45 protein-coding genes, 1 tRNA gene and 3 pseudogenes are annotated in these 54,772 nt (G+C 72.3%); 29 read left to right on the top strand and 20 right to left on the bottom strand.

What is annotated here, in order from left to right:
- A partial coding sequence (locus tag Pma05_RS13250) for an adenosylcobinamide amidohydrolase (RefSeq protein ID WP_203857680.1) occupies positions 1–368 on the bottom strand: 368 nt, incomplete at its 3' end.
- 357 nt (positions 369–725) lie between these two features.
- Between Pma05_RS13250 and Pma05_RS13245 the strand changes: the two genes are divergently transcribed.
- From Pma05_RS13245 to Pma05_RS13210, 8 genes are all read left to right on the top strand, one after another.
- Positions 726–1,403, top strand: coding sequence for a Crp/Fnr family transcriptional regulator (locus tag Pma05_RS13245; protein ID WP_192766500.1), 678 nt, complete (start codon positions 726–728; stop codon positions 1,401–1,403).
- A gap of 318 nt (positions 1,404–1,721) precedes the next feature.
- Positions 1,722–2,336, top strand: coding sequence for a TetR/AcrR family transcriptional regulator (locus Pma05_RS13240; protein ID WP_203857679.1), 615 nt, complete (start codon positions 1,722–1,724; stop codon positions 2,334–2,336).
- A gap of 102 nt (positions 2,337–2,438) precedes the next feature.
- Positions 2,439–3,284 (top strand): TIGR03084 family metal-binding protein, encoded by an 846-nt coding sequence (locus Pma05_RS13235; protein WP_203857678.1) that lies wholly within the window; start codon positions 2,439–2,441, stop codon positions 3,282–3,284.
- Between the two features lie 77 nt (positions 3,285–3,361).
- Complete coding sequence (locus Pma05_RS13230; protein WP_239312304.1) at positions 3,362–5,164, top strand: acyclic terpene utilization AtuA family protein; 1,803 nt, start codon at positions 3,362–3,364, stop codon at positions 5,162–5,164.
- Positions 5,161–6,330 carry an acyl-CoA dehydrogenase family protein gene (locus Pma05_RS13225; RefSeq protein ID WP_203857677.1) on the top strand — a complete coding sequence of 390 codons (1,170 nt, stop codon included), beginning with the start codon at positions 5,161–5,163 and terminating at the stop codon, positions 6,328–6,330. The genes Pma05_RS13230 and Pma05_RS13225 overlap by 4 nt, the downstream gene beginning before the upstream one ends.
- Positions 6,331–6,589: 259 nt before the next feature.
- On the top strand, positions 6,590–8,128 hold the full coding sequence (locus Pma05_RS13220; RefSeq protein ID WP_372441466.1) for an acyl-CoA carboxylase subunit beta: 1,539 nt from the start codon (positions 6,590–6,592) through the stop codon (positions 8,126–8,128).
- Positions 8,129–8,323: 195 nt separating this feature from the next.
- Positions 8,324–10,495 carry an ATP-binding protein gene (locus Pma05_RS13215; protein ID WP_203857675.1) on the top strand — a complete coding sequence of 724 codons (2,172 nt, stop codon included), beginning with the start codon at positions 8,324–8,326 and terminating at the stop codon, positions 10,493–10,495.
- Positions 10,496–10,551: 56 nt separating this feature from the next.
- Entirely contained in the window at positions 10,552–11,799 is a 1,248-nt protein-coding gene (locus Pma05_RS13210) for an acyl-CoA dehydrogenase family protein (protein ID WP_203857674.1), read from the top strand.
- 23 nt (positions 11,800–11,822) lie between these two features.
- On the opposite strand, the gene Pma05_RS13205 is transcribed toward Pma05_RS13210, so the two are convergent.
- From Pma05_RS13205 to sp36, 9 genes and pseudogenes are all read right to left on the bottom strand, one after another.
- Positions 11,823–13,184 carry a hypothetical protein gene (locus Pma05_RS13205; protein WP_203857673.1) on the bottom strand — a complete coding sequence of 454 codons (1,362 nt, stop codon included), beginning with the start codon at positions 13,182–13,184 and terminating at the stop codon, positions 11,823–11,825.
- Positions 13,181–14,122: a transporter substrate-binding domain-containing protein gene (locus tag Pma05_RS13200; protein WP_203857672.1), complete on the bottom strand. Its 942-nt coding sequence runs from the start codon at positions 14,120–14,122 to the stop codon at positions 13,181–13,183. The genes Pma05_RS13205 and Pma05_RS13200 overlap by 4 nt, the downstream gene beginning before the upstream one ends.
- A 660-nt stretch (positions 14,123–14,782) precedes the next feature.
- A pseudogene (locus Pma05_RS13195) lies at positions 14,783–16,033 on the bottom strand (serine/threonine-protein kinase); the annotation flags it as partial.
- A gap of 31 nt (positions 16,034–16,064) precedes the next feature.
- Complete coding sequence (locus tag Pma05_RS13190) at positions 16,065–16,508, bottom strand: hypothetical protein (RefSeq protein WP_203857670.1); 444 nt, start codon at positions 16,506–16,508, stop codon at positions 16,065–16,067.
- A 170-nt stretch (positions 16,509–16,678) separates the two neighbouring features.
- Positions 16,679–18,793: pseudogene (locus Pma05_RS43995) on the bottom strand (ATP-binding protein); the annotation flags it as partial.
- A gap of 135 nt (positions 18,794–18,928) precedes the next feature.
- A pseudogene (locus Pma05_RS43990) lies at positions 18,929–20,497 on the bottom strand (adenylate/guanylate cyclase domain-containing protein); the annotation flags it as partial.
- Positions 20,494–21,294, bottom strand: a complete 801-nt coding sequence (locus tag Pma05_RS13180) for an MBL fold metallo-hydrolase (RefSeq protein ID WP_203857668.1) — start codon at positions 21,292–21,294, stop codon at positions 20,494–20,496. The pseudogene Pma05_RS43990 and the gene Pma05_RS13180, both read right to left, overlap by 4 nt.
- 150 nt (positions 21,295–21,444) lie before the next feature.
- The gene (locus Pma05_RS13175) at positions 21,445–21,906 is read right to left on the bottom strand and encodes a RidA family protein (protein WP_203857667.1); all 462 of its coding nucleotides are present in this window, start codon (positions 21,904–21,906) and stop codon (positions 21,445–21,447) included.
- Entirely contained in the window at positions 21,903–22,058 is a 156-nt protein-coding gene (gene sp36, locus Pma05_RS13170; RefSeq protein ID WP_130465462.1) for a Sp36 family protein, read from the bottom strand. Before sp36 ends, Pma05_RS13175 begins: the two co-directional genes overlap by 4 nt.
- A gap of 576 nt (positions 22,059–22,634) precedes the next feature.
- Here sp36 and Pma05_RS43985 point away from each other — a divergent pair.
- From Pma05_RS43985 to bagB, 3 genes are all read left to right on the top strand, one after another.
- Entirely contained in the window at positions 22,635–23,240 is a 606-nt protein-coding gene (locus Pma05_RS43985) for an Rv0361 family membrane protein (RefSeq protein WP_203857687.1), read from the top strand.
- A gap of 42 nt (positions 23,241–23,282) precedes the next feature.
- Positions 23,283–24,272, top strand: a complete 990-nt coding sequence (gene bagA / locus Pma05_RS13160; protein ID WP_203857666.1) for an ATPase BagA — start codon at positions 23,283–23,285, stop codon at positions 24,270–24,272.
- A gap of 126 nt (positions 24,273–24,398) precedes the next feature.
- Positions 24,399–25,547, top strand: coding sequence for an ArsA family ATPase (bagB, locus tag Pma05_RS13155; protein ID WP_372441463.1), 1,149 nt, complete (start codon positions 24,399–24,401; stop codon positions 25,545–25,547).
- Here the strand turns inward: bagB and Pma05_RS13150 are convergent.
- Entirely contained in the window at positions 25,534–25,830 is a 297-nt protein-coding gene (locus Pma05_RS13150; RefSeq protein ID WP_101369108.1) for a WhiB family transcriptional regulator, read from the bottom strand. The genes bagB and Pma05_RS13150 overlap by 14 nt on opposite strands.
- A 407-nt stretch (positions 25,831–26,237) precedes the next feature.
- Between Pma05_RS13150 and Pma05_RS13145 the strand changes: the two genes are divergently transcribed.
- Complete coding sequence (locus tag Pma05_RS13145; RefSeq protein WP_203857664.1) at positions 26,238–28,655, top strand: transglycosylase domain-containing protein; 2,418 nt, start codon at positions 26,238–26,240, stop codon at positions 28,653–28,655.
- A 274-nt stretch (positions 28,656–28,929) separates the two neighbouring features.
- On the opposite strand, the gene Pma05_RS13140 is transcribed toward Pma05_RS13145, so the two are convergent.
- Positions 28,930–29,388, bottom strand: a complete 459-nt coding sequence (locus Pma05_RS13140) for a GatB/YqeY domain-containing protein (RefSeq protein WP_203857663.1) — start codon at positions 29,386–29,388, stop codon at positions 28,930–28,932.
- 25 nt (positions 29,389–29,413) lie between these two features.
- Here Pma05_RS13140 and Pma05_RS13135 point away from each other — a divergent pair, with 25 nt between their 5' ends.
- From Pma05_RS13135 to Pma05_RS13125, 3 genes are all read left to right on the top strand, one after another.
- Positions 29,414–30,307, top strand: coding sequence for a metallophosphoesterase (locus Pma05_RS13135; RefSeq protein ID WP_203857662.1), 894 nt, complete (start codon positions 29,414–29,416; stop codon positions 30,305–30,307).
- 96 nt (positions 30,308–30,403) lie between these two features.
- Positions 30,404–30,480 (top strand) — tRNA-Pro (locus tag Pma05_RS13130).
- 865 nt (positions 30,481–31,345) lie between these two features.
- Positions 31,346–32,854: a N,N-dimethylformamidase beta subunit family domain-containing protein gene (locus tag Pma05_RS13125; protein WP_203857661.1), complete on the top strand. Its 1,509-nt coding sequence runs from the start codon at positions 31,346–31,348 to the stop codon at positions 32,852–32,854.
- A gap of 127 nt (positions 32,855–32,981) precedes the next feature.
- Here the strand turns inward: Pma05_RS13125 and Pma05_RS13120 are convergent, their stop codons facing one another.
- Entirely contained in the window at positions 32,982–34,049 is a 1,068-nt protein-coding gene (locus Pma05_RS13120; protein WP_239312298.1) for a glycoside hydrolase family 113 protein, read from the bottom strand.
- 68 nt (positions 34,050–34,117) lie between these two features.
- On the opposite strand from Pma05_RS13120, the gene Pma05_RS13115 reads away from it, so the two are divergent.
- Positions 34,118–34,699 carry a TetR/AcrR family transcriptional regulator gene (locus Pma05_RS13115; RefSeq protein WP_203857660.1) on the top strand — a complete coding sequence of 194 codons (582 nt, stop codon included), beginning with the start codon at positions 34,118–34,120 and terminating at the stop codon, positions 34,697–34,699.
- Positions 34,700–34,818: 119 nt separating this feature from the next.
- Here Pma05_RS13115 and Pma05_RS13110 read toward each other — a convergent pair whose 3' ends face one another.
- Positions 34,819–36,252, bottom strand: a complete 1,434-nt coding sequence (locus tag Pma05_RS13110) for a hypothetical protein (RefSeq protein ID WP_203857659.1) — start codon at positions 36,250–36,252, stop codon at positions 34,819–34,821.
- A gap of 251 nt (positions 36,253–36,503) precedes the next feature.
- On the opposite strand from Pma05_RS13110, the gene Pma05_RS13105 reads away from it, so the two are divergent.
- The 3 genes from Pma05_RS13105 (at position 36,504) to Pma05_RS42520 (ending at position 38,403) form a co-directional block, all read left to right on the top strand.
- Entirely contained in the window at positions 36,504–37,715 is a 1,212-nt protein-coding gene (locus tag Pma05_RS13105) for a helix-turn-helix domain-containing protein (RefSeq protein WP_203857658.1), read from the top strand.
- Between the two features lie 155 nt (positions 37,716–37,870).
- Positions 37,871–38,056 (top strand): hypothetical protein, encoded by a 186-nt coding sequence (locus tag Pma05_RS13100; RefSeq protein ID WP_239312296.1) that lies wholly within the window; start codon positions 37,871–37,873, stop codon positions 38,054–38,056.
- Complete coding sequence (locus Pma05_RS42520; RefSeq protein ID WP_239312293.1) at positions 38,053–38,403, top strand: hypothetical protein; 351 nt, start codon at positions 38,053–38,055, stop codon at positions 38,401–38,403. The genes Pma05_RS13100 and Pma05_RS42520 overlap by 4 nt, the downstream gene beginning before the upstream one ends.
- Before the next feature lie 72 nt (positions 38,404–38,475).
- Here Pma05_RS42520 and Pma05_RS13090 read toward each other — a convergent pair whose 3' ends face one another.
- Together Pma05_RS13090 and Pma05_RS13085 are read right to left on the bottom strand one after the other, a co-directional pair.
- Positions 38,476–38,958 carry a GNAT family N-acetyltransferase gene (locus Pma05_RS13090; protein WP_203857657.1) on the bottom strand — a complete coding sequence of 161 codons (483 nt, stop codon included), beginning with the start codon at positions 38,956–38,958 and terminating at the stop codon, positions 38,476–38,478.
- Between the two features lie 109 nt (positions 38,959–39,067).
- Complete coding sequence (locus Pma05_RS13085; protein ID WP_203857656.1) at positions 39,068–39,517, bottom strand: hypothetical protein; 450 nt, start codon at positions 39,515–39,517, stop codon at positions 39,068–39,070.
- Between the two features lie 204 nt (positions 39,518–39,721).
- Here Pma05_RS13085 and Pma05_RS13080 point away from each other — a divergent pair, with 204 nt between their 5' ends.
- The 3 genes from Pma05_RS13080 to Pma05_RS13070 all read left to right on the top strand — a co-directional run bounded on the left by Pma05_RS13080 (position 39,722) and on the right by Pma05_RS13070 (position 43,113).
- A complete protein-coding gene (locus tag Pma05_RS13080) occupies positions 39,722–40,690 on the top strand; it encodes a GlxA family transcriptional regulator (RefSeq protein ID WP_239312291.1) in 969 nt (322 codons plus the stop codon).
- Between the two features lie 259 nt (positions 40,691–40,949).
- Positions 40,950–41,573, top strand: coding sequence for a DJ-1/PfpI family protein (locus Pma05_RS13075; protein WP_203857655.1), 624 nt, complete (start codon positions 40,950–40,952; stop codon positions 41,571–41,573).
- Between the two features lie 109 nt (positions 41,574–41,682).
- Positions 41,683–43,113 (top strand): sensor domain-containing diguanylate cyclase, encoded by a 1,431-nt coding sequence (locus Pma05_RS13070; protein ID WP_203857654.1) that lies wholly within the window; start codon positions 41,683–41,685, stop codon positions 43,111–43,113.
- A gap of 137 nt (positions 43,114–43,250) precedes the next feature.
- Here Pma05_RS13070 and Pma05_RS13065 read toward each other — a convergent pair whose 3' ends face one another.
- Both Pma05_RS13065 and Pma05_RS13060 read right to left on the bottom strand, forming a co-directional pair.
- Positions 43,251–44,318 (bottom strand): aspartate-semialdehyde dehydrogenase, encoded by a 1,068-nt coding sequence (locus Pma05_RS13065; RefSeq protein ID WP_203857653.1) that lies wholly within the window; start codon positions 44,316–44,318, stop codon positions 43,251–43,253.
- A gap of 4 nt (positions 44,319–44,322) precedes the next feature.
- On the bottom strand, positions 44,323–45,588 hold the full coding sequence (locus tag Pma05_RS13060) for an aspartate kinase (RefSeq protein WP_203857652.1): 1,266 nt from the start codon (positions 45,586–45,588) through the stop codon (positions 44,323–44,325).
- 216 nt (positions 45,589–45,804) lie between these two features.
- Here Pma05_RS13060 and Pma05_RS13055 point away from each other — a divergent pair, with 216 nt between their 5' ends.
- From Pma05_RS13055 to leuA, 3 genes are all read left to right on the top strand, one after another.
- Positions 45,805–46,641: a hypothetical protein gene (locus Pma05_RS13055; RefSeq protein WP_203857651.1), complete on the top strand. Its 837-nt coding sequence runs from the start codon at positions 45,805–45,807 to the stop codon at positions 46,639–46,641.
- Between the two features lie 85 nt (positions 46,642–46,726).
- Complete coding sequence (locus Pma05_RS13050) at positions 46,727–47,272, top strand: nitroreductase family protein (RefSeq protein ID WP_203857683.1); 546 nt, start codon at positions 46,727–46,729, stop codon at positions 47,270–47,272.
- Positions 47,273–47,608: 336 nt separating this feature from the next.
- Positions 47,609–49,363, top strand: a complete 1,755-nt coding sequence (gene leuA / locus Pma05_RS13045; protein WP_203857650.1) for a 2-isopropylmalate synthase — start codon at positions 47,609–47,611, stop codon at positions 49,361–49,363.
- Between the two features lie 158 nt (positions 49,364–49,521).
- On the opposite strand, the gene Pma05_RS13040 is transcribed toward leuA, so the two are convergent.
- The gene (locus Pma05_RS13040; RefSeq protein ID WP_203857682.1) at positions 49,522–51,015 is read right to left on the bottom strand and encodes an MFS transporter; all 1,494 of its coding nucleotides are present in this window, start codon (positions 51,013–51,015) and stop codon (positions 49,522–49,524) included.
- Positions 51,016–51,193: 178 nt separating this feature from the next.
- Here Pma05_RS13040 and Pma05_RS13035 point away from each other — a divergent pair, with 178 nt between their 5' ends.
- The 4 genes from Pma05_RS13035 to Pma05_RS13020 all read left to right on the top strand — a co-directional run bounded on the left by Pma05_RS13035 (position 51,194) and on the right by Pma05_RS13020 (position 53,548).
- Positions 51,194–51,781: an HNH endonuclease family protein gene (locus tag Pma05_RS13035; protein ID WP_372441465.1), complete on the top strand. Its 588-nt coding sequence runs from the start codon at positions 51,194–51,196 to the stop codon at positions 51,779–51,781.
- Positions 51,676–52,044 carry a hypothetical protein gene (locus Pma05_RS13030; protein ID WP_372441464.1) on the top strand — a complete coding sequence of 123 codons (369 nt, stop codon included), beginning with the start codon at positions 51,676–51,678 and terminating at the stop codon, positions 52,042–52,044. The genes Pma05_RS13035 and Pma05_RS13030 overlap by 106 nt, the downstream gene beginning before the upstream one ends.
- 83 nt (positions 52,045–52,127) lie before the next feature.
- Positions 52,128–52,682, top strand: a complete 555-nt coding sequence (locus Pma05_RS13025) for a winged helix-turn-helix domain-containing protein (RefSeq protein ID WP_203857648.1) — start codon at positions 52,128–52,130, stop codon at positions 52,680–52,682.
- Positions 52,679–53,548, top strand: a complete 870-nt coding sequence (locus tag Pma05_RS13020; protein ID WP_203857647.1) for an SRPBCC family protein — start codon at positions 52,679–52,681, stop codon at positions 53,546–53,548. Before Pma05_RS13025 ends, Pma05_RS13020 begins: the two co-directional genes overlap by 4 nt.
- Before the next feature lie 52 nt (positions 53,549–53,600).
- Here the strand turns inward: Pma05_RS13020 and Pma05_RS13015 are convergent, their stop codons facing one another.
- Complete coding sequence (locus Pma05_RS13015; protein ID WP_203857646.1) at positions 53,601–54,722, bottom strand: ABC transporter ATP-binding protein; 1,122 nt, start codon at positions 54,720–54,722, stop codon at positions 53,601–53,603.
- Between the last annotated feature and the right edge of the window lie 50 nt (positions 54,723–54,772).

The raw sequence follows: 54,772 nt of genomic DNA, 5'->3' as shown, positions 1-54,772 counted from the left end.
GGGGCCGGGGCCGGGGCCGGGTCGGGGTCGTCCGCCGCCCAGATCGGGGCACCGAGACCGACAGTGGCCCAGATCCGGACACCGGAGTCGTCGGCGGTCACCACCTCGGTGACGTCGACGCCGGTGAGCAGTCCGACCCCGGGCCCGCGCAGGCCGAGCTGGTCGGCCAGCTCGCCGAGGTGGACGTCCGGGTCGTCCCGGCGGTACGACATCGGCACGGTCGCGTTGACCACCCAGTGTCGTACGCCGATCCCGCCGCCGAGCGGGCCGGAGCTGATCGCCAGCACGGGCCGGTCGAGCCGCCAGACCAGCAGCGGGACCTCCCGCCCACCCTCGGCACGATAGGTCAACTCCGGTACACCAAACACCGCCCGACCCTACGTTCCGCCCCCGTACCCCTAGGCCGCCGGCCAGCCCGACAATCACCCGAGCCTCCACCTGGACACCGGAGGCGTTACGCCGGCCCGGTAACGCATCTGGTGTCCAGATCGTCGCCAGCGATAGCGATCTGGCCCCGGTGGGAGCAATGGGACTCGCCCGGCTGGACACGGGACGCGCCAAACCGGGCGTACCCCCGGGTTATCTGGGGTTACGCGGCCCGGCACCGGATCAAGATTCCAGGGGTGCTCCTCCGATTACTCTTCACATGCGCCTAGACTTGGCGGCGCGCGCCGATCACCGGCCGGAACCCGGCCGCGGACGGCTCGCGTGGGCGGAGGTGCGCGATGGACGAGGTGTTGGCTCGGAGCGGGATCTTCCAGGGCGTGGACCCCGAGGCTGCCGAGGCACTCGCGAAGGACATGGAGACGATCGAGGTCCGCAAGGGCGAAATCGTCTTCAACGAGGGCGAACCAGGCGACAGTCTTTATATCGTCCTGAGCGGCAAGATCAAGGTTGGCCGCCGGGCCGCTGACGGCCGGCAGAACCTGATCGCCGTGATGGGCCCGTCCGACATGGTCGGCGAACTTTCGCTGTTCGACCCCGGCCCGCGTACGGCGACCGCCACCGCCGTGATCGACACCCGGCTCGCCCGGCTGCGCAAGCAGGCGCTGCGACCGTGGCTGAACAACCGGCCGGAGATCGCCGAGCAGTTGCTCCGGGTACTCGCCCGCAGGCTGCGCCGGACGAACGACAACCTGGCCGACCTGATCTTCACCGACGTTCCCGGCCGGGTGGCGAAGAACCTGCTCCAGATGGCGGGCCGGTTCGGCACCCGGGACGGTGGCGTACTCCGAGTCACCCACGACCTGACCCAGGAGGAGATCGCCCAGCTCGTCGGCGCCTCCCGGGAGACCGTCAACAAGGCGCTGGCCGACTTCGCCTCGCGGGGCTGGCTGCGGCTGGACGGCAAGAGCATCATCATCCTCGACCCGGAGCGTCTGGCCCGCCGCGCCCGGGTCTGACCCCCGCGTACGCCCTCGGCCCCGCACCCACCCTGGATGGTGCGGGGCCGTTCCATGCCGCTCGCGCCCGGGTGGTCGCGCCAAGATCCTTGGCGAATTGTGGTTCGCCGCGCGCCCTAACTTGCCAAGATTCCGAGACCACCGGCGGCGGGTACGGCGCCTGGGGCAGTCGACCCCGGTCGACCACTCCGGACGGTCACTCCCCGTCGATCTCGACGTCGATGCCGACGTCCTCCAATACGAAGTGGAATCGACGAGCCAGCGGGCGAAAAACAAGCAGTCTTGACTGTTTGTTTGTGGCGCGGCAGGCTTGTCCCCGTGTCCACCACACCGACCCGCACGCCTCAGCGGGAGCGCAGCCGGGCCACCCAGGCCCGGGTGCTGGAGGCCACTGTGGAGTGTCTGGTCGAGCGGGGCTGGTCCGGCACCACGACCACGGTGGTGGCCACCCGGGCCGGCGTCTCCCGGGGCGCCCAACTGCACCACTATCCGACCAAGAGCACCCTGGTGATGGCCGCCGTCGAGCACCTGGCCGAACGCCGGGCGGCGGAGATCCGCGCCGAGGCGGCCGGCCTGCCGGCCGGACCCGAGCGGCTCGACCGGGTCATCGACATGCTGGCCAGCGCGTTCACCGGCCCACTCTTCGTCGCCGCCCTGGAGTTGTGGGTCGCCGGGCGGACCGATCCGGAGTTACGGGACGCGCTGGTGCCGCTGGAGGCCCGGGTCGGCCGGGAGATGCACCGGCTCACCGTCGACCTGCTCGGGGCCGACGAGCGGCAACCGGGGGTACGCGAGGCGATCCAGGCGACCCTCGACCTGCTCCGAGGGCTCGGGGTGGCCAACCTGCTCTCCGACGACTCGGCCCGGCGCGGCGCCCTGCTCGGCATCTGGAAACGGCAACTCGCCTCGATCGTCGCCACCACACACCACTGATCCACACCACTACCCCACCGCTGATCCGCACCGCTATGCCACTGCTGATTCGCACCGCTATGCCACCGCTGATTCGCACCGCGACCGGCAAGGAGGCCGCGCATGGTCGACCTCGACAGTCTGCTGACGGACCTGGCCGCCGAGTCGGCGGCGCTGGAGGCGCTGGTCGTGGAGCTGCCCGAGGCGGACTGGGCCCGCCCCACCCCGGCGCCGGGCTGGACCGTCGCCCACCAGGTCGCCCACCTCGCCTGGACCGACCACGTCGCCACGCTGGCCGCCACCGACGTCGACGCGTTCGCCAAGTCGATCCGGCACGCGGCGAGCGATCCGCACGGCTTCATCGACCGGGGCGCGACGGAGTTCCTGGCACCCGTACCCGAACTGCTGGAGCGGTGGCGGGCCGGCCGGTCGGCCCTGGCGCGGGCGCTGCGCGGCGTACCGGCCGGGGTGAAGATGCCGTGGTACGGCACCCGGATGTCGGCCACCTCGATGGCCACCGCCCGGATCATGGAGACCTGGGCGCACGGCGAGGACGTCGCCGACGCGCTCGGCGTCAGCCGTACCCCGACCGCCCGGCTCCGACACGTGGCCTACCTTGGCGCCCGTACCGTCGGACACGCCTTCGCCACCCACGGTCGCCCGATCCCCGACGCACCCGTACGCGTCGCGCTGACCGGCCCCGACGGCGAGTTCTGGCAGTTCGGGCCGGCCGATGCGGCGGACCGGGTCTCCGGACCGGCACTGGACTTCTGCCTGCTGGTCACTCAGCGACGGCACCACACCGACCTGGCCCTGGTCGCGGTCGGGCCGGTCGCCACCGAGTGGCTCGGCATCGCCCAGGTCTTCGCCGGCCCACCCGGCCCCGGCCGCGAACCCGCCGAAGACCGCGAGCCGGATGAACGCCGCGAGCCGGGCCGGGGGCACCGCCGGCCGGGCGGGGTGTCGTGATCGGCGCCAGCCCGGACGTGCTGCGGATCGGCAACGCCTCCGGGTTCTACGGCGACCGGTCCAGCGCCTGGCGGGAGATGCTCGACGGCGGCGAACTCGACGTGCTGACCGGCGACTACCTGGCCGAACTGACCATGCTGATCCTCGGCCGGGACCGGCAGCGCGACCCGGAACTCGGCTACGCCCGTACCTTCCTGCGGCAGCTCGAACCCTGCCTCGGCACCGCGCTGGACCGGGGCGTACGGATCGTGACGAACGCGGGTGGGCTGAACCCGGCCGGGCTGGCCGCCGCACTGGGTACCCTCGCCGACCGGCTCGGGCTGCCGGTCCGGATCGGGTACGTCGAGGGCGACGCGCTGGACCGGCCGGGCACGTTGACCGCGAACGCGTACCTGGGGGCGTTCGGCATCGCCGCCTGTCTCGATGCCGGGGCGGAGATGGTGGTCACCGGCCGGGTCACCGACGCCTCGCTGGTGGTCGGCCCGGGGATCGCGCACTTCGGCTGGACCCGGGCCGACCTCGACGCGCTCGCCGGGGCGACCGTCGCCGGCCACCTGCTGGAGTGTGGCGCCCAGGTCAGCGGCGGCAACTTCAGCTTCTTCACCGAACTGCCGGATGGCGGGCGTCGCCCCGGCTTCCCGCTCGCCGAACTGCACCGGGACGGCTCGGCGGTGCTCACCAAGCATCCGGGCACCGGTGGCGCGGTCACCCGGGAGACCGTCACCGCGCAACTACTGTACGAGATCGCCGGCCCCGGCTATCTCGGCCCGGACGTGCTGAGCCGGCTCGACACGGTCACCCTGACCGAGGCCGGACCGGACCGGGTACGCGTCAGCGGGGCGCGCGGCACCCCTCCACCGCCGACCCTCAAGGTCGGGGTCACCCGGCTGGGCGGCTTCCGCAACTCGATGACCTTCGTCCTCTGTGGACTCGACATCGAGGCGAAGGCGGCACTGGTCCGGGCCCAGCTCACCGACGCGATCGGCGGCGACGGGCTGGAGTTCACGCTGGCCCGTACCGACCGGGTGGACGCGGTCGACACCGAGACGGCGAGCGCGCTGCTGCACGTACACCTGAGCGACGGTGACCCGAAGCGGGCCGGGCGGGCGTTCTCGGCCGCCGCCGTCGAACTGGCCCTGGCCTCCTACCCCGGCTGTACCCTGACCACCCCGCCCGGCGACGCCAGCCCGTACGGGACGTTCGCCGCCGAGGAGGTGGCCCAGGACCGGGTACGGCAGGTCGCCGTGCTCCCCTCCGGCGAGCGGGTCGACATCGCGCCTCCGGCGGTCACCGCGCCGTACCGCGAGGAGCCGGCCGCCGGTCCGGACGAGGGTCCGGTGTTCGAGGCCGGGCCGACCCGGCGGGCACCGCTCGGGATGCTGGTCGGCGCCCGCTCGGGGGACAAGGGCGGCGACGCCAACCTCGGGGTCTGGGCCCGGTCGGCCGCCGGACACCGCTGGCTGCGCGGCTGGCTGACCGTCGAACGGCTGCGCGCGCTGCTGCCGGAGACCGCCGCGCTGCCGGTACGGCGATACGAACTGCCCCACCTGCGGGCGGTCAACTTCGTGCTCACCGGGCTGCTGGGCGCGGGCGCGGCCGACTCGGCCCGGTTCGACCCGCAGGCCAAGGCGCTCGGCGAACTGCTGCGTGCCCGCGTCGTCGACCTACCGACCGAGCTACTCGACGAGCCGCCAGTGGAAACGGCGGGAACCGGCGAGAAGGCAGCGACGCAGGCCGGGCAGACGGCGGGAACCGGCGAGAAGGCAGCGACGCAGGCCGGGCAGGCGGCGGAAGCCGGCGGGGAGACAGCGACGCGGCCCGGGGAGGCGGCGGCGGGACAGGCGCCGACGGGGCGAGCGGCGGCGGCGGAGTTGGGATGAGTGAGCCGGAGAGCCTGGAGCGGCGGCAGCTCCGCGAGCTGACCCGGCGGTTCGTCACGCGCGACGTACTGCCGCATCTGGACGGGTGGGAGCGGGCCGGCGAGGTGCCCCGGGCGCTGCACCGGGTCGCCGCCGAGCTGGGGCTGCTCGGGGTCGGCTTTCCGGAGGCGGTCGGCGGCAGCGGCGGCGACCTGCGGGACAGCCTGCTGGTCACCGAGGAACTGATCCGGGCCGGCGGCTCCTCCGGGCTGGTCGCCGCGCTCTTCACCCACGGCATCGCCCTGCCGCACATCGTCGCCGCCTGGCAAGGAGACGGTCGGCCGGAGTCGGGCGGCAGTGCCGAACTGGTCGAGCGGTACGTCCGGCCGACCCTTGCCGGGACCCGGATCGGGGCACTCGCCGTCACCGAGCCGGACGGCGGGTCGGACGTGGCGGCGCTGCGTACCACCGCCCGGCGGGACGGCGACGACTACCTCGTCAACGGTACGAAGACCTTCGTCACCAGCGGGGTACGGGCGGACTTCGTCACCACCGCCGTCCGGACCGGTGCGCCGGGTGCGGCCGGCATCTCCCTGCTGGTGATCGACAAGGACGCACCGGGCTGCACCGTCGACCGTCGACTGGAGAAGCTCGGCTGGCACTGCTCCGACACGGCCGCGCTCTCCTTCGTCGACGTACGAGTTCCGGTGCGGAACCTGGTCGGCGCCGAGCACACCGGCTTCGCCGCCATCATGCGGGAGTTCGGTACCGAGCGGCTCTCCCTGGCCACCCAGGCGTACGCCACCGCGCAGCGCTGCCTCGACCTGACCCTGGCCTGGTGCCGGGACCGGCACACCTTCGGCGGTCCGCTCACCGAGCGGCAGGTCGTCCGGCACCGGCTCGCCGAGATGGCCACCCGGACGGCGGCGGCTCGGGCGTACGTCCGGCAGGTCGCCGACCGGGTGGCGGCCGGTGAGCCGGTGCCGGCCGAGGTGGCGATGGCCAAGAACGCCGCCGTGGCGGCCTGCGCCTGGGTGGTCGACCGGGCCGTCCAACTGCACGGCGGCTACGGCTACCTGCGCGACGCCGAGGTGGAGCGGCACTACCGGGACGCCCGGATCCTGGGCATCGGCGGCGGCACCACGGAAATCATGAACGAGATCGCCGCCAAGGGCCTGGGGATCTGACCGTGCGACGACCAGCGCCGACGCGGGGCGGGACTCAGCGACGACCAGCGCCGACGCGGGGCGGGACTCAGCGACGACCAGCCACGGCGTGGGGCGGGACTCAGCGCCGACGTGGGGCGGGACTCAGCGGCCGGGGGCATGGCGGCGGGCGGACCCTCTGGGTCGGCGGGTCGGCCGGGGACAGGAGGAACGAGGCGTGAGCGCGTTGCGGACGGCCGTCGATCCGGCGGCTGCGGCGTACCGGGAGAACCGGGCGGCGATGCTGGACCGGCTGGCGGAGCTGGAGGGCGCGCTGGACGCCGCCCGGGCCGGCGGCGGGGAGAAGTACGTGGCCCGGCACCACGATCGGGGCAAACTCCTGGCCCGGGAACGGATCGAGCTGCTGCTCGACCGGGACGCCCCGTTCCTGGAACTCTCCCCGGTCGCCGCCTGGGGCACCGACTTCCCGACCGGGGCCAGCGTGGTCACCGGGATCGGGGTGGTCGAGGGCGTCGAGTGCGTCGTCGTCGCCAACGACCCGACGGTACGCGGCGGAGCGGTCAACCCGTACACGCTGCGCAAGACCCAGCGGGCCGGTGAGATCGCGCTGGCGAACCGGCTGCCGATGATCAACCTGGTCGAGTCCGGCGGGGCGGACCTGCCCAGCCAGGCGGAGATCTTCATCCCGGGCGGACGGGTCTTCCGGGACCTGACCCGGCTCTCGGCGGCCCGGATCCCGACCATCTCGGTGGTGTTCGGCACCGCCACGGCCGGCGGGGCGTACGTGCCGGGGATGTCCGACCACACCATCATGGTGCGCGGCCGGGCGAAGGTCTTCCTGGCCGGACCGCCGCTGGTCAGGATGGCCACCGGGGAGGACGCCGACGACGAGTCGCTGGGCGGTGCCACCATGCACGCCAGCACCTCGGGGTTGGCCGACTTCGTCGCCGCCGACGAGCGGGACGGGCTGCGACTGGCCCGGCAGTGCGTACGCCGGCTCGCCTGGCGCAAGCACGGCCCGCCGCCCCGCAGCACCGTCCCCGAGCCACCGAAGTACGACCCCGAGGAGCTGCTCGGCATCCCCAGCGGTGACCTGCGGGTGCCGTTCGACCCGCGCGAGGTGCTGGCCCGGATCCTGGACGGCTCCGAGTTCGACGAGTTCAAGCCGGCGTACGGCCGCGCCCTGGCCACCGGATGGGGCGAGCTGCACGGCTATCCGGTCGGCGTGCTGGCCAACGTCCAGGGCGTGTTGTTCTCCGAGGAGGCGCAGAAGGCGGCCCAGTTCATCCAGCTCGCCAACGCCGCCGACACCCCGCTGCTGTTCCTCCAGAACACCACCGGCTACATGGTCGGCACCGAGTACGAGCAGCGCGGCATCATCAAGCATGGAGCACTGATGATCAACGCGGTGTCGAACTCGACCGTGCCACACCTGACTGTCAACCTCGGCGCCTCGTACGGGGCGGGAAACTACGGCATGTGCGGGCGGGCGTACGAGCCGCGTTTCCTCTTCACCTGGCCGAACGCCAGGTCGGCGGTGATGGGGCCGACCCAGCTCGCCGGAGTGCTCTCGATCGTGGCCCGGCAGGCGGCCCAGGCCAGGGGCCGACCGTACGACGAGGACTCCGACGCCGCGATGCGGGCCATGGTGGAGCGGCAGATCGAAGCGGAGTCGGCCGCGCTGCACCTCTCCGGCCGGCTCTACGACGACGGTGTGCTCGACCCCCGGGACACCCGTACGGTGCTCGGGCTCTGCCTCTCCGCGATCCACAACGGACCCGTCCGGGGCGCCGAGACCTTCGGCATCTTCCGGCTGTGAAGCGTGCCCGAGGACACTTTCGGCTGTGAAGCGTGCCCGAGGGCAACAGTTCGAGGTGCTGGGAAGGCCCCCGACGTCATGCACTGAGCCGGGGCGCCACGACCCCGGTTTGCCGACCGGCCCCCGACCCGGCACCCGCCAAAGCAGCAGCCGGCCGAACCGGTAAGCATCCCGAAACCGAAGGAGGAGCGGCGGATGATCCGCAGACTGCTGGTGGCCAACCGGGGCGAGATCGCCCGACGGATCTTCGCCACCTGCCGGTCGCTCGGCATCGAGACGGTCGCCGTGCACTCCGACCCGGACGCCGAAGCCCCGTACGTCGCCGAGGCCGACCTCGCGGTCAGGCTGCCGGGCGCCGCGCCGGTCGACACGTACCTCCGGGTCGACCTGCTGGTCGCGGCGGCCCGACGGACCGGGGCCGACGCGGTACATCCCGGGTACGGCTTCCTCGCCGAACAGGCCGGCTTCGCCAGCGCGGTCGGGGACGCCGGGCTGACCTGGGTCGGCCCGCCCGCCAAGGCCATCGCGGCGATGGGTGACAAGACCGAGGCGAAGGCGCTGCTCGCCGACGCCGGGGTGCCGATGCTGCCGACGTACACCGATCCGGCCCAGGTCGAGGCGTTCCCGGTACTGGTCAAGGCGGCGGCCGGCGGCGGCGGGCGCGGGATGCGGATCGTCCGCGACCCGGCCGACCTTGCCCGCGCGGTCGAGTCGGCCCGCCGGGAGGCCGCCGCCGCGTTCGGCGACGGCACGGTCTTCGTCGAGCCGTACGTCGAGCGGGCCCGACACGTCGAGGTGCAGGTCGTCGCCGACGCGCACGGTACCGTGCTCTCCCTCGGCGAGCGCGAGTGCTCGATCCAGCGCCGGCACCAGAAGATCGTCGAGGAGGCGCCCTCGGTCGCGGTCACCCCGGAACTGCGGGCCCGGCTGGAGAGCGCGGCGGTGGCCGCCACCCGCGCCGTCGGCTATCTCGGGGTGGGTACGGTCGAGTTCCTGCTCACCCCGGCCGGCGAGTTCCACTTCCTGGAGATGAACACCCGGCTCCAGGTCGAGCACGCGGTCACCGAGTGCGTCACCGGCACCGACCTGGTCCGGCTGCAACTGCTGGTCGCCGAGGGCGGGGCGCTGCCGACCGCTGCCCCGCCGGTCACCTCACACGCGATCGAGGTACGCCTCTGTGCCGAGGACCCGGCCGCCGACTGGCTGCCGGCCACCGGCACGCTGCACCGGTTCGGCGTACCGGGGGTGACCGTCGAGTTCGGCACCGAGGCACGGCGCGACTCCGGGCTGCGGCTCGACTCCGGGGTGCGGGACGGTTCGGTGGTCGGGGTGCACTACGACTCGATGGTGGCCAAGCTGATCGCCTGGGCGCCGACCCGGGACGAGGCGGCCCGGGCGCTGGCCGGCGCGCTGCGTCGGGCGGAACTGCACGGCGTGACGACCAACCGGGACCTGCTGGTCCGGGTGCTGCGCTCGGCGGAGTTCCGGGCCGGCGAGATCGACACCGGTTTCCTCGACCGGCATCCGGAGGTCTTCGCCCCGCTGCTCCCGCCGGACCGGGTCGGGCTGGCCGGGCTGGCCGCCGCGCTGGCCGGGGCCGCCGCACGCCGGGCCGCCGCCCCGGTCCTCGGCACCCTGCCGTCCGGTTGGCGCAACGTCCCCAGCACGCCACAGACCATCGGGTACGCCGGCCCGACCGGCCCGGTCGAGGTCGACTACCGACTGGACCGCTCCGGCACCCTGCTCAACTGGGCCGCCCGACAGCCCACCTCGACCGGCCAGCCCACCTCAACCGGCCAGCCCGAGCAGACCGGGCAACCCGAACCGAGCAGGCGGCCCGAGGCGAGCAGGCGGCCCGAAGTGGTGCTGGTCGCCGCCGAACCGACCCGGACCGTGCTGACGGTCGACGGGGTGCGGCAGGTCTTCGCCGTACACCGGGTCGGCGCGGTCTCCTTCGTGGACGGTCCGGACGGTTCGGTCGCGCTGACCGAGCTGCCCCGGTACGCCGAGCCGGTACCGGAGCTGGCCGAGGGCTCGCTGCTGGCACCGATGCCCGGCACGGTCAGCCGGACGCTGGTGACGGCCGGCCAGCGGGTCGCCGCCGGTGAGCCGCTGCTCGTGCTGGAGGCGATGAAGCTCGAACACCCAGTCACCGCCCCGACCGCCGGAGTGGTGGCGGTGCTGCCGGTCACCGCCGGTTCCCAGGTGGAGACCGGTGCGGTACTCGCCGTGCTCACCCCGGAGCACCCCACACACCCAGCCCCCGAGCAGCCCGCGACCCCAGACCCGGACCGGTCCGCGACGCCGGACCCGGAGCAGACCGGTGTCCCGGATGCCGCGCAGCCCGGCAGTTCGGGCCCGGAGTAGTCCCGGCCGTCCACCCCAGGTCCCCTCGCAGGTCCCCTCGTCGGAAGGTATCCCGCATGGACTTCGACCCCACCCCCGAGCAGCGGCAGCTCCGCGAGGCCGTCCGGTCCCTCGGCCAGCGCTACGGCCACGACTACTTCGTCGCCAAGGCGAAGGCCGGCGAACACACCACCGAACTGTGGGACGAGGCCGGTCGGCTCGGCTATCTCGGGGTCAACATCCCGGCCGAGTACGGCGGCGGTGGCGGCGGCATCACCGAACTGGCCATCGTCTGCGAGGAGCTGGCGGCGACCGGCTGCCCGCTGCTGCTCCTGGTGGTCTCGCCGGCCATCGCGGGCACGGTGATCGGTCGACACGGCACCGAGGCGCAGCGCCGGACCTTCCTGCCCGGGCTCGCCGACGGGTCGCTGAAGATCGCCTTCGCGATCACCGAACCGGAGGCGGGCTCGAACTTCCACCGGCTCGGCACCGTGGCCCGCCGGGACGGCGCGGGCTGGGTGCTCTCCGGCCGGAAGTGCTTCATCTCTGGAGTGGACGAGGCGCCGTACGTCCTGGTCGTCGCCCGGGTACCCGACGACGAGCCGGCCGGGCCGACGGAGGGCGACGGCACGACCGGCCGGGGCGGCGATGGGCGCGGGACGGCCGACGAGCGGCTCCGGCCGGCGCTCTTCGTGGTCCCGACCGACGCCCCCGGGCTGACCATGTCGAAGCTGGAGATGGAGATCGTCTCCCCGGAGAACCAGTGGCTGCTCTACTTCGACGAGGTACGGCTACCCGGCGACGCCCTGGTCGGCGGTACGGCCGAGCCGGGTGACCGGGGCGGGCTGGACGCCGGACTGCCGGCGCTCTTCGCCGGGCTCAACCCGGAACGGATCACGGTCGCCGCGATGGGCGCCGGCACCGGCCGGTACGCCATCGAGCGCGCCTCCACCTACACCGCCACCCGCCGGGTCTGGGGCCGGCCGATCGGCGCCCACCAGGGCGTCTCGCATCCGCTGGCGCACGCCGCCGTCCAGGTGGAACTGGCCCGACTGATGATCGCCAAGGCCGCCACCCTGTACGACGCCGGTCGTGACGTCGAGGCCGGCGTCGCCGCGAACCTCGCCAAGTACGCCTCGGCGGAGGCGGCGGCGCTGGCCGTGGACACCGCGATCCAGGTGCACGGCGGCAACGGGATGACCACCGACTACGGGGTGGCCACCCTGCTCGGCGCGGTACGGGCCGGTCGGATCGCCCCGGTCAGCCGGGAGATGATCCTCAACTTCGTCGCGCAGCGCGTACTCGGCCAGCCGAAGAGTTACTGACTCCCCCGGCACTCCGCCGGTATTCAGTCGGACGAGCCCGTGCTGACGGGCGTCCGGCACTCCGCGTCGATCCGGTTCACCGGGCGTACCCGTCGGCCCATCCCCTCCAGCAGCGAGTCCTCGACGTGGAAGCCGTGCACCCGCAGCCGGTAGCGGGGCAACTCCTCCTCGGTCGGGCAGAGCACCTGCGCCTCGACCTGGCCGGTCGGCACGTACCGGACACCGCCGCGCTCCTGGAGGATCACCATGCTGACGTCGTCCACCGTGATCACGTGCCCCCGGATCCGCTCGACGCCACCGGCCTCCGGGTCCGGTACCTCCGATCCGTCATCCGGCCTCGGCGTGGCGGTGCCAGTGCCGGTGCCGTCCTCGGCGCCCCGGATCGTGGTGACGGTCAGTGGCAGCACCGGAGTGGTGATCACCGGCAGCGCCGCCCAGCAGAGCATCGCGAGTACCGCCAACTGGGCCGTCATGGCGAGCGGTCGCGCCACCAGCACCGGTACGGGCCCGGTGACGAGCAGGGCCAGCAGCGGCGGGGCCGCGATCACGAGTACCGCGAAGATCTCCCGCTGCTCCCACGCGTCGCCGAGGGTCGGCAGCATCAGTACGGCGTAGCCGGCCAGCAGTGCGGCGAGGAGCAGCAGCCGGGGGATCCGCCGCTCGTCCAGCCGGGCCGGGCTGAGCTGGAACGCGGCGGCGAACGCCGGCAGCAGCAGCGGCAGGTAGAGGATCGGCCAGACGGCGAGCGCGACGGCGAAGCTGGCGATCACCACCCACGGCGGGGTGATCGCCCGCCAGCGGGCGAAGATCGGCGGATGCCGGCCGATCCGGTGTGCCGGGTTGTGCTCGGCGGTGGCCAGCAGCACGGCGCCGATCGCGAAGACCGCGACCAGCCCGGCCGAGACCAGCCGAGCGGCGGTGGTGACCAGCGCGGCGGCCAGGTTCACCGGGTTCACGTTGGCGACCAGCAGCAGGGTGGTCTGCAACTCGCCACCGGCCTCCACGCCCAGCCGGAGTACCGAGAAGATCGCCGGTACCCCGACGACCAGCGTCCAGAAGGACTGGCTGGCCCGGGACCTCCGCTCCGCGGCGTCGGCTGCGGAGGGCCACCGCTCGCCCCGGCCACCGCCGCCGCCCGCGCCAGCGACCGCCGGAGCGCCGGACTTCGGGTCGCCGGACACCGACAGGTCGGTCACCGGAAGGTCGGTCACCGGAAGGTCGTTGGCCGGTACGCCGGTCGCCGGTAAGTCGGTGGCCGGTGTATCGGTCGCCGGGGTTTCGGCGCCTGCCGGCCGGTCGGCCAGGCTCCATCCACTGTCGACGCCGGCCCGCGCCTGCGAGGCGTCGGGCCGGGGTGCCGTCGACTCCCGCCCGGAGAGGGTCACACCGGCGCCTTCTCGTCGAAGTCCACCAGGTCCGGGACGTTCAGCGGCGGCGGCTGCTGACGGTCGGGCCCGAGCCAGGGCCCCAGGTTCCGGTGGTACGCGCTGAGCCACGGACTCGTCCGGCCGGCACGCCCCTCCTGGTAACTCTTCTGTAGGAAGAAGGCCACCAGGTCGCGGAGGGCGGGATCGCTGATCGGCACGCCGATGCCGAGTTGCTCGCTGGTGCCGAACGGCATGTCGACGACCTCGAACTCCTTCGGATAACGGGACCGGAACCCGGCCAGGATCGTCTCGTCGGAGCTCACCGCGTCGTACTTCCCGTCGCGGATCCCGTTCACGCAGTCCTGGGTGTTCTTGACCACGAGCGCCTTGATCTCGTGTTTCTCCAGTTCCGCCTCGGTGGTCGAGCCGCCGCCCACGCAGATCCGGAAGCCGGGGGTACGCAGGTCCTCGATTGTGCGGATCCGGTTCTTCAGCGCGACCGGGATCATCACCTCCTGGGTGGTGACGAAGTACGGCCCGGCGAAGCTGACCAGCTTCTGGCGTTCCTCGGTGATGGAGAAGCTGGAGACCACGATGTCGACCCGCCCGCTCTGCAACGCGGGGATCCGGTCCTCGGTGGCGAGCTGGACGAAGTCGATCCGGGCGTCGCCGGCATAGCCCAGCGAGGCCGCGATGTAGCGAGCAATGTCAATGTCGAACCCGACGAACCTGCCGTTCTCCTCCAGTACGCCCATCAGCGGCTCGAAGGTGGCGACCCCGATCCGCAGTTTGCTCTGGCCGTAGATGTGCGACTGCTTGAGCTTCTCCTGCACGGAGGGGGGCTCGGGACCGCGCCGGCTGTCGCAGCCCGCTCCGGCGGCGAGCAGCAGGGTGAGTACGACCGCCATGGTCGTGCCGAGCAGCCGTACCCGGCCTCTGGGCGATGTCTCGGTCATCGGCGGACCCCGGTCTGGGAAGGGGGATGCTACCGCCGAGCGTAGCCGGCAACGTCCACTTCGGTAGTCACCACCACGCGGAGATCAGCTCGCCGTGAGGGTGGGCCCGGTGAGCCGGTCGACGCCCTTGCCGGCCAGGCAGCGGAAGGTCCGCCCGGTCCCGCCGGTCGCCGGTGGCAGCACCTCGAACCGCCACGGGGCGACGTCGATCAGCGTGGTGGTGTGCCGGAAGACGGTCGCGTTGCAGACCTGGCGGACGCTGGTGTCGTCCTTCACCGCCGCGTGGTCGGCCGGGTCGAGCCCCGGCGGCAGGTCACCCTCGGCATAGGACTCCCAGGTGTGCCGGCCGGCGCAGGAGGTCTCGTTGGCCTCCGCCGTGCTACCCCGGAGCCGGACCGGCCCGAAGCACTCCAGCTCGGTCGGGCAGCGGGCGGCGTTGGGCAGCGGCAACTGGCAGCCCGGCAACACACCGATCCCGGTCGACGGCCGGCTGGTGGTCGGACCCGTCGTCGTCGCCACCGCCCGCCCGCTCGGCGTCGGCCCCGGCAGGCCCCGGGTGGCGACGACCCAGGAGCCGGTGGCGACGATGGCGAGCAGGGCAAGCACGCCCAGCCCGCCGAAGATCCAGTAGCGCCGCTTGCGGCGGCCGGGCCGAGAGACGGTGGGCTCTCCGTCCACCTCCGGCGGGCCGGAGCCGGGCCGGGGTGGCGGCGGGGTGTAGGACTTCGAGAGGTAGACGCTGGGCGGGGCACCACCCGAGGTCGGCGCCCCGGAGACCGGCACGCCCGACACCGGCACGCCCGAGACGGGGACGCCCGACACCGGTACGCCCGACACCGGTACGCCGGAGACGGGCGCGCCCGAGGTGGGCGTGCGGGGCGAGGGCGTACCGGCGGGAGCCGACGGCATCCCCGAGCCTGCCGGCGCCGCGCCACCGCTTCCGGAGGCGGCACCGCTGCCGGCCGGATCGCCGAGCGCGCCGGGCGGCCAGGACCCGCCGGAGACCGGAATCCCGGAGACCGGAATCCCCGACACCGGCACGGCGGCGACCACGGTCGGGTTCGGCGTGGTCGTCACGGTCGGCGGATCCAGCGGTACGGCCGCGAGCAGGTCCCGCAACTGCTCGGCGGTGGGCCGGTCGGCGGGGTCGTTGGCCATCCCGTAGCGGAGCAGGTCGAGCATCCGGGTCGGTACGCCCGGCAACTCGGGGATCGGCTCGGCGAAGAGCTCCAGCAGGGTGAGCAGTCCGGGGTTCCGGTCGGCCTGCCAGCGCGGCGGCTTGCCGTGCATCACCGCGTAGAGGGTGGCGCAGAGTGCGTACACGTCGACGGCGGGTGAGGGTGGGCTGTGCCGGAACATCTCCGGTGGCGCGTACGCCGGGGTCAGCACCTCCAGCGTGATCGCGGTGTCCCGGGCCTCGGCGAGTACGGCCAGCCCGAAGTCGGCCAGCGCCGGCTCGTTGAACCGGGAGTAGAGGATGTTGGCCGGCTTGACGTCCCGGTGCAGTACCCCGAGCTGGTGGGCGTCGGCGAGCGCGTCGGCGATCTTCACACCTACGTCCCGCGCCTCGACCGGGCGCAGCGGCGAGGTACGCATCCGCTCGGCGTACGACCCGTCGCAGAGTTCCATGATCAGGTAGGGGTGCTGGTCCTCGGTGACCCCGGCGTCGAAGAGGTCGACCACGTGCGGGTGCGACGACATCCGGCCGGCGGCCCGCGCCTCGCGGAGGAACCGGCGCTGGTCCCGCTCGCTGTCCAGGGTGCGGTTCTCGACCTTCACCGCCACCTCGCGCCCCACGGACTGCTGGGTCGCCCGGTAGACGGTGGCGTAACCACCCCGGGCAAATACCTGCAAATCCGTCAGGCCGGGCACGACGGGCAGCGGCAGCGCGCCTGGCGGGGTGTCGGTCACAGACTCGAAAATACCGGGAACATGAGCGGGTTCAGCCCCCCGCACCCGTGGCTGTTACCGGCTGGTTGCCATTCCGGCGCCGGTCGTACCAGAGGCCGGCGGCCGTGGCAACCGCACCGAGGCCCTCCCAGAGGGCCACCCCGAAGAACCGCCCCGGCGCCACCTCGGTCAACACCAGCGTGCTGAAGACGGTGAAGGTCAGCAACCGGAACACGACGGTGAACCCGAAGAACGGCCGCCAGTCCAGGCAGGCCGCGAGCAGGTAGTAGACGCCCATGTTGAACGAGGCCATCGACGAGGCGACGACAAAGGTCCGGGTGTGGTCCCCGGTGGCCCGTTCGGCCGGCTCCAACACCTCGAAGCCGAGCAGTTCCAGCGTCAGTTCCGGGCGGATCAGCCCGACGGCGCCGAGCAGCAGAGCGAGCCCTCCGAAGACGGCGATGGTCCAGCCTGCGGCCGAGCGGGGCAACCTCACCTGCGGTCCTCCGTGCCGGCGCCAGTCCGCTGTGGACGGCAGTGGATCTAGGCTAGCGGCTGCTCGGGCTGGGCGGTATCCCGAAGATCGATGGATTCGAACGTACCCTCCCCGGCGAGTCGCTGTCGTACCACCACCAGCCCCTGCCGGGTGGCATCCGTCGACGGTCGGGCCAGCCGGTCCCGCAACTCCTCCGCCGCGGCCCGCTCGCTGGTCTGCTGCGTCGAGTACGCCAACCGGACCGCCTCCTCGGCGACCTCGGCCGCCTCCGCCGGCTGACCCGCCCCGGCCAGCGCCTCGGCGAGTATCCGAGCGGCGATCACCCGACTGCGGATGTCCTCGCCCGGAGCCTGGACCGCCTGCCTGGCCCAGTTCAGCGCCACCGCCGTCTGCCCGGCGGCGAGCAGCGCGGACGCGTATCGGGCCAGAGCCTGGCGGCGGCTGAACAGCACCGAGGGCACCGCGCCGGCCGTCGCGATCGGTTCGAGCAGGTTCACCGCGGTCGGCGCGTCGCCGTCGGCCAGTCGGCTCGCGGCGAGCAGCATCCGGGGACCGAGCTGGGTCGGCGCCAGCGGATTGTGCGGCTCCACCGCCGCCAGCACGGCCTCGGCGTCCCGTTCCGCCGCCGCGACGTCGCCCCGGTCCAGTGCCACGAACCCGCGCAGCGTGCCGGCGAGCCCGGTGAGCAGCGGATGCGCGGTGCGCCGGCCGTACCCGAGCGCGTCGGTGAGCAGGTCGGTCGCGTGCTCCGGCTCGCCCACGCCACGCGCCACGGCGCCGCGTACGACCAGGGCGAAGCCGCGGCCCCAGTCGTCGGAGGCGGCGGCGAAGTCCCGGTACGCCCGCCGCGCCTCGCGGTCGGCGTCGGCGAGTTCGCCCAGTTCGGCGGCGGCGAACGCCGCCACGGCACGCAGGGTGCCCACCGCCCACACCTCGCTGACCCGCTCGCCGAACGGCAGGAAGACCTGTGCCAGCCGGCGGGCCTCGCCGAGCCGGCCGGCGAGCAGCCGGGCGAACGCGGTAGTGCCGCGCAGCCAGGCCCGTCCCACCGGATCGTCGATCTCGGCGAAGAGCCGGGCCGCCCGGCCGAGTACGGCGTCGGTGCCGGCGAAGTCGCCCCGGGTGGTGGTGACCCAGGCCAGGTTCTGGAGTGACCAGGCCTGCCCCCGGGGATCGTCGGCATCCAGATTGACCTGGTACGCCCCGGCGAACCGGCTGCTGGCCTGGCTCAGCCGGCCGCTGACGAAGTCGGCCATCCCGAGCCGCCGCATCGCCGACGCCCGGGGCCCCGGCAGATTGGCCCGGGTGGCCACCTGCAACGCCTCCTGCCAGGAGTTCACCGCCCGCGCCTGATCGCCCTGGGCGAGGTGTGCCTGACCGACGACGAGCAGTGCCCCGGCCCGTACGGCCACGTCGTCCCCGGCGTTCGCCCCGATCTTCTCGGCGAAGGCGAGCGCCTCGGCGATCCGCCCCACCTGGAGCAGGGCGCGGGCGTGCACCAGTCGGTCGCCACCCGGTACCGACTCTCCGGCGAGCCGGGCGGCCCGCTCGGCGTACTCGACGGCCTGGGCCGGTTCCCCGGCGGCGAGTGCCCGGCGGGCGGAGCGGCCCAGCGCCGCCATGCCGAGCGGCGCCACGTTCCGGGCGGTCGCGTCGGAGCGCAGGCTGACCACGTCGGCGAGCGCGCTGGCCCGCTCGGCGTGCTCGGCGATGAAGGCGTCACGTTCGGCGACCGGCAACCCACTCGCCCCGGTGCCGACCCGGACCACCTCGCCCGGACCGGTGCCCGGGGCCGGCGGCGCGGCCCACTCGGCGAGCGCGGCGTGCCGGTCGGCGAGATCGGCCTTGCCGATGCCGGCGTAGACGGCCTCCCGCATCAGCGGGGTGGCGAAAGTGTAGCCCTCCCGGTTGCGGTGCAGCATCCGGCGCTGGAGCAGTTCCTCGACGGCCCGCTCCAACTCGACCGCGACGACCGCGGTCGGCCGCCCCTCGCGCCCGGCCCGCCGCTCGCGCAGCGCCTCCAGCGCACCCGCCGGCACCGTGTCGCCGACCACCGCGGCGTCCCGCAGCGCCGCCCGGGCGTCCGGGGGCAGCGCGTCGATCCGGGCCGCCAGCACGGCGGCGAGATCCCGGGAGAGCAGCCGGCTGCCCAGCGAACCGGGCGCCAGCCGCCAGATGCCGGTGGCCCCCGAAGCGGCGCCGCCGACCGTACCGCCGGCCAGGCCCGGGCCGCCGGCAGCGGCGGAGGTCGGGGTGACTCCGGGGCCCTCGTCCGCGCCGACCGTTCCGCCGCTCCGCTCGCCGGTCCGCCCGGCCGGGGTGGCGGGGCCGGTCGCGCCGGTCCGGGCGGCGAGGCCGGCGACACCGGTCGGCTGGGCGCCGGCCGGGGATCGGGGCGGTGTTCGGCCCAGCACGGTGGTCAGCGCGCCCCGCTCCATCAGCAGGGTGACCAGCTCGGCCAGATAGAACGGGTTGCCCTGGGCGGTGGCGAGCAGCCGGCCCACGTCGGCCTGGGGCAGCCGCCCGCCGCCAAGGTAGGCGGTCAGCAGCCGGGCGGCGTCCGCACCACGCAGCGGCGGCAGGGCATGCACCTCGGCGTCGGCCACCCGGGTCAGCGCACCGGCGGTACGGACCAGTTCGGGGCGGCCGAGCAGCAGCACCAGCACCGGCCCGGTCAGCCGGGACAGCGTCACGCCGAGCGCGTCGGTGGTCTCCGGGGTGGCGTCGTGCAGGTCGTCGACGATGACCGCGAGCGGGGTCTCGGCGGCGAGCGCACTGAGCAGTTCGGCGACGGCGGCCGGAATCGCGTCGGCGTCCGGGGTGGGTTCGCCGGCCGACCACTCGGCCGGGCCGGCCGGCACGGTGCCGTGTGCCGAAGGAAGCTCGGTGTAGCCCAGCAGCGCGAGCAGGAGGTCGACGGCGACCGGTGGCGGGTCGGGCCGGTGTCGGGAGAGCCGCTGGCCGAGCCGGCGCAGCCGCTCCTCGACCACCGGCCGGGTGACGGCGGTGGCCGGGCCGTCCGGCAGGCCGACCGCGGCCCGGACCAGGTCGGCGAGCGGGGCCAGCCGACGGCGCTCCCCGAACGCCGCGCACTTCACCGAGAGCACCCGGGCGCCGGTGTGCGTCGCGTACCGGCCGGCGCCGACGTCGTACCCGGCGGCCAGCCGTTCCACCTCGGCGGCGAACCGGGACTTGCCGATCCCCGCCTCGGCGGTCATCAGCAGTACCCGGGGCTGCCCCTGGTCGATCACCTCGGCGAGTCGACCGGCGACCCGGCCGATCTCGGTCTCCCGTCCGACGAAGGGCGCCTCGTCACCGAGCCCGGACCGGGTACCAGGGGCGTCCAGCAGGCCCAGCAGCTCGTACGCCTCGACCGGCTCCCGCTTCCCCTTCAGCCGCAGCGGCCGGAGCTGTCGCCAGGAGGCGACCCGTCGGGTGGCCGCCGCCGTACGGGCACCTGCGTAGACGGCACCGATCGCGGCGGCGTCGGCCAGCCGGGCGGCGGTGTTCACGGTGTCGCCGATGACGGTGTATTCGATGGCGGCCTGGAAGCCGGCGACCACGTCACCGGTGTTGAGCCCGACCCGCAGCCCGAGCGGGGCTCCGCCGCCCTGCTCGTCGTCGAGCACCCGGCGTACGGCGCGCTGCATGGAGAGCGCCGCCCGGACCGCCCGCTCGGCGTCGTCCTCGTGCGCGACCGGAGCACCGAAGACGGCCATGATCCCGTCACCGGTCAGCTTGTCGACGTGCCCGCCGAAGGTCTTGACCGCACCGGCGAGTGCGGCGAGGACCCGGTCGGTGACCGTGCTGACCCGCTCCGGGTCAAGATCCTCCGACCAGGAGGTAAAATCGGACAGATCGCCGAAGAGCACCGTTACCACCCGGCGCTCCGCCTCCGGCAGGGTCGCGGCAGCCGGCAGCGCGACTCCGCAGTTGTGGCAGAACCGCGCACCGGGTACGGCGACGGTTCCACACACCGGGCAGGTCACGGATTTTCCAACCCACCGGCCCCCGGGCCGGATTCCCGGTTCTCTTGATCGAGATATGCGAGCTGGGCCCGGACCGACCATTCGGCCGCCGACCAGAGCGACCGGTCCACGTCCGCGTAGACCATCGCCACCACCTCGGCGGCGGTGCGCGCCCCCTGGCCCAGCGCCGTGCGGACCTGGTCGAGCCGGGCCTGCCGGTGGGCCAGGTAGAACCGGGCCGCGGCGGCGCAGTCGGCCAGCGGCGGACCGTGCCCCGGCAGCGCCGGCACCCCGGAGAACTCGGTCAACGTCGCCAGGCTGGCCAGGTAGTCCCCGAGGTCCCCGTCGGGGTACGCGACGACCGTGGTGCCCCGGCCCAGGATCGTGTCGCCGGTGAAGACGGCCCGCTCGTCGCCGCCCTCGACCACGAAGCAGAGCGAGTCGGCGGTGTGCCCCGGGGTGATCAGCAGCCGGATCCGCAGGCCGGCCAGCTCGATCGTCGACCACCCGCAGCGGAAGATCAGCGGCTCGGCACCGGTCAGCTCCAGGAACCGGTCCAGCCCCTCGGTGTGGTCGGGGTGGCCGTGCGTGACCAGCACCCCGGCGACCGGCCCGCGCGCGGCCACGGCTGCCAGGTGGCCCTCGTCGAGCGGGCCCGGGTCGACCACGACCACCTCACCCGCGCCCGGGACGCCCAGCACCCAGGTGTTGGTGCCGTCCAGGGTCATCGGCCCCGGGTTGGGGGCACGGACCAGCGTCGCCCAGCTCGGTAGCTGGTCGGCCAGCGCCGCCGCCGGCGCGGTCACGTGCCCGGTCATGGCTGAGATGGTACGACCCGCAGGCGACAGCATCGTGACCTGCCGGTGACGGCGGTCGGACAAACCACCCGGACATCACCGGAGTGCACCAGTACACCCGAGCAGCACCGCACCCGGTGCCACGGCTCAGGCCGCCGGGCGGGCTACGGCTCAGGCCACCTCGACGATGACCTCGACCTCGACCGGCGCGCCCAGCGGCAGTTCGGCGACCCCGACGGCGCTGCGGGCGTGCCGGCCGGCCTCGCCGAACACGGTGCCGAAGAGCTCCGAGGCGCCGTTGACCACGCCAGGCTGCCCGGTGAACCCGTCGGCGGAGGCCACGAAGCCGGTCACCTTGACAATCTTGACGACGGTCTCCAGGCCCACCAGCGCGTCGATCGCGGCCAGGGCGTTGAGCGCGCACTGCGCGGCCAGGTCCTTGGCCTGCTCGGCCGAGACACCCCCGCCGACCTTGCCGGTGGCCAGCAGCTTGCCGTCGCGCAACGGCAACTGGCCGGAGACGTACACCTGGCGACCGGACTGGACGGCCGGTACGTACGCGGCCAGCGGCGGTACCACCTCGGGCAGGTCGAGGCCCAGCTCGGCGAGCTTGCCGTGTGGCCCAGCCGTCACGACTTGGCCCGCTTGAGGTACGCGACGAGCTGCTCCGGATTCGGGCCCGGAATCACGGCCACCAGTTCCCAGCCGTCCTCGCCCCAGTTGTCGAGAATCTGCTTGGTGGCGTGCGTGAGCAGCGGCACCGTGGCGTACTCCCACTTCTGCATCGCTAGAAGTCTCCTCCGTCTCAGGCTTGTCGGCGACAGCCTACGGGCTCCGGCCACGGCGGTACGCGTACGCCTCCCGATCGGTGGGGTGGAGCTGTCCCGATCCCTCCTCCCTGGTCCGCGCCTGCTCTGGTTGGCCGGGGCGGGATACCCTCGCCGCATCGGGGCCCTGTGGGGATTGGGGAGATCATGAGGCAACCGTCCGACGGCGACGAACCCGCCCACCCGCCGGCCGAGCCCTCGCCGCAGACCGGGTCCACCGGATCGATCCCGAACACCGAGTCGACCGAATCGGCCCCGCAGACCGACTCCGCCGGATCGGCACCGCAGACCGACTCCACCACGTCATCGATCCCGGGTGACGCGCCCGAGCGACCGGCCGACGGACCGGCCGACGCGACGACGGAACCGGCCGAGATCCCGGCATCGGCGGCGCCCTCGTCCGAGTTCACGCCCTCCGGCGACGCATCCGCCGAGAAGCTGGTCGCACCGTCCGGCGACGCACCCGCCGCCGAGTTGGCCGCGCCGCCGATCTCGGCACCACCGATGTCCGGCCCGCCGATGTCCGGCCCGCCGATGTCGGCGCCGCCCGGGTACGGTCCGCCGGGGCCGGGGCAGCCGATTCCGGGGCAGTCGGGTCCGGGCGGCTACCACCCCGGCCAGCCCGGGCCGGGCCCCGGCGTACCCGGCTATCCGGCACCTCCCGGCTATCCGGCGCCCGGGGTCGCCGAGCCGCCAGGGAAGCGGCGCGGCGTGGTCATCGCGTCGGTCGCGCTCGCCGTGACGCTGCTACTCTGCCTCGTCGGCGGGGTCTCCGCCGTCCTCGTGATCCGGGGCGCGGAGCGGGGCGAGGGGGCCGCCGATCCGGTCGTCGCGGTGGACGAGTTCCTGACGGCGGTCTACGGCGAACGGGACGCCGACCGGGCGACCAGCCTGGTCTGCTCGGCCGCCCGGGACGGCGACGAGATCGCCGCGAAGGTCCAGGAGGTGGCGGAGTCCGCCGGGCGGTACGACAGCGCACGGTTCCGCTGGGTCACGCCCACGGTCGACGAGCAGACCGGGGAGCGGGCCCTGGTGTCGACCAAACTCACCATGGCCACCGGCGACGAGCGGTCGGTGGACCAACAGTTGACCTTCGTGGTGGTACGCGAGACCGGGTGGTGGGTCTGCGACGTCATCTGACCGGCCGGGCTGGTCGGGGTCCGGGCTGGTTAGGCTCGGAGGGTGCGAGCGGGCGAGGAGTCGGGCGACCGGGCGGACGCCGATCGGGCGAGTACCCGGTGGCCGGCCCGGCTGCACGTGATCACGGGTAAGGGCGGGACCGGCAAGACGACGGTCGCCGCCGCGCTGGCGCTGGCGCTGGCGAGCGGTGGTCGCCGTACGCTGCTCGTGGAGGTGGAGAGTCGGCAGGGCATCGCCCAGCTCTTCGGCACCGACCCGCTGCCGTACGAGGAGCGGTCGATCGCCACCGCGCGCGGCGGCGGCGAGGTACGCGCCCTGGCCGTCGACTCCGAGGAGGCGCTCCTCGAGTACCTCGACATGTTCTACAAGCTCGGTGCGGCCGGCCGGGCGCTGCGCAAGCTCGGCGCGATCGACTTCGCCACCACGATCGCACCGGGGCTGCGGGACGTACTGCTCACCGGCAAGGTCAAGGAGGCCACCACCCGGACGGCCGACAAGCGCCGGGTGTACGACGCGGTGGTGCTGGACGCCCCGCCGACCGGTCGGATCGGCCGGTTCCTGAACGTCACCGCCGAGACCGCCCGGCTGGCCAAGGTCGGCCCGATCAAGACCCAGAGCGAGGGGGTGGCGGCGCTGCTCCGCTCCCCGATGACCGCCGTACACGTGGTCACGCTGCTGGAGGAGATGCCGGTCCAGGAGACCATCGACGCGATCGGCGACCTGAACGGGCTGCGGATCCCGGTCGGCCGGCTGATCCTGAACGCGACCCGTCCGCCGCTGCTGGCCGGCAAGATCACCCAGGCCGAGCTACGTCGAGGGCTGGCCGCCGCCGGCCTGCCGACCGACCGGACGACCGTCGCCGGCCTGCACGCCGAGGCCCGCGACCAGCTCGTCCGACGGGATCTGGAGGAATCCCTCCGGGCCGACCTGGTGGAACTCGGGCTGCCCCTGGTGGAACTGCCGCTGCTGGCCGAAGGAGTGGACCGCACCGGCCTGGACCTGATCGCCGACACGCTGCTGGCCACCGACTGACACGCCACCGGCCGGCACCGCGCTGACCAGCACACCGCCGACCGGGCGCAAGCCCCGACAGCCGATTGACTCACACCTGAGTGGCACCACGCCGTTGGGACGGCGCTGTCCCGATACGCTCGGTTGGTGCGTCCCGATCACCCAGCGCCGGAGCTGGACATCGACCAGATCCTCGCCGATCCCGGCGTCCGGATCGTGGTCTGCTGCGGCTCGGGCGGGGTGGGCAAGACCACCACGGCCGCCGCCCTCGCGCTCCGGGCCGCCGAGCGGCACGGCCGGCGTACGGTGGTGCTGACCATCGACCCGGCCCGGCGGCTGGCCCAGTCGCTGGGGCTGAACGAGCTGGACAACACCCCACGGCAGGTCAAGGGGATCGACGTCGAGACCAGCGGCGGCGAACTGCACGCCATGATGCTGGACATGAAGCGCACCTTCGACGACGTGGTGCTCGCGCACACCGATCCGGCGAAGGCGGCGGAGATCTTCGCCAACCCGTTCTACCAGGCGATGAGTTCCACCTTCGCCGGCACCCAGGAATACATGGCGATGGAGAAGCTGGGCCAGTTGCACGCCCGGGGCGAGTGGGACCTGATCGTGGTCGACACCCCGCCGTCCCGGTCCGCCCTGGACTTCCTCGACGCACCGGCCCGGCTCTCCCGATTCCTGGACGGGCGGATGCTGCGGCTGCTGCTGGCACCGGCCCGCAGCGGTGGGCGGAGCATGTTCAGCCTGGTCACCGCCTCGTTCGGGATGTTCTCCCGGGTGGTGCAGAAGGTGCTCGGCGCCCAACTGCTCACTGACCTGTCTGGTTTCGTGGCGGCGCTCGACTCGATGTTCGGGGGTTTCCGGCAGCGCGCCGAGCAGACGTACCGGGTGCTCCAGGCGCGGGAGACGGCGTTCCTGCTGGTCGCGGTGCCGGAGCCGGACGCGGTCCGGGAGGCGGCCTACTTCGCGGGCCGGCTCGGCCAGGAGCGGATGCCGCTGGCCGGCCTGGTGTTGAACCGGGTGCACCGGCCCGCAGTGGAGCGGCCGACCGCCGCCGAGAGCCTGGCCGCGGCCGAGCGGCTGGTGGAACTGGGTGGGCACGAGGCGACCGTGGAGACCCTGTTGGCACATGCCGCGCTCACCCAGCAGGCGGCGCGGGAGCGGCGGGTCGCCCGGGTCTTCACCGACGCCTTTCCGGCGGTACCGACGGTGGCGGTGACGGCTCAGCCCGCCGACGTGCACGACGTCGACGGGCTGCGCACGATCGGTGCCGCGATCAGCCGGCGTTGACCAGGACCTTGTCCTTGTTCTTCAAAGCCGCCTCGAACATCTTCCGCCAGCTCGCCACCTGCGGGTGACGACGCAGCAGCGCCCGGCGTTCCCGCTCGGTCATGCCACCCCACACGCCGAACTCGATGCGGTTGTCGAGCGCGTCGGCCAGGCACTCGTACCGCACCGGGCAGCTGCGGCAGATCCGCTTCGCCACGTTCTGTTCGGCGCCCTGCACGAACAGCGCGTCAGGATCGCCGTTCTGACACGCCGCCAACGTGGGCCAATCTGTGATCATGCCCATCTGTTCCTGTCCCCCCTTGCAGTCCCGCTACCGACCAGAGCCGGTCAGCCGGCGATAACCCCCCGGCCATCCGTGCCGCCCTCCCCCGGGCACCACGGACGACATGCGTTTCTCTCGCCCGACCATCATGCTCTGTAGTCAACTGATTACGCAACGTTGTCAGCCAAATCCGTCAACCCGGACATTCCTTGACGCTCCATCCGGCAATCCGGCCCTGACTACCCGGCGGCGATCAGCGAAAACGCTGCGGAGACTTCCCGGAGGGAGGAGACTCGGCAGCAGGAGCCCGCAACCGCACACCAGGGGTCGTGCGTTTAACACAACGAGGCCAGCGCCCGCAGGAAATGGGGAAAGTACGCAGGGCGCGACCTCTGTGTCGATTCACGTACCCTGTCGAGGTGACCTGGATGCGGAAGCGTGACCACAATGTCTTCACGAACGCCGCGTCGCTGCTGATCTGTGGGCTGCTGGCCGGCGTGGTGGTTGCCGCGGCCGCGTTCCCCGCGGTGGCGATGTCCGGGCTGGCCGCCAAGGCCGGCGCGGAGACGTTCGACAAGCTGCCCACCGAGCTGACCGTCAAGCGGGCCCCGCAGATCAGCTACCTCTACGCCTCGGACGGCAAGACCCCGCTCGCCACCATGTACGACGAGAACCGCCGTGACGTGCCGCTCAAGGACGTCGCGCCGGTCGTCGGGCAGGCACTGATCGCCGCCGAGGACAAGCGCTTCTACGAGCACAACGGTGTCGACGTCAACGGCGTCGCCCGGGCGTTCGTCGCCAACAACCAGGCCGGGGTCACCACCCAGGGTGCCTCCACGCTCACCATGCAGTACGTCCGGCTCACCATCGCGTATTCGGCGACACATCCGCAGGATGTCGTGGCGGCCACTGAGGACACCAGCGCCCGGAAGCTGCGCGAGATGCGGTACGCCCTGCAACTCGACGGCGACCTGAGCAAGGACGAGATCCTGGAGGGCTACCTCAACATCGCCCCGTTCGGCAACGGCGCGTACGGCATCTTCGCCGCCAGCCAGGTGTATTTCGGCAAGCACCCGAAGAACCTGAAGCTCGAAGAGGCGGCGATGCTGGCCGGGATGGTCAAGGCCCCGTCGGAGAACGACCCGACCACCAAGAGCGGCTACCCGGAGGCGCTCAACCGGCGCAACTGGGTCCTCGACCAGATGGTCGAGACCAAGGCGATCACCCGGGAAGAGGCCGAGAAGGCCAAGGCGATCAAGCTCGTCGTCAAGGACAAGCGCACCCCGAACGGCTGCGTCGACGTCGGCAAGAACGACTGGGGCTTCTTCTGCGACTTCTTCTACCGCTGGTGGATGCAGCAGGAGACCTTCGGCCGTACCCAGTACGACCGGGAGCGGCGGCTCAAGAGCGGCGGCTACACCGTGGTCACCACCCTGGACGCGAAGGCGCAGAAGGCGGCCAAGGACGCCGTCGAGCGCAACGTCAGGACGGGCAAGAAGGAAGCCATGATGGTGGCGGCGGTCGAGCCCGGCACCGGACGGGTCCGCGCGCTGGCGGTGAACCGGAACTACAAGCTGGACGACCCGAACAAGCCGCAGAACAAGATCAGCACGAACCCGGCCAAAAAGAAGAAGAATATCCGGGGTACGTACCCGAACACCACCAACCCCCTGCTGACCGGCGGTGGCGACATCACCGGCTACCAGGCCGGCTCGACCTTCAAGATCTTCACCGTGGTGGCGGCACTGGAGAACGGCTACCCGCTGGAGACCACCATCAACGCCAAGGCGGTCGCCCAGACGAAGTACATCGTCGAATACAACTCGCCGGCCGCCTGTCCGGGCACCAACAAGTACTGCCCGCAGAACGCCAGTGCGAGCATGGCCGGCGTACACAACATGTGGAGCGCGTTCGGCTCGTCGGTGAACACCTACTTCGTGCCGCTCCAGGAGCGGGTCGGCGCGGCCAAGGTCGTCGACGCCGCGAAGCGGATGGGCATCACGTTCCGGGCCAGCAACGACGCGAACTTCGCCTCCACCAAGCAGCTCGCGAACGGCTGGGGCGCGTTCACCCTCGGCGTCTCCCAGACGACCCCGCTGGAGCTGGCCAACGCGTACGCCACGCTGGCCGCCGACGGCAAGTACTGCGAGCCGATCCCGGTGCAGTTGATCCGGGACCAGGAGGGCAACAAGCTCGACATCGCCAACCCGCGCTGTTCGCAGAACATCAAGCCCGAGGTGGCCCGGGCGGCCGTGGACGCGGCCCGCTGCCCGGTCGGCGACAACTCCTCCACCTCCCGCTGCCGGGGCGGCACCGCCCGCAACGTGCGCGGCGACGTCGGCAAGCCGGTGGCGGGCAAGAGCGGCACCACCGACAGCGAGAAGACCGCCTCGCTGGTCGTGATGACCAAGCAGCTCGCGGTGGCCGGCATCCTCGCCGACCCGGACTGGGCCGAGACCACGCAGAACATGGGGCACAACGAGCCGGGCGGCGTCAACCACGCCGTCTACCAGACGCTCCGGGACGCGATGAAGGGCAAACCCTCGATCCAGTTCACCCCGCCCGGCGGCAAGATCGTCAACGGCGACCAGCGGAGCATCCCGAACGTCAAGTGCCAGCCGATCCAGTCCGCCCTCTCCCGGGTCAGGGGTGCGGGCTTCGAGGCCGAGGTCGGCAGCCAGGTCGACTCGACCTGCCCGGCCGGCACGGCCGCCGGCACCAGCCCCGAGGGTCGGACGATCAAGGGTGGGGCGGTGACCATCGAGGTCAGCAACGGCAAGCCCCCGGCCGGCGGCGCCAACCCGCCGGACGGGCCGGGCGGCCCTCGGCCACCCGGCCGACGCTGAGCCGTTCGGCCGCCGCCTAGGCCAACGGCCGCGGCGCAGAGCAGGTCACGACGACGGGCGGGCATCCCCAACGTGGGATGCCCGCCCGTCGCGCGTTCGCCGTCGCGCGTTCGCCGTCGCGCGTTCGCCGTCGCGCGTTCGCCGGCCCGTGTCCGCTGCCGTCGTTCGGCAACTGACGTCGTCCGGCGCTGCCAGCGGCACGGCGCGCTGTCGCGGGTTCGCTGTCTCCTTCGTGGGCCGGTCTCCCGCGACCCGCTGGGCTCGGGCGCGGCCGTCAGCCGGCGCCGAGCTGCCGGCGTACCTCTGCGGCCACCCGACCACCCTCGGCCCGGCCGGCCGCCGCGGCCTGGGCCACCTTCATCGCCGGGCCCATCTGGCCGCGCTCGGTGAACCCGCCGGCGGCCAGCGCCTCCGCGACCAGCTCGGCCAGCTCCTCGTCGGCGAGCTGCTTCGGCAGGTACCGGTCCAGCACCTCACCCTCGGCCCGCTCCCGTTCCGCCTGCTCGGCCCGCCCCGCGTCGCCGAAGGCGGTGGCCGCCTCGCGGCGCTTCTTGGCCTCCTTGGTGAGCACCGCCAGCACCTCGGAGTCGGAGAGGTCCCGCTTCTCCTTGCCGGCGACCTCGGCGGTGCCGATCGCCGCCAGTGCCATCCGCAGAGTCGAGGTGGTCAGCTCGTCACGAGCCTTCAACGCCGTCCGCATGTCCGTGGTCAGGAGGTCCTTCAAGGTGCCCATGGACGGTCAAACTACCCTGAGCGGCATGCGAAAGCGCACAGTATTCCGGCTGGCCGCCGGTACGGTCGTCGCGGGCGGCGCCGCCCTGGCGTACGCCTCGCTCGTCGAGCGGAACATGTTCACCCTGCGCCGGTACGACGTACCCGTGCTCAGCACCGACGCCGAGCCGCTGCGCGTCCTGCACCTCTCGGACCTGCACATGATGCCCGACCAGCGCCGCAAGCAGTCCTGGGTCGCCTCGCTGGCCGCCACCGACCCGGATCTGGTGGTGGTGACCGGGGACAACCTGGCACACCCCGACGCGGTACCCGGGGCGCTGCGGGCGCTGCAACCGGTGCTCGACTACCCCGGTGCCTTCGTGTTCGGCTCCAACGACTACCGGGGACCGGTCTGGAAGAACCCGTTCAGCTATCTGCTGCCCGACCGGGAGTACGTGCAGGGTGTCGAACTGCCCGCCGAGGAGCTGCGGGAGGTACTGGTCGGCGCCGGCTGGGCGGACCTGAACAACGCCCGTACGTCGATCAAGGCCGGCGGCCGGCAGATCGAGCTGGTCGGCGTCGACGACCCGCACGTCGAACGGGACGACTACGCCTCGGTCGCCGGGCAGGTACCGCCGCAGGCCGACCTGGCGATCGGGGTCACCCACTCGCCCGAGCCCCGGGTCCTGGACGAGATGGCCGCCGACGGCTTCACCCTGCTGCTCGCCGGCCACACCCACGGCGGTCAGGTCCGGGTCCCGCTGGTCGGCGCGCTGACCACCAACTGCGGCCTGCCCCGCTCGATGGCCCGCGGCCTGCACCGCTGGCCCGAGACGGACGCCTGGCTGCACGTCTCCGCCGGCCTCGGCACCCACCCCACCGCCCCGGTACGGTTCGCCTGCCGGCCGGAAGCGTCGCTGCTGACCCTGATCCCGCGCTGACCTGCCCCCTTGGGGATCGGCGCGGGCCGAGGCGCACCGGGCGGGATACCGAATTTGCCCGGCGGGGCGGGTGGGCTACTATTGCTCGGCACGCCTCGGGGTGTGGCGCAGCTTGGTAGCGCGCTTCGTTCGGGACGAAGAGGTCGTCGGTTCGAATCCGGCCACCCCGACCAGAGTAAGTGCAGTTCAGGGCCGGTCTCATCGCAAGTGAGACCGGCCCTGAATCGTCTCCCGGATCACCTTGGGAGAAATCCGGCAGAAGATCTTGAGATTCCTCTCCCGGCGGCCTACCGCCGGGCCTTCGACAGGCGACCCAGGAACCGGGACGGGAGAGCCGGTGGCCCGCTCCCGCCGGGCCGCCAGGGCAGCCTCCCGAAGGCCGGTCAGATCCTCCACGCCACGGAGGCACCCGAGTACCCGACCGATGCGGATCACGGCCCGGCTGCGGCCGTTGCCGCCGCCGCGTACTGGTGATGTTGGCCGTTGCGCAGGTCGGGGCTATTTGTTCGGCGCATGCGCGTTCCCGGCTGGCTCGACGACACCCGGCACTCCTATGACACCTCGCCGAGCCGCTGAGGTCACCGACCACCGATGCGGTTGGTTGTGCCAGCAATCCCTGGGGTCCCGCTAGGAGATTCGTCGTCTCCGGGTGCAACCGAGCCTGACGCTCAGGGGTGTTATGGAGGAGCACGCGGACGGGGGACGCCCCGCCCGACGGGTCGCCCGGGCGGCCCATTCGGAAACGCGGGCAGGCGCGACCACTGTCCGCAGGGGACGGCAAAGGGGCCGAACCCGTAACAGAAGTTCCGGTGCGATCGGAGTGGTTGCCGGAGGCCACTCCTCCGCGTTCATCTGCAACGTCTGCGCCGACCTGGTCAGGTAGCCGGACTGAACCGGTCGTTGGTTCGAATGGCGCGACGGATGTAGCACACGTCTGTCCATTTTGGACTACAGGGCGTGGTTTTCTGATCACAAAGGGGAGTTGTGGTGGAACGATCGGGCCGATGGCCGCGGCGGACGGCGTTGGGTGTGCTCGGCGTGAGCGGCGCGGTGGCCGCGCTCGGCGCCGCCAAGCTAGGAGGGTCGTGGGAGACCGACTCGACACCGGCGGGGGATCCGTACTACCCGGGTGATGCCGCGCCGGGCGCCGCCGTCGCCGCCCCGAAATGGACGCCGACGGCCAGGATGTCCGAGGTGGCAAGGGAGAACGCCCGGCCCGGCACCGCCGACTTCGCCCTCCTCGAACGCCGGTTCGGCGACGACAAGCGCGGCCAGATCGCCGGCTATGTCTCCGGGTCGAGCGTCGAGGTCGGCGGCAGCCTCGACTTCCATGTGTCCGTCGCGCCCGCGCAGCGGTACCGGATCCAGGTGTACCGGATCGGGCACTACGGTGGGGCGGGTGCCCGGCTGGTCCGTGCCAGCCCGTGGCTCGACGGGCGTACCCAGGCGGCCCACTCGGTGGACCCGAAGACCCGGATGGTGAGCTGCGACTGGGAACCGGGCTGGCGACTGACGGTGGGCCGGGACTGGGTCAGTGGCCTCTACCTGGCACTACTGACCAATGCCGAAGGCTGGTGCCACTGGGTGCCGTTCGTGGTGCGGGACCCGGCCCGACGCACCGCCGGACTGGTGATCCTGCCGACCAGCACCTATCAGGCGTACAACCTGTGGCCGGGCGACGGGCGTACCGGGGCGAACCTCTACTACGGGTACGACGAGTCCAGGAAACTGGTGACCACGCGACGCGCCCTGGCGGTCAGCCACGACCGGCCCTACCACGCTCACGGGCTTCCGCACCATATCGGGGATGAGATCGGCTTCATCCGCTGGTCCGAGCAGAACGGCGACGACGTCAGCTACGCCACCAGCGAGGACCTGGACACCGGCCGGATCAACCCGTCCCAGTATCGCGCGGTCATCTTCAGCGGCCACGACGAGTACTGGACCATCGCGATGCGCCGGGCCGTGGCGGCGGCCCGGGACAACGGTACGAGCCTGGTCTTCCTCAGCTCCAACAACTGCTACTGGCGGGTCCGGTACGGCGGGCCCGACAAGCGACCCGACGAACGGATCGTCAGCTGCGACAAGGTGAACCCCCGGCCTGGCCGGCGCCCCGGGCTGACCTGCCAGTGGCGCCGGGCCGGCAGCCCGGAGCAGCAACTGATCGGGGCGCAGTACGTAAGCGTGATCGACGGCTTCGCACCGCTGGTCGTCCGGGACAGCGGGCACTGGTTCTGGGCCGGCACCGGACTGCGGGACGGCGACGAGATCCCCAAGGTCGTGTGGAAGGAGGCTGACCAGGTAATGCCGGATGCCGACCTGCCCCGGTCGACCGAACGGACCGTACTGGCCGATTCCCCGTACGTCCGCCTCGGCGGGTCCCAGCGGCAGCACACCTCGCTCTACCGGGCACCCTCCGGATCGTGGATCTTCGCGGCCGGAACGATGGGTTGGACGCGGGTGCTCTACGTCGACGGGCTCGTTGACGCCCGCCTGCAACGAGCCACCCGCAACCTGCTCGACCGGGTCCTCCAGCCACCGACGTAGCCGACCCCCGCGATACCCCCGGATCCCGCCACCCACACCTGCACCGCCGCCCGCACGTTCCGGGTCCGGGCCGGCCAGGCCCTGCCCAGGCGCACCTTCGGACCCCCGGTGGGAACGCCGTACCAGCCTAGGTGCCCGACCGGGCCTGGGCGGTCGACCGGGCCTGGGCGGTCGACTGGTTCTGGGCGGTCGACTGGTTCTGCGCGCGGGAGCGGCCGTACGCGGCCAGGGCGCGGAAGGCGGCCTTCGGCGTCCATGATCCGTCCGGCAGTACCCGAACGATCCCGCGTGCGGCCAGGTCGAAGTCGCGCTCCGGGTCGTCGGTGGTCGGTAGGTGCCGGTTCGCGAACGTGTACACGAACGCCGCCTCCACCCCGCCGGCCTCGTAGTCGCGCAGCAGGTCCACGACGTACCGGGCCTGGCCCTCCTCGTCGCGCTCCAGCCCCGCGGTGAGCGTCGCGGCGCGGCCGTGCTCGTCGTACGTCACCGGCTCGGCCCCGCCCGCGACGTCGGCCGCGCCGCGGAACGTGCAGCAGCCGAATTCGGTCGCGGCGTACGGCTTGCCCTGCGCCACCGCAGCCGCCAGGCTCTGCGGGAACGCCGCGGCGTTGGTCTCGTCGCGGTACCCGGCGTCGCTGGCGATGATGTCGAACGGCGCCCAGTCCACCGCCTCCAGTGGGATCGAGGCGTAGCCGACAGGGCCTCCGAACCGCTCTCGCACCGCCGGCACCGCCTCGGTGAGGAAGTCACGCACCGCGGCCCGCGCAGCCGGGACCGCCTCCCGCATCCGCATCGGGTCGGTGAACAGCGCCATGCGCTCCGCCAGGTCGCGGCCGGGCAGGAAGCCGTCGGTGAACATGGCGATCTCGGAGCCGGTGAGGTACACGACGGACGCCCCGCTCTGGCGCAGCCGCCCGGCCCGCTCCGCGCCGTCGAGCACGAACGCCATGAGCCCGTCGCGGTCGAGGCCGTTGGTGAACGGGCTGTACCACACCTCGAGCCCGGCCTCGGCGGCGTACCCCGCGGTCAGTTCGAGCCGGTCCTGGACCCCGCCGGTGATCCGCACCGCGTCGCAGTGCAGTTCGTCGCGGATGACGCGCAGGTCACGCCGCACGGTCTCGGGGTCGAACGGCTCGTGGGTCGTGGACCCCGCGCTCACGAAACCGGTGTCGTAGTTCATGCCGAAGACGCGCATCGGGAGTTTCTCCTCGCTCGTAAGGTACGTCGCGTACCCTATAGGGTACGTCCAGTACCCTGCAAGACATGGGTACGAGGCGCCGGGGCGAGGAGTTGGAGCGGGCGATTCTGCACGCGGCGGCGGAGGAACTCCGCGAGTCCGGCTACTCGGGGATGACCATGGATCGGGTCGCCGCCCGGGCCGGGACCAACAAGAACGCCATCTACCGCCGGTGGCCGCACCGGGCGGCACTGGGCATCGCGGCGTACCGCCACCTGTCCGACGCCACGATGCCGAACCCGGACACGGGCACCCTGCGGAGCGACGCGCTGGAGATGCTGCGACGGGCGAACGAGACGTGGTCGTCGCCGCACGGTGCGATCCTGCGCGGACTGCTCGCCGCCGCGGCCGACGACCCCGAGCTGCTCACCCTGATGCGGGAGCGGTCCGGCGCGGACACCATGGACCGCGCCTGGCTGGCGATGCTGGAGCGTGCTGCGGCCCGGGGCGAGGCACTGGCCGCAGCCGCGCACCACCGGGTGGCGACCACACCGATGATGCTGCTGCGCGCCGAGTACGCGATGCGCGGCATCCCCTCCGTACCCGACGAGGTGTTGGTCGAGATCGTGGACGAGGTGTTCCTGCCGCTCGTGCGCGGTCGCGGCTGAACCCGCGCGGCGGCCGTGCGAAGGCTGGCCCGGGTGACCCGCCGCTCGCCGGCCTGCGGACCGGGTGACACCGTCGCTGGCCGACCTGCGGAGTGGAGCGGCCCAGGGGACCGCCCCGTCTAGCCTCGGGTGATCAGTGACCGGAAGGCGGCCCGGACGTTGGCGTCGGACGCGGTGACGTACACCTCGGACGGCGGGCCGATATCGACGAGGCCGGTGTAGCGGGTGTAGGTGAGAACCCTCGGGCAGCTTGCGCCGCTGATCTGCACCTTCGTGTTGAACACGAGCTTTCCGGTCCGCAGTTCGTAGCCCTGCACGGGGATCGCGATCTTGCGGAACGCCACGTTGGTGGGAAACTGCCGGAAGAGCTTGTTCTCGTACGGGCAGGTCCGGACGGTGGTGCCGTACTCCTTCTGTGCCACGCAGACGATCAGCACCGCGGCGGTGACGTCGGAGGCCCGCCAGGCGGCGGGAAGCTTCTTCGTGTACTCCTCGTCGCCGTAGAACAGGGCGCGGTTGGTCCTCCCCCTGGTGTAGGGGGCGGCGGCACTGTACGGCGCCGGCTTGGTGCAGTACTCGGGTCGGGTGCTGGTCGGCCCGTCAAGCAGGCTCCGGACGTTCGCCATCTCGATGGCCAGACCGGCCTGTTTGACCCCCTCGACGGCCCTGGCACTCAGTTCCTGGCCGGGATACTGGTCGAGAAGCTGCTGATAGCGCGTCCGGGCCGCCTCCCACTCGCTGCCGGCCATCAGACCGTCGGCGCACCCGACGAGCGCCGCCGGTGCGGTCCGCGCCACCACCTCGGTGGCCCGGTCCAGTGCGTTGTTGGTCGGCTGCCGTTGACGCAGCCAGTCGGTGACCGCGACGGTCCGGCACGGGTCCCTGGCCGGCAGACCGCCGAGGAACCTGTCCAAGGCGGTGTCGACCATCTTCTCGTGGCCGGGCAGGTCCGCGAGGACCGAGGCGAGACCGTCGAAGCCCGCCTTCAGCCCGTCGGTGTCCCCGGTCAACCCGCTGACGAGGCTCTGCTCGGCGGTCCGCAGCCGTTGGCAGGCGTCGACGCTCCGCTCGCCACGGACGGTCAGCGGGGCGTCGGCCACCCGGTGCCCGAACGACACCCGGTCCAGCGCGGTCAACGCCCGAACGCAGTCGCCGCCCTGCCGGGCTTCGGTAACGGTCCGCTCGATCCTCGCCGCATCGAACCGCAGGAAGCCCACGGCCAGCAGCACCGGAACCGTGACGGCGAGCGCGACCAGCCGTTCGTCACCCGACACCGCGCCCTGACGACGCCCGCCCGCCAGGAACCACGCGTGTACGACGAGAGCCACCCACCAGAGGAACACGACGACCTCGGCCCAACCCGATCGCGCGCCCCAGACGAGGGATGCGACGAGCACGACGCTGACCAGTGTCGTGGCCACGGCCAGCCTGATCCGGCCGAGCATCAGGTAGCCGACGCCGATCAGGGAGGCGTTGCCGAGAGCGGCGGCCAGCGGGTCATGGGATCGTTCCGCCGGCTCGCGGTCCAGCCCGGCGCCCTTCACGAGATCCATCCGATCGCGCCCCACCGCGCCGCCCCATCGCATGTCACCATCGTTCCACGATCGACGGACGTCGCGCTCCGGCCGACCGCAACCGGCCATCAGCAAGGTCCATCGGGTACGGCCTGCCGAGGTCGTAACCCACCGACGCAACCCCCGCCGACACGTACGCCCTGGCCCGATTGCTCGGTACGGTGGAACGTGGCGGGCCGTCGATGCCTGAGCGAGCCGTCTCCTGATCCGCCTACCCGGGGTGGTGTGCGATGGACCCGATGCCTGAGCTGACCTTCGGACAGCGCCTACGGCTCTACCGTGAGCGCTCCGGCAAGACCCGAGCGGTCCTCGGTGGCCTGGTGGGGCGCAGCGCCGAGTGGGTCAAGGCGGTGGAGTCGGACCGGATCCTGCCACCACGGGTGCACATGCTCGACCGGATCGCACGCGCCCTGAAACTCGATGTCGCCGTCCTCGTCGGTGAACTGGGCAACCGGGCGGAGATCGTGAACGGTCCCGCGCATCCCGCGCTGCCGGCCGTACGGGATGCCATCAACCGCTTCTCGTCACACCCGGACACGCCGCCGCAGTCGCTGTCGCAGCTGCGCAACCGGCTGGACGCGGCCTGGCGAGCCCGCCACCAGGCGTCGGATCATCGGACCGTGCTCGGGGCGCTGCTGCCGGATCTGATCGGCCATGCCCAGGATGCCGCGCGCACCCTGGAGGGCGCCGAGCGGCGGGCGGCGCAGGCCCTCCTGGCCGAGGTGTTCGGGCTGTCCCAGATGTTCCTCGCCTACCAGCCGGCCGCCGAGCTGATCTGGCGGGTCACCGACCGGGCGATGGTGGCCGCCGAGGAGTCGGGAGACCCCGAGGCGCTGGCCCGCGCCGGATGGTTTCTGTGCCAGGTACACCGTGACACCGGGGACTGGGACAGCGCGATGGCGATCTCGCTCGACCTGTCGCGCGGGTTGGAAGGCCGGCTGGCGGACGGCGGCCACAACCTCCAGGCGCTGTACGGAGCGCTTTGTTTCGAAGCCGCGTACACTGCCGCGCGGTCCGGCGAGGAGGGACGCGCGTGGCACTACTGGGACCAGGCCGACCGGGTGGCGCGGCGGCTTCCAGTGGACTACTACCAACCGCAGACGTCGTTCTCCCGGGTCGTCATGGGCGCGCACGCGGTCACCCTCGCGGTCGAGTTGCAGAAGTCGGGCGAGGCCGTCCGGCAGGCGGGACGTACGGATCCAGCCGCCATTCCGTCCCGACCACGACGGGCCCGGCACCTCATCGAGGCGGCTCGCGGCCACCACAGCACGGGCGATGTCGAGGCGACCATCGGCAACCTGCACCAGGCGTACGACTCGGCTCCTGAGACCATCCGCTTCAACGGCTATGCCCGGCAGATCACGATGGACCTGCTCAGCGGCCCCGCCTCGGTTCGACGCTCCGCACACGATCTGGCGGTGAAGGTCGGTCTCGCCAGCTGACACCCGAAGGGGTAGGAACCCTACCTCTTCGGACTCACAACTCTGCGTACCTTTCCCGTCACGGGATGCGGCGGGCGGTGCGGCGAATCGCCTGGTCGCCGCGTCCCTCTCAGCGGTATGGCGGCCCACCGGGGCCCTTGAGCCGAGGGGGTCTGGTGCGACGGATCTCGTACGACGCGTACGTCTTCGCGGTCGCGGCGACGCTCGCCCGCCGGCACCGCCCCGTCTGGTCCTGGCGGAGATGGCGGCGGATCTGCCGCTGCGGCGCTGACCTGCCCTGCCGGGTACGCCATCGAATTCCGATCAACCGGGGCCACTGGCCGGGAGAGGAGCAGCGGTGAACGACCGACCGGAGGCGGGCGGGACTCGGCCCGCATCTCTCACCCCAGACGACCAGCCGGCGTGGCCGGCCAGCCCAGCCGGCGAGCCGGCCCTGCTGGACGGGTTCGCGGATGCCCGGCGGCCCGTGCTGAGCGTGCACGTCCCGGCGCTGCCCTCCTGGCTCTGCGACGGCTGCGGCGACCTCTGGCCCTGCCCCAACCGCAAGCTGGAGCTGCACACCGAGTTCGGCGGCGAACCGGTCCCGCTCGCCCTCTACCTGGCCGCGCACTTCGTCCGCGCCGCCCAGGATCTCGCCGGACTCCCCGCCGGCTCGCTACACCGGCGCTTCCTCGGCTGGGTGCGCTGAGGATCCCGGCCGCCTCATCGGGGCATCTCCCAGAGCCGGCCCCGACACATCCCCTCCTGCTACGGGACCGGATCAGTCGGACAGCACCAGGTGGCTCATGGTCGCCTCCGCGCCCTCCCGGATCGGCTCGTTGCGGCCGTCGGCGTGGAAGCCGTAGCGCTCGTAGAGGCGCCGGGCGTCCGGGTTGGCGTCGGCCACCCACAGGTCGACCCGCAGGTCACGCTCGCGGGCCCAGCCGATCAGGTGGTCGAGGACCTGCCGTCCGACGCCCTGTCCTCGCCGGTCCGGCTCCGTCCACATCGCCACCACCATCAGCCGGCCCGGCCCGTGGAGCCAGCCGGCTCCGATCCCGACGACCTCGTCTCCGGCGTACGCGAGCACGGACGGTCCGCTCGTGCCGTCGAGCCGGGACCGCCAGGTCTGCTCGGTGAACGCCGCCTCGCGCTCGTGGGTCGAGCCGAACGCGGCCGGGTCCTGCCGCAGGGAGCGCAGTCTGATCTCCCGCCACGACACCCAGTCGTCGGAGCCGACCGTCACGGTCCGTACGTCACCCACCCGAGACCCCCTCGGCACGTCCATGGTGGTGGAGCAGGTTCACCAGGTCATCATCGCCAGCCGGTCAACCGGATTCCGGTCACCGGCCGACCTGCCGAGCGGCCCGGGCTCAGTGCGCGGGCACCGGGTCGTTGTTGAGCTGGGCGGTCACGATCGCCACCAGCCGGTTGCGCGCCTCCAGGAGTTGCCGGGACAGCTCGTCCAGGGCGCGGGGGTCGACGAGCTGGCGTACGTAGGTCCGGTCGTCGAGCAGTTCCCAGCGCTGTACGGACTCGTCGGGAGCCTCGCTGACCCACATCGCGGAGACGACCGCGTGCCGCTTGGCGAGCAGCTTCGCCGCGATCTCGACCACCGGCAGGTACGCCTGACGGTATTCCGGGGTGGCGAACTCGACCGAGCCCCGGGCGGCGCGTACCGGCTCGCCGGGTCTGGCCAGTACCTCGAACGCGTTGCCGCCCGCCTGGTCGGCGCCGATCCAGGCCAGGATGAGTTCCAGGTCGCCGGCCGCGATCGTGATCCGGCCGATCGCGGCCACCACCTCGTCGGGCACCCTCGTCATGTCGGGCTCTCCGTCCTCCGACTGCCGCTCTCCGACTGCCGCTTTCCGAGTTCCGCTTGCCGGCTCCGCTTTCGCGTCACCATGATCACAAAGACTGTGGCCGATCCTAACCAAGTACCGGCCGGCGGCCGACCCGGCCCGCTGGCGTAATCTGCAATACCTGTGGCATTGACGCCACAACCCCGCCGCGAGCAGCATGAATACATGCAGCGACGGGTGGTGGCAGTGATCTTCGAGGGCTTCCAGGGCCTCGACCTCACCGGCCCGGCCGACGTGTTCGGGCTGGCGACTCTGATCGTCGGCGAGAGCCGCGGCTACCGGCTGGAGGTCGCGGCGGTGCATCCCGGCGCGGTGACGGCGGGCAACGGGGTCGCGACGCTGGCGCCACTGGCGCTGGACCAGGTCACCGGGCCGATCGACACGCTGCTCGTGGTCGGTGGGCTCGCCGCACCGGCGCACCTCGCCGACCGGCAACTGATCGCCGGGATCTCCCGGCTGGCCGGCCTCGCCGACCGGGTCAGTTCGGTCTGCAACGGCGCGCTCCTGCTCGGCGAGGCCGGACTGCTCGACGGCCGGCGTGCCACCACACACTGGCTGACGGCCCAGGATCTGAGCGACCGCTATCCGGCGGTCGAGGTGGACGCCGACCGTATCTACATCCGCGACGGGCACGTCTGGACCTCGGCCGGAGTCTCCGCCGGCATCGACCTCGCGCTCGCGCTGGTGGCCACGGACCACGGCCACGCACTCGCCCGGCACGTCGCCCGAGCCTTGGTCGTCTATCTGCACCGACCGGGCGGGCAGAGCCAGTTCAGTACGGCGATGCGGACCCCGGTGCCCCGCAGTGAACCGCTGCGGGAACTCCAGACCTTCATCGACGCCAACCCGGCCGAGGACCTCAGCGTGCCGGCGCTGGCCCGGCGGGCCGGGATGAGCGAACGACACTTCTCCCGGCTCTTCACCGAGCAGACCGGCGTCTCCCCCGGTCGGTACGTCGAACGCAGCCGCGCCGACGCTGCCCGCCGACTGCTGGAACACACCGGCCATCCGCTGGACCGGGTGGCCCGGGAGTCCGGTCTCGGCGCCGCCGAAACCCTCTACCGCGTCTTCCGCCGGCACTGGCGGGTCGCACCCGGCGACTACCGCCGCCGGTTCCGGTCGAAACAGACCTGACCGTCCCACCCACCCAGCACACCGCACACACCCCAGCACCTCCGGCACCCGCTGGCGCCCGCCGGCACCGGAGTCGACTCCGCACGCCCCGAAGCCGCCGGCGCCGGAGTCGATCCCGCCCGCCCCGCACCTCCGGCGCCGATCCCGCACGCCCGAACCTGGCGAACCACGCCCCGAACCTGACGAACCACCACCCCGACACCTGTCGGGCCCGTACCGAGCAGTCGATCCATCCCGTTCCGCCAAGGAGGAACCGAGCATGCACGTCGCGATTCCGCTCTATCCGCGATACACCGCCCTCGACGTCGTGGGGCCGTACACGGTGCTGGCCTTCGCCCCCGGCGTCACGGTGACCATGGTCGCCGCCGAACCCGGGCCGGTCGTCGACGACCGGGGCACGATGGCGATCACCGCCACCGCCGGCTTCGCCGAGCTGTCCCGCCCGGACGTGATCGTCGTACCCGGCGGGGCCGGCACCCGGGCCGCGCTCGCCGACGCGGCGCTGGTCGGCTGGATCGCCCTCGCGCACCAGTACACCCGGTGGACCACCTCGGTCTGCGCCGGCTCGTTCCTGCTCGGCGCCGCCGGGCTGCTGGCCGGGCGGCGGGCGACCAGCCACTGGGGCTGGCTCGACGAACTGCGTGGCTTCGACGCCGAGCCGGTCCGCGAGCGGGTGGTCCGGGACGACCGGATCATCACCGCGGCCGGCGTCTCGGCCGGCGTCGACATGGCGTTGGCCCTGCTGGCCGAGCTGACCGACGTGCCGACCGCGCACGCCGTCCAGCTTGCCATCGAGTACGAGCCGGACCCGCCGTTCGACGCCGGCTCCCCGGCGAACGCCCCGACCCCGCTCCGCGAGGCGGCACTGGCGTTGATCAACTAGCCGGGAGCCGTTCCAGGGAGGCGGAGGTCACTCGCGCCCAGCGGATTCTCAGCACCCTGAGTAATCTTGGTCGGGCCCCTCGGAACCCCTCCTCCCCGGATCGGAAACGGTGTCCCTCGACCACTCCCGTGTCGTCCGCGACGTGACCACCCGGCTGCCCACGGCGTCCACCGCCGTCGAGGCGGGCCAGGTGACGGTGGCCACGCTGGGCCGGCACACCCCGGGACGGGTCGCGGTGCTGCTCTGGGTCCGCGACCGGCTCCGCTGTGTCGCGGCGACCGGATCGTGGCAGGTCTTCGCCTCGGTACCGGCCGGCGCCGGAACGGTCGGCCGGGTGTACGCCTCCGGCAAGACCGAAACCGTGCCGGAGGTGACGAACGAGCCCGACTACGTACCGTTGCGACCCGACGGGCGGGCCGAGATCTGCGCCCCGATCCTCGACCGGGCGGGGCAGCCGATCGGGGTACTGGACCTGGAGTGGCCGACCACCGACGTCGACCTGGACGCCTGGCGGCGTACCGTCGAGCGGGTCGCCGCCCTGCTCGGCACCAGGATCGGGCAGCTCGGCGGCCCACCGGCCGAGACCCGGAGCGAGAAGCTGCTCCGGCACGCCTCCGCGCTGACCTCGGCCGCCACCGAGGCCGACCTGATGACCGCCGCCGTCTCCGCGGCCCGGGACGTCTCCGGGCTCACCTCGGCGGTCTTCGTGCTGGACGGGCCGGCCGGGCCACGGGTGGTGACCCCGGACCTGCAACCCGACCATCTCGAGTCCCGGGTGCACGCCGCGCTGGCCGGCGCCGGCCTGCCGGTACTGGAACGGCTCCGGGCGCACGCGCACACCTACGGCGCCTCCTACACCCTCGGCGAGGGGCATCACCCGACCACACCCGACCAGGACGTACTGGTCGCCGCCGGGGTACGCACGCTGATCTCGGTACCGCTCGGCCCGACCGAGTTCTGCGGGGTACTCCTGGTCGGCGACACCCGTACGATGCGCCCCGACCCGACCACCGTCAACCTGATCGAGCTGCTCGCCGCCCAGTCCTGGATCTGCCTCGAACGGCTGCGCGGGTTGGCACAGTTGCGCGAGCGGGCCAGCTCCGACCCGCTGACCGGGCTGCGTCACCAGGGGTCGTTCGGTGAGCGGATCGCCGAGTCGCACCCGGGCCGGACGGCCCTGCTCGCGGTCGACGTCGACGACTTCAAGACCGTCAACGACACCTACGGCCACCAGGCCGGCGACCGGGTACTTGTCGATCTCGCCCGTGCCCTCCAGGGCGCGCTGCGGCACGGCGACGAGCTGTACCGGATCGGCGGTGACGAGTTCGTGGCCGTGGTCGAGGTACTCCGCCCCGAGGAGGCGGTCGGCATCGCCCAACGCCTGGTGGAGGCGGCCCGGCGTACCGGCCGGACGGTCAGCATCGGCGTGGCCGTCCAACAGGACGGCGAACCCCCCGATCTCACCCTGCACCGCGCCGACGAGGCCCTCTACGACGTCAAGCGCCAAGGCCGCGACGGCGTACGCCTCGCCACCCCCTGACCTCCGCCGCCTCCGCTCGCGCCGCTCCACGGGAAGATCGCACTACTTCGGGGAGAGAGGGCCTGTGCTGCGGATCGAGGGCACTCCTTCGGGGAAGTAGCGCGATCATGCCCCGGCGCCCCGCGCCCGAGGCCCGCTCAGCGGGCGGCGGCGAGGAACTCGGCGGCGAGGAGTTCGGCGATCTGGGCGGTGTTGAGGGCGGCCCCCTTGCGGAGGTTGTCGCCGGTCACGAAGAGGTCGAGGGCGCGGGGGTCGTCGACCGAGCGGCGGATCCGGCCCACCCAGGACGGGTCGGTGCCGACCGCGTCGATCGGCATCGGGAACTCGCCCGCCGCCGGGTCGTCGACCAGGATCACCCCGGGGGCGTTGCGCAGCGCCTCCCGGGCACCCTCCGCGTCCACCTCGGTCCCGAAGACCGCGTGTACGGCCACCGAGTGCCCGGTCACCACCGGCACCCGTACGCAGGTGGCCGAGACCTTCAGGTCGGGCAGTCCGAGGATCTTGCGGGACTCGTTGCGGAGTTTCAGCTCCTCGGACGACCAGCCGCCGTCCCGCAGCGAGCCCGCCCACGGCACCACGTTGAGCGCCATCGGCGCCGGGAACGGGCCGAGGTCGTCGCCGACCGCCTGCCGCACGTTGCCCGGTCGGGAGCCGAGTACCCGGTCACCGGCGATCTTGGAGAGCTGGTCGTGCAGGGTGTCCACCCCGACCTGCCCGGTCCCGGAGACCGCCTGGTAGGACGAAAGCACCAGCTCACGCAGCCCGTATTCGCGATGCAGCGGCGCGACCGCGACGATCATCGTCAGGGTGGTGCAGTTGGCGTTCGCGATGATGCCCTTGGGGCGGTTGCGTACCTGCTCCGGGTTGATCTCCGGCACCACCAGTGGCACGTCCCTGTCGCTGCGGAACGCGGCGGAGTTGTCCACCGCCACCGCGCCCCGGGAGACCGCGACCGGTGCCCACTGCGCGGAGATCTCGTCCGGTACGTCGAACATGACCACGTCCACGCCGTCGAACGCCTCGGCGGTCAGCGCCCGTACGGTCAGCTCCTCGCCCCGGCACATCCGGGTCTGCCCGGCCGAGCGCGCCGAGGCGATCAGCCGGATCTCACCCCAGACGTTCTTGCGGGAGGAGAGCAGGTCGCACATGACCGTGCCGACCGCACCGGTCGCCCCGACCACCGCGAGTGTGGGGAGCGTCGCCATTGGCTTACCTCCCGGTCCCGGCGTAGACCACCGCTTCCTCGCTGCCGCCCAGGTCGAATGCCTCGTGCACGGCCCGTACCGCGACGTCGAGGTCGGTGTCCCGGCAGACGACCGAGACCCGGATCTCGGAGGTGGAGATCATCTCGATGTTCACCCCGGCCTCGCCCAGCGCGGCGAAGAAGCTGGCCGCCACGCCCGGGTGCGAGCGCATGCCGGCGCCGATCAGCGACACCTTGCCGACGTGGTCGTCGTAGAGCAGGCCCTTGAACTTGACCTGCTCCTGCACCTTGCTCAGCGCGGCCATCGCGGTCGGGCCGTCGGTCTTGGGCAGCGTGAAGGAGATGTCGGTCCGGCCGGTGCCCTCGGTCGAGACGTTCTGCACGATCATGTCGAGGTTGATCTCGGCCGCCGCGACGGTCTCGAAGATCCGGGCCGCCGCGCCGGGCTCGTCCGGTACGCCGACCGCCGTGATCTTCGCCTCGCTCCGGTCGTGGGCGACCCCGGTGATAAGTGCTTGCTCCACGGGTAGGTCCTCCGTCGATCCGGTCACCATCGTGCCGGTGTTGGTCGAGTATGACGAACGTACCCGGATCGGCAACCCGGCCCTTCGGGCGTACTCCACGCTCCGCAGGTGCAGCACCTTCGCGCCGCAGGCGGCCAGTTCGAGCATCTCCTCGTAGGTGATGGTCCTGATGTGCCGGGCGTTCGGCACGATCCGCGGGTCGGCGGTGAAGACGCCGTCGACGTCCGTGTAGATCTCGCAGACGTCCGCGCCGAGCGCCGCCGCCAGGGCCACCGCCGTGGTGTCCGACCCGCCCCGGCCCAGCGTGGTGATGTCCTTGGTGTCCTGGGATACGCCCTGGAAGCCGGCGACGATCACCACCGCGCCCTCGTTGAGCGCCGCCCGCAGCCGGCCGGGCGTGACGTCGATGATCCGGGCCCGGCCGTGCACCGAGGTGGTCAGCACGCCCGCCTGGGACCCGGTGTAGGAGCGTGCCTCGTAGCCCAGGTTGTGGATCGCCATCGCCACCAGCGCCATCGAGATGCGCTCACCGGCGGTGAGCAGCATGTCGAGTTCGCGGCCGGGCGGCAGCGGGCTTACCTGGTTGGCGAGGTCGAGCAGCTCGTCGGTGGTGTCGCCCATCGCGCTGACCACGACCACCACGTCGTCGCCAGCCTTGCGGGCGGCGACGATCCGCTCGGCCACCCGCTTGATCCGCTCGGCGTCGGCGACCGAGGATCCGCCGTACTTCTGCACGACCAGTGCCACGACGGTGCTCTCCTTCCCCTGGGCCGGGCGAGGCGCACGGCCCTGAGCGTGCCGACGCCGCCGGGTCGAGACCGGCGGCGCCGTGTGAGACCAACTCAGGGTACCGGCCGGCGGCGTCGCACCGACCAGCCGTTCCCACCATCCGACCCGCCGACGACACGCGAGGGTAGCTGGACTGACCACCCGTTCCGGGGGGTATACCCCGAGAATGACGAGGTGCATCCCGGCGTAGCCCCCCTGTTCGGCGCACTCCTGATCGCCGGGACCGCGCTGCTGGCCGGCTGCGGCTCGGCGGCCCCGGCGCCGGCCGCGACCACCCCCGCCCCGACGGCGAGCCAGCCGACCGAGGCTCGGGATCAACTCGCGGCGTTGGCTGCCGCCGCTCAGGACCGCCACCTGACCGCCGTCTACACGCTCACCGCACCCGGTCAGCCGGACCGGTCGATCTCGGTGGTACGCGCGACCGACCGCTCCTGGCGGGTGGACGTCCCCGGTGGCGCGCTCGGCGGCAGCGCGGACGTCTCGCTGGCCCAGAACGGCGCCGGGGTGTTCCAGTGCGCCCTCCCCTCGGCCGGGCAGCCGGAGTCGGGCTGCGTACGGGTGGCCGAGCCCGACCAGACGCTCGATCCCGGCATCGACCCCCGGATGCGGCACCCGTTCACCGACTGGCCGGAGGTGCTCACCGACCGGCAGGCCCCGCTCGCGGTCTCCGCCGCCGCCCTGCCGGGCGCCCAGGGCGCCTGTTTCGCGGTCGAGTCGACCTCGGCCTCGGTCAGCCCGCCGCTTGACCCCGGCATCTACTGCTACGCCCCCGACGGCACCCTGACGGCGGCCCGACTGCCCGCCGGCACCCTGACCCTGGCCGGTACCCCGACCGCCGCCCCGGCCACCGTCGCACTGCCCGGCCCGGTGGTCGACCGGGAGCCGCTGCGGATCGCCGCACCGCCACCCGGCGACTCGACCGAGAACAGCGAGGCGACGACCGAGGACGGCGGGTCGACCGAGAACGGAGGCTCGACCGGGGCAGACGGGTCGACCGGGGCCGGCGGATGATCTTTATTCACGTTATGGGTGCGCCCGGTCACGCGAGGTGACCCCGGTGTGGGGACAGAGTGCCCGATACGGCACACTCGGCACCATGGCCCAGCTCTCCCCGATACTGGCGACCCGGTGGAGTCCGCACGCCTTCGACCCGGTCGCCGACCTCACCGATGCCGAGGTCGCGTCCCTGCTCGAAGCGGCCCGCTGGGCGCCCTCCGCCGACAACACCCAGCCCTGGCGCTTCCTGGTGGGCCGCCGGGACGACGAGGCGTTCAAGCGGATCCTGACCAACCTCTCCGCCGGCAACCAGCGCTGGGCCGGGCGGGCCTCCGCGCTGCTGCTCGGCGCGCACACCACCACCGGGCCGACCGGCGGGCCGCTGCCGCACGCCGCGTACGACCTCGGCCAGGCGGTGGCGCACCTCACGGTCCAGGCCACCGTGCTGCGGCTCTACGTACGGCAGATCTCCGGGTTCGACGCCGCCGGACTCCGTACCGACCTGGAACTCTGCCCCGAGGTACGCCCGCACGTGGTGGTCGCGGTGGGCCGGCTCGGCGACCCGTACTCGCTCCCCGAGGACCTGCGGGCCCGGGAGATCGGCCTGCGCCAGCGTCGCCCGCTGGCCGAGTTGATGCTGCGCTGACCCGAGCCGGCGGACCGCCCGGCACACCGGCCGCCACCTGGGCGTTTCTCAGATTGCGGACTACGCTTACCCGATCGCTCGTCGAGCACCTAAGGTGACTTTGTCATGTGGCAGGCCCTGCTCCTTCGCCGCCGCGACGAGGCTTCCCAGGCCGGCACCTCGTCGCGGAGTTGAAGCGCGCCGTCCTGCATCCCGGCCGGACCCCGTTGCGGCCAGCCTCTTCGAAAGATCTGACACCGAGATCCGGCCCGCGAGGCACCCGGATCCGGCTCGACGATCCGACATCTCGATCTGACACTCGGCGCTCACGCCACATGACCACGGGAGCTTTCTGTCATGGCACAACCTGCCGGCACCACCACCGATGGTGATCCGATAGCCCGGCAGCGGCCCAGCCGCATGCCGTTCCAGCGTTACCAGCCCTACCACCAGCAGTTCGCGATCGACCTGCCCGACCGGCAGTGGCCGACCCGGCGCGTCGAGACGGCCCCCCGGTGGTGCGCGGTCGACCTACGCGACGGCAACCAGGCGCTGATCGACCCGATGTCGCCGGAGCGCAAGCGGCGGATGTTCCAGCTCCTGGTGCAGATGGGCTACAAGGAGATCGAGGTCGGCTTCCCGTCGGCCAGCCAGACCGACTTCGACTTCGTACGGCAGTTGATCGAGCAGGATCTGATCCCCGACGACGTCACCATCCAGGTACTGACCCAGTGCCGGGAGCACCTGATCGACCGCACCTTCGAGTCGATCCGGGGCGCCAAGCGGGCGATCGTGCACTTCTACAACTCGACCTCGACGCTCCAGCGCCGGGTGGTCTTCGGCCTGGACAGGGCCGGGATCACCGACATCGCCACCTCCGGGGCCCGGCTCTGCCGGAAATACCACCAGATCCACACCCCGGACACCGAGGTCTTCTACGAGTACTCGCCGGAGTCCTACACCGGTACGGAGCTGGACTACGCCCTGGAGGTCTGCGCCGCGGTGATCGAGGTGATCGACCCGACCCCGGACCGGCCGCTGATCATCAACCTGCCGGCGACCGTCGAGATGGCCACCCCGAACGTCTACGCCGACTCGATCGAGTGGATGCACCGGCACCTGCCCCGCCGGGACAGCGTGGTCCTCTCGCTGCACCCGCACAACGACCGGGGCACCGGGGTCGCCGCCGCCGAACTGGGCCTGCTGGCCGGGGCCGACCGGGTCGAGGGCTGCCTCTTCGGCAACGGCGAGCGCACCGGCAACGTCGACCTGGTCACGCTGGGCCTGAACCTCTTCTCCCAGGGCGTCGACCCGCAGATCGACTTCTCCAACATCGACGAGATCAAACGCGCCGTCGAATACTGCAACCAGTTGCCGGTGCACGAGCGGCACCCGTACGCGGGTGACCTGGTCTACACCGCCTTCTCCGGCTCGCACCAGGACGCGATCAACAAGGGCTTCGACGCGCTGGCCGCCGACGCCCAGGCGGCCGGGGTACCGATCGACAGGTTCGGCTGGGCGGTGCCCTATCTGCCGATCGACCCGAAGGACCTGGGCCGTACCTACGAGGCGGTGATCCGGGTCAACTCGCAGTCCGGCAAGGGCGGCGTGGCGTACGTGATGAAGACGGAGCACCACCTGGACCTGCCCCGGCGGTTGCAGATCGAGTTCTCCGGCGTGGTGCAGCGGGTCACCGACGACGGTGGCGGCGAGGTGGAGCCGGGCCGGATGTGGCAGCTCTTCGCCGAGGAGTACCTCGTCGACCAGCAGCCGGAGCCGGCCGTCCAAATGCAGGGCTACACCATCGGCACCGTCGACGGCAAGGTCGAGATCGAGGTCGACACCCGGTTCGGCGGCGGCAGCCGGTCGCTCTCGGCGACCGGTAACGGCCCGATCGACGCGTACGTCAACGCGTTGCAGGCGCTCGACGTCCGGGTACGCGTCCTCGACTACCACGAGCACGCGATGTCCTCGGGTGGCGACGCCCAGGCCGCCGCGTACCTGGAGTGCGAGGTCGACGGCCAGACGGTCTGGGGTGTCGGACTCGACGCCAACATCGTGACCGCCTCGGTCCGGGCCGTGACCAGCGCCGTCAACCGCGCCCTGCGCTGAGCCACCCGATCAGGCCACACCTCGTGCCGCAGCACGTCCTGCCCTGAACCGCCGCGTCGTAGCGGGTCGGACCGGTCACCCCGGTCGCCCCGCGCGATCCGGCACGCCGCCGCCGACGTGCCCGCCCCACCCGACCCCGGGCACGCCTGTCGGCACCGCTACGAGCGGTGCTGTTCCGCCCTCGACCGGTCCGGATCCTGGTCCGGTTCGTGCTGGTGGGTCGGGGGCGGCGGCAGGGACGGGCAGGGGCGGGACTTCTTCGGCGCCCGCCCCGGCCGACGCACCAGTACGGCGGCGATCAGCGCGCCGAGCACCATCAGCCCGGCGGACAGGAGCACCGCCTGCCGGTACGCCGGGGTGAGCTGGCCGGAGCGCTCGTAGCCGCCGCCGGAGAGCCCGACCACCAGTGGCAGCGCGGAGACGGCGAGCAGTCCGCCGACCCGGGACGCCGCGTTGTTGAAGCCGCTGGCCGCGCCGGCCAACCGGTCCGGGGCGGCGGCCAGTACGGAGGCGGTCAGCGGGGCCACCACCAGGGTCATGCCGAGCCCGAAGAGGGTGATCCCGGGCAGGATGGCGGTCCAGTACGAGTCGCCTCGACTCACCCCGTGCAGCAGGAACAGCCCGGTGGCGGCGATCAGCGGGCCGACGGTGAGCTGCGGGCGTGGCCCGATCTTCGAGGCGAGCGCGCCGGAGCGGGCCGAGCCGACCAGCAGCAGGATGGTCATCGGCAGGGTGGCCAGGCCGGTCTCCAGGGCGGAGTAGCCGACGACGTTCTGGAGATAGACGGAGAAGAAGAAGGTGAGTCCGGTCAGCGCGGCGTAGACCAGCACGGTATAGACGTTGAGTACCCCGAACAGCCGGGTGCCGAAGAGCGTCGGCGGCAACATCGCCCGCTCGCGCCGGCGCCGTTCGAGCAGCACGAACGCGACGGCGGCGACCACCCCGAGTACGGCGGCGCCGACCACCTGCCCGGAGCCGGGCCCGAGCTGCTGGGCCTCGATCAGCGCGTACGTGACGCCGGCCAGGCCGAGCGCGCCGAGCAGTGCGCCGGCCACGTCGAACCGGGCTCCCGTCGCGCCCTCGGATCGGCTCTCCGGGGTCCAGCGCAGCGCGGCGACGATCACGATCACCGCGAGCGGCACGTTGAGGAAGAAGATCGCCCGCCAGGAGAGCGCGTCGATCAGCCAGCCGCCGAGGAACGGGCCGAGCGCGGTCGACACGCCGGCCAGCCCGGACCAGGCGCCGATCACCCTGCCCCGCTCGTCCGGGTGGAAGCTGGACTGGAGCAGCGCGAGGGAGCCGGGGGTGAGCAGCGCGCCGCCGAGCCCCTGGAGGAAACGGGCGGCGATCAGCCACTCGATGTTCTGCGCCGCGCCGCAGAGTATCGAGGCGGCGGTGAACGCCAGCACCCCGGCGAGGAAGACCTTCCGCCGCCCGAGCCGGTCGCCGAGCGCCCCGCCGAGCAGGACGAATGCGGCCAGGGTCAGCAGATAGCCGTTGAGCGTCCACTGTAGGCCGGCGGTGCTGGCGTGCAGCTCGGCGCCGAGGTGCGGCAGGGCCACGTTGACCACGGTGGCGTCCAGGAAGACCATGCCGGAGGCGACGACGGCGGCGAGCAGGGTACCCCGGCCGGCCGTACTGGAGATCCGCATCGGTGCTGACGAGTCACTCACGGTGTCAATCTGCCCTGCCTGTGTCGTAAGATGCCGCGAAACGCCGGAACCTGCGCCGGTTGCCTGTGCACCGGTCCTCACCTCGCAAGCTGGAAGCGTGCCGTTCATCCGTACCAGATCACTAGCACGGTCGGGAACCGCGGCCGTGCTCCTCGGCCTGCTCGCTCTCGGCGCCGCTGCCTGCACTCCGGTGGAGAGCCCGGCACCGGAGCCGTCCGGGCCGGCCGACACCCAGGCCCAGCTCGCCGAGCTCACCGTGGCGAGCGCGGGCTCGATGCGCGGCTACAGTCGGGAGCACTTCCCGCACTGGCGCAACGCCGGCAAGAACTGTGACGTACGGGACACCGTGCTCCAGCGGGACGGCACCGGGATCAAGCTCTCCGGCTGCAACGTGGTCGGGGGCCGCTGGTCGAGCCGGTACGACAAACGGACCCTCGCCGACCCGTCGGACGTGGACATCGACCACATGGTGCCGCTGGCCAACGCCTGGCGCTCGGGTGCCGACGAGTGGGACGACGACAAGCGGGGCGACTTCGCCAACGACCTGGACCGGCCGCAGTTGCTGGCGGTCTCGGCGAGTTCCAACCGATCGAAGGGCGACCAGGACCCGTCCCAGTGGAAGCCGTCGAACCGGGACGACTGGTGCCAGTACGCGGAGGACTGGATCGCGGTCAAGCACTACTGGCGACTCTCGGTGACCTCCGACGAGAAGGCCGCGCTCGACGACATGCTGGGGAGCTGCTGATGGGCGAGAAGGGAACCGCCGCGCAGACCGCCGACATCACCGCCGGCCCGGGTGGGGTGATGACCGACGAGGTCGGGGTGATCACCGGGGAGCTGACCCTCCGTACCGAGCTGGACGGCAAGCACGCCGTGCTGCGGGTGCAGTACAAGGACGCCGCCGAGTGGTATGCGGTGACCGGCGGGCGGGCGGCGCTGGTCGACCCGGCCGACCTGGTCGCGGTGCACACCGTCGCGGTCGGCCTGCTCGACCGCCCCGAGGGCTGATCTCCACACCCACCAGGAGACCCGATCGGCTTTGGCATGCCCGATTGACAAAATTTAGTTTTACGTACAGGATTGTTTTTGCCATGAGAGACGTGATGTACCTGGAGCAGATCGAGCAGGCCGAGACCCTGCTCAAGCCGCAGCGCATCGAGGTGCTGCGGCAACTGGCCGAGCCGCACACCTGCACCGAGGTGGCGACCCAGCTCGGCCAGACCCCGCAGCGGGTCTACTACCACGTGAAACGCCTGGTCGAGGCCGGCCTCGTCGACCAGGTCTCCGAGCGCCGGGTGCGCGGCATCTCCGAGGGCATCTACCAGGCGAGCGCCCGGTCGTACTGGCTCTCGCCCCGGCTGGTCGGCCGGATCGGGCTGCGCAAGGCGCAGGACGAGATGAGCCTCGGCTACCTGCTCAACCTGATGGAGGAGGTCCAGGCCGACATCGCCGCCCTCGACCGGACCGCCCCGGAGCTGCCGTCGATCGGCGTCTCCGGCGAGATCCGGGTGCCGGCGGAACAACGCCAACAGTTCCTCACCGACCTACAGACCGCACTGCAAGAGCTGTTCACCCGCTACGGCGGAGCCGAGGGCGACGCCTTCAAGCTCGCCGTCGCCTGCTACCCACATGGAGGCACGAAATGACCGCACCAGTGAACCTGCGCGCCCGCGCCGCCGCGCCGGTCAAGAACGTCTGGCACGCCCTGACCGACGCCGCCGAGCTGCGCGGCTGGCTCGCCGAGCACGCCGAGGTCGAACTGCCGCACCGGTACGAGTTCTGGGGCCGGCACGTGCCCGAGGGCGACGCGCCACACCAGCGGCTACTGGACGTCGGCGAACACAGCCTCCGGTTCACCTGGCTGCTGGACGGCGAGGAGACCAGCACCGAGATCACCCTCACCGAGGAGAGCGCCGACTCCACGATCATCGCGCTCTCGCAGAGCCACTGGAGCTTCCAGGACGTGATCAGCGGGTCCGTCCGGGGCGTGCTCGAGACGTACTGGTCACTGGCGATCGCCAACCTCGTCGACCACGTCGAGGGGCGGCCGCTCACCTCGAGGACCGACTTCACCTCGGCGACGCTCCGCGAAGAGGTCGTCATCGACGCCTCCCCGGAGGCGGTCTACGAGTCGCTGACCGACTCGGCCAAGGCCAGCGAGTGGTTCGGCTATCCGATCGGGATCGAGCCCTTCGTCGGTGGTCGCTATGCGATGGGCGGCTTCGACAACAACCCCAACCCGGCGAAGGTGCTGGACCTGACCCCGGGCAGGGCGATGACCGTCGACTGGGGTCCGGCCGGGGTGGTGAGCTGGGAGCTGGCGGGCAGCGGAGGAAAGACCAAGCTCTCCTTCGTGCAGAGCGGCTTCGACCGGCCGCCGTACGCGGCCTGGACCGGGTGGCTCAGCGGGCTCGCCGAGCTGCGCCGCTACCACGAACTGGCGGACTGGCGCCCGATCTGGCTCCACGACCCGACCGACAACGTACCGGCCGAGGCCCACGCGGAGAGCTGAAGCCACGCATGCACCCGGCCCGGGTCTTCTTCCCCGGGCCGGGTGTCGGGGCTCAGACGAACGAGCCCGGCTCGCTCGGCGCGGAGACGATGCCGGGCGTCTCACCCTCGTCCTCCGGCCGGACGATCTGCGCGGTCACTTTGTGCGGCCGGATCTCGCCGCTGGCGATCTGCTCCGCCCAGTGGCAGGCCACCCGGCTCTCGCCGATCGGGCGCAGCGCCGGCCGCTCGTCGGCACACCGGGTCGGCTGCGCCCACGGGCAGCGGGTGTGGAAGCGGCAGCCGGCCGGCGGGTTGGCCGGCGAGGGCAGGTCACCGGCGAGCAGGATCCGTTCCCGCCGGTCCTCCACCTCCGGGTCCGGCACCGGCACCGCCGACATCAGCGCCCGGGTGTACGGGTGCAGCGGCTCCCGGTAGAGCCGGTCGCTCGGCGCCTCCTCGACCAGCGCGCCGAGATACATCACGCCGACCACGTCGGAGATGTGCCGCACCACCGCCAGGTCGTGCGCGATCACCAGATAGGTCAGCCCCAGCTCGTCCTGGAGTTCGTCGAGCAGGTTCACCACCTGGGCCTGGATCGACACGTCCAGCGCGGAGACCGGCTCGTCGGCGACGACCAGCTCGGGGCCGAGCACCAGGGCCCGGGCGATGCCGATGCGCTGCCGCTGCCCGCCGGAGAACTCGTGCGGATAGCGGGACAGCGCCCACTTCGGCAGCCCGACCGCGTCCAGCGTCTTGGCGATGATGTCCCGCCGGGCGGCCCGGTCGGCGCCGATCCCGTGCGCCTGCAACCCCTCGACCAGGATCGACTCGACGTTCTGCCGGGGGTCCAGACTGGACATCGGGTCCTGGAAGATCATCTGCATCCGGCGGCGCATCGCCCGGAGCCGGTTCGGCGGCAGCCCGGTCAGCTCGACGCCGTCGAAGTTCACCTGGCCACCGGTCGGCCGGGTCAACTGGAGCAGCGCCCGGCCGAGCGTCGACTTGCCGCAGCCCGACTCGCCGACCAGCCCGTACGTCTTGCCGCGCGGGATGGTCAGGTCGACCCCGTCCACCGCCTTGACCTGCCCGACGACCCGGTCGAAGAGTACGCCCCGGGTGATCGGGAAGTGCACCTTCAGGTCCCGGACCTCGACCAGGTTGCCGGACTCCCCGGTGGCCTTCACGTCGGTCATGCCGACTCCTCCTCGCGCGGGGCGGGCAGCTTCGCCTGCTCCTCCACCGG

The sequence above is a fragment of the Plantactinospora mayteni genome (assembly GCF_016862935.1).
Classification (GTDB): Bacteria; Actinomycetota; Actinomycetes; order Mycobacteriales; family Micromonosporaceae; genus Plantactinospora; species Plantactinospora mayteni.
The sequence above is the reverse complement of the archived record's forward strand: the minus strand, read 5'-3'. Positions and strand labels throughout refer to the sequence as shown.

Coding starts and splice junctions, on each gene's coding strand:
- Pma05_RS13015 (WP_203857646.1), bottom strand. CDS start 54,722: ATGACCGACGTGAAGGCCACCGGGGAGTCCGGCAACCTGGTCGAGGTC.
- Pma05_RS13105 (WP_203857658.1), top strand. CDS start 36,504: ATGGACCCGATGCCTGAGCTGACCTTCGGACAGCGCCTACGGCTCTAC.
- Pma05_RS13230 (WP_239312304.1), top strand. CDS start 3,362: ATGCTCGACGGCGGCGAACTCGACGTGCTGACCGGCGACTACCTGGCC.
- Pma05_RS13040 (WP_203857682.1), bottom strand. CDS start 51,015: ATGCGGATCTCCAGTACGGCCGGCCGGGGTACCCTGCTCGCCGCCGTC.
- Pma05_RS13180 (WP_203857668.1), bottom strand. CDS start 21,294: ATGACCGGGCACGTGACCGCGCCGGCGGCGGCGCTGGCCGACCAGCTA.
- Pma05_RS13110 (WP_203857659.1), bottom strand. CDS start 36,252: ATGGATCTCGTGAAGGGCGCCGGGCTGGACCGCGAGCCGGCGGAACGA.
- Pma05_RS13085 (WP_203857656.1), bottom strand. CDS start 39,517: ATGACGAGGGTGCCCGACGAGGTGGTGGCCGCGATCGGCCGGATCACG.
- Pma05_RS13120 (WP_239312298.1), bottom strand. CDS start 34,049: ATGCGCGTCTTCGGCATGAACTACGACACCGGTTTCGTGAGCGCGGGG.
- Pma05_RS13140 (WP_203857663.1), bottom strand. CDS start 29,388: ATGGGCACCTTGAAGGACCTCCTGACCACGGACATGCGGACGGCGTTG.
- Pma05_RS13215 (WP_203857675.1), top strand. CDS start 8,324: ATGATCCGCAGACTGCTGGTGGCCAACCGGGGCGAGATCGCCCGACGG.
- Pma05_RS13075 (WP_203857655.1), top strand. CDS start 40,950: ATGCACGTCGCGATTCCGCTCTATCCGCGATACACCGCCCTCGACGTC.
- Pma05_RS13150 (WP_101369108.1), bottom strand. CDS start 25,830: ATGGGCATGATCACAGATTGGCCCACGTTGGCGGCGTGTCAGAACGGC.
- Pma05_RS13245 (WP_192766500.1), top strand. CDS start 726: ATGGACGAGGTGTTGGCTCGGAGCGGGATCTTCCAGGGCGTGGACCCC.
- Pma05_RS13115 (WP_203857660.1), top strand. CDS start 34,118: ATGGGTACGAGGCGCCGGGGCGAGGAGTTGGAGCGGGCGATTCTGCAC.
- Pma05_RS13225 (WP_203857677.1), top strand. CDS start 5,161: ATGAGTGAGCCGGAGAGCCTGGAGCGGCGGCAGCTCCGCGAGCTGACC.
- Pma05_RS43985 (WP_203857687.1), top strand. CDS start 22,635: ATGTCGGCGCCGCCCGGGTACGGTCCGCCGGGGCCGGGGCAGCCGATT.
- Pma05_RS13135 (WP_203857662.1), top strand. CDS start 29,414: ATGCGAAAGCGCACAGTATTCCGGCTGGCCGCCGGTACGGTCGTCGCG.
- Pma05_RS13025 (WP_203857648.1), top strand. CDS start 52,128: ATGAGAGACGTGATGTACCTGGAGCAGATCGAGCAGGCCGAGACCCTG.
- Pma05_RS13145 (WP_203857664.1), top strand. CDS start 26,238: ATGCGGAAGCGTGACCACAATGTCTTCACGAACGCCGCGTCGCTGCTG.
- Pma05_RS13020 (WP_203857647.1), top strand. CDS start 52,679: ATGACCGCACCAGTGAACCTGCGCGCCCGCGCCGCCGCGCCGGTCAAG.
- Pma05_RS13050 (WP_203857683.1), top strand. CDS start 46,727: ATGGCCCAGCTCTCCCCGATACTGGCGACCCGGTGGAGTCCGCACGCC.
- sp36 (WP_130465462.1), bottom strand. CDS start 22,058: ATGCAGAAGTGGGAGTACGCCACGGTGCCGCTGCTCACGCACGCCACC.
- Pma05_RS13235 (WP_203857678.1), top strand. CDS start 2,439: ATGGTCGACCTCGACAGTCTGCTGACGGACCTGGCCGCCGAGTCGGCG.
- Pma05_RS13200 (WP_203857672.1), bottom strand. CDS start 14,122: ATGACCGAGACATCGCCCAGAGGCCGGGTACGGCTGCTCGGCACGACC.
- Pma05_RS13080 (WP_239312291.1), top strand. CDS start 39,722: ATGCAGCGACGGGTGGTGGCAGTGATCTTCGAGGGCTTCCAGGGCCTC.
- Pma05_RS13210 (WP_203857674.1), top strand. CDS start 10,552: ATGGACTTCGACCCCACCCCCGAGCAGCGGCAGCTCCGCGAGGCCGTC.
- Pma05_RS13065 (WP_203857653.1), bottom strand. CDS start 44,318: ATGGCGACGCTCCCCACACTCGCGGTGGTCGGGGCGACCGGTGCGGTC.
- Pma05_RS13220 (WP_372441466.1), top strand. CDS start 6,590: ATGCTGGACCGGCTGGCGGAGCTGGAGGGCGCGCTGGACGCCGCCCGG.
- leuA (WP_203857650.1), top strand. CDS start 47,609: ATGGCACAACCTGCCGGCACCACCACCGATGGTGATCCGATAGCCCGG.